Annotated in this window: 37 protein-coding genes (1 of these 37 cut by a window edge); 13 read left to right on the top strand and 24 right to left on the bottom strand. The window is 63.1% G+C overall.

The features are described from left to right. Together C495_RS02915 and C495_RS02920 are read right to left on the bottom strand one after the other, a co-directional pair. On the bottom strand, positions 1–718 hold the beginning of the coding sequence (locus tag C495_RS02915; RefSeq protein WP_008159840.1) for a HEAT repeat domain-containing protein. 1,082 nt of this gene lie to the left of the window's left edge; only the first 718 of its 1,800 coding nucleotides appear in the window; its start codon is at positions 716–718; the stop codon falls past the left edge of the window. Between the two features lie 13 nt (positions 719–731). Continuing rightward, a complete protein-coding gene (locus tag C495_RS02920; RefSeq protein ID WP_006064580.1) occupies positions 732–1,088 on the bottom strand; it encodes a hypothetical protein in 357 nt (118 codons plus the stop codon). Positions 1,089–1,341: 253 nt separating this feature from the next. Between C495_RS02920 and C495_RS02925 the strand changes: the two genes are divergently transcribed. Further along, on the top strand, positions 1,342–2,037 hold the full coding sequence (locus C495_RS02925) for a class I SAM-dependent methyltransferase (RefSeq protein WP_008159841.1): 696 nt from the start codon (positions 1,342–1,344) through the stop codon (positions 2,035–2,037). A gap of 4 nt (positions 2,038–2,041) precedes the next feature. Here C495_RS02925 and C495_RS02930 read toward each other — a convergent pair whose 3' ends face one another. Beyond that, positions 2,042–2,689, bottom strand: coding sequence for a helix-turn-helix domain-containing protein (locus C495_RS02930; protein ID WP_008159842.1), 648 nt, complete (start codon positions 2,687–2,689; stop codon positions 2,042–2,044). Between the two features lie 83 nt (positions 2,690–2,772). On the opposite strand from C495_RS02930, the gene C495_RS02935 reads away from it, so the two are divergent. Then, positions 2,773–3,744, top strand: coding sequence for a DUF6176 family protein (locus C495_RS02935; RefSeq protein ID WP_049890109.1), 972 nt, complete (start codon positions 2,773–2,775; stop codon positions 3,742–3,744). A gap of 24 nt (positions 3,745–3,768) precedes the next feature. Here the strand turns inward: C495_RS02935 and C495_RS02940 are convergent, their stop codons facing one another. From C495_RS02940 to C495_RS02960, 5 genes are all read right to left on the bottom strand, one after another. Beyond that, positions 3,769–6,663, bottom strand: a complete 2,895-nt coding sequence (locus C495_RS02940) for a DUF1508 domain-containing protein (protein ID WP_049890110.1) — start codon at positions 6,661–6,663, stop codon at positions 3,769–3,771. 317 nt (positions 6,664–6,980) lie between these two features. Further along, positions 6,981–7,814, bottom strand: coding sequence for a pantoate kinase (locus C495_RS02945; RefSeq protein ID WP_008159847.1), 834 nt, complete (start codon positions 7,812–7,814; stop codon positions 6,981–6,983). 61 nt (positions 7,815–7,875) lie between these two features. After that, positions 7,876–8,661 (bottom strand): hypothetical protein, encoded by a 786-nt coding sequence (locus C495_RS02950; RefSeq protein ID WP_008159849.1) that lies wholly within the window; start codon positions 8,659–8,661, stop codon positions 7,876–7,878. A 398-nt stretch (positions 8,662–9,059) separates the two neighbouring features. After that, entirely contained in the window at positions 9,060–10,364 is a 1,305-nt protein-coding gene (gene aspS / locus C495_RS02955; RefSeq protein ID WP_008159851.1) for an aspartate--tRNA(Asn) ligase, read from the bottom strand. A gap of 147 nt (positions 10,365–10,511) precedes the next feature. Further along, a complete protein-coding gene (locus C495_RS02960) occupies positions 10,512–11,858 on the bottom strand; it encodes a cytochrome P450 (protein ID WP_008159854.1) in 1,347 nt (448 codons plus the stop codon). Between the two features lie 154 nt (positions 11,859–12,012). Between C495_RS02960 and C495_RS02965 the strand changes: the two genes are divergently transcribed. Continuing rightward, positions 12,013–12,693, top strand: a complete 681-nt coding sequence (locus tag C495_RS02965) for a helix-turn-helix domain-containing protein (protein ID WP_008159856.1) — start codon at positions 12,013–12,015, stop codon at positions 12,691–12,693. A gap of 109 nt (positions 12,694–12,802) precedes the next feature. Continuing rightward, entirely contained in the window at positions 12,803–13,567 is a 765-nt protein-coding gene (locus C495_RS02970; RefSeq protein WP_008159858.1) for an SIR2 family NAD-dependent protein deacylase, read from the top strand. 54 nt (positions 13,568–13,621) lie between these two features. Here C495_RS02970 and C495_RS02975 read toward each other — a convergent pair whose 3' ends face one another. The 5 genes from C495_RS02975 to C495_RS02995 form a co-directional block, all read right to left on the bottom strand. After that, on the bottom strand, positions 13,622–14,329 hold the full coding sequence (locus tag C495_RS02975; protein ID WP_008159860.1) for a phosphoglycerol geranylgeranyltransferase: 708 nt from the start codon (positions 14,327–14,329) through the stop codon (positions 13,622–13,624). Between the two features lie 120 nt (positions 14,330–14,449). Next, positions 14,450–15,379, bottom strand: a complete 930-nt coding sequence (locus tag C495_RS02980) for a branched-chain amino acid transaminase (RefSeq protein WP_006064592.1) — start codon at positions 15,377–15,379, stop codon at positions 14,450–14,452. Positions 15,380–15,503: 124 nt separating this feature from the next. Further along, positions 15,504–17,522, bottom strand: a complete 2,019-nt coding sequence (locus C495_RS02985; protein ID WP_008159863.1) for a copper resistance CopC/CopD family protein — start codon at positions 17,520–17,522, stop codon at positions 15,504–15,506. Between the two features lie 3 nt (positions 17,523–17,525). Then, positions 17,526–18,728, bottom strand: a complete 1,203-nt coding sequence (locus C495_RS02990) for a beta-propeller fold lactonase family protein (RefSeq protein WP_008159865.1) — start codon at positions 18,726–18,728, stop codon at positions 17,526–17,528. Positions 18,729–18,853: 125 nt separating this feature from the next. Further along, positions 18,854–19,381 (bottom strand): winged helix-turn-helix transcriptional regulator, encoded by a 528-nt coding sequence (locus C495_RS02995; RefSeq protein WP_008159866.1) that lies wholly within the window; start codon positions 19,379–19,381, stop codon positions 18,854–18,856. A gap of 244 nt (positions 19,382–19,625) precedes the next feature. Between C495_RS02995 and C495_RS03000 the strand changes: the two genes are divergently transcribed. After that, positions 19,626–20,003, top strand: a complete 378-nt coding sequence (locus C495_RS03000; RefSeq protein ID WP_008159868.1) for a DUF7471 family protein — start codon at positions 19,626–19,628, stop codon at positions 20,001–20,003. 99 nt (positions 20,004–20,102) lie between these two features. Here C495_RS03000 and ribB read toward each other — a convergent pair whose 3' ends face one another. The 3 genes from ribB to C495_RS03015 form a co-directional block, all read right to left on the bottom strand. After that, positions 20,103–20,807 (bottom strand): 3,4-dihydroxy-2-butanone-4-phosphate synthase, encoded by a 705-nt coding sequence (ribB, locus tag C495_RS03005; RefSeq protein WP_008159870.1) that lies wholly within the window; start codon positions 20,805–20,807, stop codon positions 20,103–20,105. Beyond that, positions 20,804–21,511, bottom strand: coding sequence for a DUF120 domain-containing protein (locus C495_RS03010; protein ID WP_008159872.1), 708 nt, complete (start codon positions 21,509–21,511; stop codon positions 20,804–20,806). The genes ribB and C495_RS03010 overlap by 4 nt, the downstream gene beginning before the upstream one ends. Before the next feature lie 218 nt (positions 21,512–21,729). Beyond that, entirely contained in the window at positions 21,730–22,515 is a 786-nt protein-coding gene (locus C495_RS03015) for a DICT sensory domain-containing protein (RefSeq protein ID WP_008159873.1), read from the bottom strand. Between the two features lie 425 nt (positions 22,516–22,940). On the opposite strand from C495_RS03015, the gene C495_RS17170 reads away from it, so the two are divergent. Further along, positions 22,941–23,114 (top strand): DUF1059 domain-containing protein, encoded by a 174-nt coding sequence (locus C495_RS17170; RefSeq protein WP_008159875.1) that lies wholly within the window; start codon positions 22,941–22,943, stop codon positions 23,112–23,114. Positions 23,115–23,155: 41 nt separating this feature from the next. Here C495_RS17170 and twy1 read toward each other — a convergent pair whose 3' ends face one another. From twy1 to C495_RS03030, 3 genes are read right to left on the bottom strand one after another with little or no spacing between them, the layout of a single operon-like run. After that, on the bottom strand, positions 23,156–24,190 hold the full coding sequence (gene twy1, locus C495_RS03020; protein WP_008159877.1) for a 4-demethylwyosine synthase TYW1: 1,035 nt from the start codon (positions 24,188–24,190) through the stop codon (positions 23,156–23,158). Positions 24,191–24,242: 52 nt separating this feature from the next. After that, positions 24,243–24,545: a hypothetical protein gene (locus tag C495_RS03025; protein ID WP_008159879.1), complete on the bottom strand. Its 303-nt coding sequence runs from the start codon at positions 24,543–24,545 to the stop codon at positions 24,243–24,245. A gap of 40 nt (positions 24,546–24,585) precedes the next feature. Beyond that, the gene (locus C495_RS03030; protein WP_008159881.1) at positions 24,586–25,269 is read right to left on the bottom strand and encodes an HAD-IIB family hydrolase; all 684 of its coding nucleotides are present in this window, start codon (positions 25,267–25,269) and stop codon (positions 24,586–24,588) included. Positions 25,270–25,408: 139 nt separating this feature from the next. On the opposite strand from C495_RS03030, the gene C495_RS17815 reads away from it, so the two are divergent. After that, positions 25,409–25,552 carry a hypothetical protein gene (locus tag C495_RS17815; protein WP_161569798.1) on the top strand — a complete coding sequence of 48 codons (144 nt, stop codon included), beginning with the start codon at positions 25,409–25,411 and terminating at the stop codon, positions 25,550–25,552. Between the two features lie 124 nt (positions 25,553–25,676). Here C495_RS17815 and C495_RS03035 read toward each other — a convergent pair whose 3' ends face one another. Together C495_RS03035 and glpK are read right to left on the bottom strand one after the other, a co-directional pair. Continuing rightward, positions 25,677–26,750: a hypothetical protein gene (locus C495_RS03035; protein WP_008159882.1), complete on the bottom strand. Its 1,074-nt coding sequence runs from the start codon at positions 26,748–26,750 to the stop codon at positions 25,677–25,679. Between the two features lie 3 nt (positions 26,751–26,753). Further along, on the bottom strand, positions 26,754–28,289 hold the full coding sequence (gene glpK / locus C495_RS03040; protein ID WP_008159884.1) for a glycerol kinase GlpK: 1,536 nt from the start codon (positions 28,287–28,289) through the stop codon (positions 26,754–26,756). Between the two features lie 310 nt (positions 28,290–28,599). Between glpK and glpA the strand changes: the two genes are divergently transcribed. From glpA to C495_RS03060, 4 genes are all read left to right on the top strand, one after another. Beyond that, entirely contained in the window at positions 28,600–30,303 is a 1,704-nt protein-coding gene (gene glpA / locus C495_RS03045) for an anaerobic glycerol-3-phosphate dehydrogenase subunit GlpA (RefSeq protein ID WP_008159886.1), read from the top strand. A gap of 1 nt (position 30,304) precedes the next feature. Then, positions 30,305–31,594 (top strand): glycerol-3-phosphate dehydrogenase subunit GlpB, encoded by a 1,290-nt coding sequence (glpB, locus tag C495_RS03050; protein WP_008159888.1) that lies wholly within the window; start codon positions 30,305–30,307, stop codon positions 31,592–31,594. A 76-nt stretch (positions 31,595–31,670) separates the two neighbouring features. Beyond that, positions 31,671–33,059, top strand: a complete 1,389-nt coding sequence (locus C495_RS03055) for an anaerobic glycerol-3-phosphate dehydrogenase subunit C (protein WP_049890122.1) — start codon at positions 31,671–31,673, stop codon at positions 33,057–33,059. Beyond that, entirely contained in the window at positions 33,059–34,222 is a 1,164-nt protein-coding gene (locus C495_RS03060) for a Cdc6/Cdc18 family protein (RefSeq protein WP_008159893.1), read from the top strand. The genes C495_RS03055 and C495_RS03060 overlap by 1 nt, the downstream gene beginning before the upstream one ends. A 78-nt stretch (positions 34,223–34,300) precedes the next feature. Here the strand turns inward: C495_RS03060 and C495_RS03065 are convergent, their stop codons facing one another. Together C495_RS03065 and C495_RS03070 are read right to left on the bottom strand one after the other, a co-directional pair. Next, positions 34,301–35,227: a DUF368 domain-containing protein gene (locus C495_RS03065; RefSeq protein WP_008159895.1), complete on the bottom strand. Its 927-nt coding sequence runs from the start codon at positions 35,225–35,227 to the stop codon at positions 34,301–34,303. A 108-nt stretch (positions 35,228–35,335) separates the two neighbouring features. After that, positions 35,336–38,341 carry an oligosaccharyl transferase, archaeosortase A system-associated gene (locus C495_RS03070; protein ID WP_008159897.1) on the bottom strand — a complete coding sequence of 1,002 codons (3,006 nt, stop codon included), beginning with the start codon at positions 38,339–38,341 and terminating at the stop codon, positions 35,336–35,338. 172 nt (positions 38,342–38,513) lie between these two features. On the opposite strand from C495_RS03070, the gene aglG reads away from it, so the two are divergent. Beyond that, positions 38,514–39,473: a glucosyl-dolichyl phosphate glucuronosyltransferase gene (gene aglG, locus C495_RS03075; RefSeq protein ID WP_008159900.1), complete on the top strand. Its 960-nt coding sequence runs from the start codon at positions 38,514–38,516 to the stop codon at positions 39,471–39,473. Positions 39,474–39,521: 48 nt separating this feature from the next. Here aglG and C495_RS03080 read toward each other — a convergent pair whose 3' ends face one another. Then, positions 39,522–40,424 carry a glycosyltransferase gene (locus C495_RS03080; RefSeq protein ID WP_008159902.1) on the bottom strand — a complete coding sequence of 301 codons (903 nt, stop codon included), beginning with the start codon at positions 40,422–40,424 and terminating at the stop codon, positions 39,522–39,524. Positions 40,425–40,859: 435 nt separating this feature from the next. On the opposite strand from C495_RS03080, the gene C495_RS03085 reads away from it, so the two are divergent. After that, positions 40,860–41,369, top strand: coding sequence for a hypothetical protein (locus C495_RS03085; protein WP_008159904.1), 510 nt, complete (start codon positions 40,860–40,862; stop codon positions 41,367–41,369). The last annotated feature ends 2 nt before the right edge of the window (positions 41,370–41,371 follow it).

The following is a 41,371-nucleotide window of genomic DNA, read 5'->3' on the forward strand; positions in this document are numbered from 1 at the left end:
CAGTGAGTGCGTTCGCCCGCGTCCGCGGGTTCTCATCGTCGGTCAGGGCGAACAGCGGCCCCACTGCGTCGTTCCCACCGACGTAGTGCTCCCAGGTGACGGCGAAGAAGCGACTCCCATACTCGCGTGCCGCTGGATCGTCGGCTTCGAGAGCGGCCGTGACCGCGGGCTCGACCGGCTCGACGGCGTTGTCGTGCGTCTTTGCGATCCACGAGAGAAACCGAAGGGGAGCGACGTCCAGTGACGACTGCTCGTCGGTGCTGTCTCGTTGTTTTGTAATCCGCGAGAGAAACGGAATGGCAGCGACGCCCGACGGTGACCGTTCGATGTCCGAGCGAACCGCTTCGATCGCGAGTACCACCGAATCCCGATGGTCGATTACAGTCGTCAGGACGCCGGCGATGTACGGGCGGGTCGTCGGATCGTCAAGCGACGTGACCAACGTCGGACCTCGAAGACACAACGGCGTCGGCACGAACTGCGAGACCTCATAGAGGATTTCGGCGGCGTCTCGACGCTGCGTTTCGTCCTCACACTTCAACTCCGCGACCACGTCGTCGAGCGCATCGGTGAACTCCCGAGCGAACTCGTCATCCACGTAATCGGGACTGGCGTCCTCAACGTCTGGGACACTGATCTCTTCGAGGATTGCCGCTGCCTGCGTTCGATCGTCTGCGTCGGCGAATCGACCGACGAACGAGACCAGCGGATCCGTCATCGTCTTGCCCACGTCATTGGTGCTCCGCTAGCAAGCCATATTCGCGCTGGAAATAGGAGGTAACGTCTCGACCGACGAACCCCTCCGCACCGGACATGGCGTCCACCGGAACGAATCTCCCATCGATCCGCTCGTACAGCCGACCGTCGCCTGCCATCGCAGTATCGTTCGCCCACACGACGAGCGCCCGCCGGGCTTCGACGCCGAGGTCGGTTAGCCGTTCGGCGTCGATTTCCGCTTGGGCCTTCCAGACCAGAGCGTCAGGCCATCGGACTGTGTCTGGATCCTCGAGTGCTTCACGGAGCTGCTCCTCTACCGTTGTCACGGATCGGTCGCCCGGGTCGAACGTGACGCGAATCCACGAACTCATTGGATAGATGAACAGAATGAATACTGTTAATTTTTCGGTTGTGGACCTCATGACTACCGACACTTGTTTCGGTTGAATTTCGATGAATATAACGTGCCGTAAGCAACTATAGTTATCGAACTGCCCGAGTCAGTTTCAGGCGTAGATGTGGATGAAAAAATCGCGATACTACCTACTGCTATCCTCGAGGAGTATATAAATTCACGATACAGTTCGTGATGAGGTACTCGCCGCTCTCGAGCCAACTGCAACTATGGCCACCGACAATCGCGACCGTGAACACGCGCCAGCGAGCGACGCACTCGAGGGCGACAGCCAGTATGCTGCCCACCTCGAGCGCAGCCGAACCGTCTGGGACCGCTGGAGCGATTACTACACGATGAGCGAGACCGACCTCGAGCCGATGCGCGAGGCAGCGATCGACAGACTCGAGTTGCAACCGGGTGATCGTGTCCTCGAGATCGGCTGTGGCCCGGGCGTCAACTTCGAGCGGGTTCGCGGCGAGATCGGCGAGCATGGCGAACTCGTTGCGGTCGACTACAGCCCGGACATGGTTGCAAAGGCACGAGAGCGAATCGATAATCACGGCTGGGAGAACGTCGAGGTTCGCCGTGCCGACGCGACGACGGCCGAGTTCGACGAGCCGTTCGACGCAGCGATCGCGACGCTTTCGCTGTCCGTCATGCCCGACATTCGCCGTGCAGCCGAAACCGTCTCCCAGTCGCTGGTTCCCGACGCGACGTTCGTCGTCGTCGATGTTCGACCGATTCCCGACGGCCCCGCTCGTGTCCTGAACCCGCTGCTGTGGCGGTTCCTTCGCTGGTATGCGAACTGGAACCCCGACGACGACGTCGTGGCTGCGCTCGAAACCGTCTTCGACACCCACGAACTCGTCGACACTTCGCTGGCCGGGACTCTCTACACTGTCGTCTGCGAGAAGGGGAGGTAGTAGCCTACGGGTCACGCTCGAGCACGCGTTCGACCGCGTTCGCTTCGCCGCGCCGGATGAGTGCCGACGCCGTCGAGACGGCACACTCGAGTTCGTCGGCGACGGCCTCGATGCCACCCTCGCGCGGCACCTCGTAGAAGCCGACGTCCCAGGCGGCCTGCAGTGCGGTCAGCTGCCGATCGGAAACCGCCGTTCCGGTGGTCGTAATCTCTTGGCTGACCCAACGCACGTCGACTTGCAGCCCATCGGGAATCTCCGCCATGACGGCGGTGAGCGACGACGGATGCCCGACGAGTGTCAGTCGAACCGTTCGGTCGGATCTGATCTCGATCGGCGGGACGACCACGACGGTGTCCTGTGCGAGCGCGCCCAACAGCGACAGCCCGTCCGACCCGAGAGCCCGACGAAGGTAGAGAAAGAACCCGTTGTCCGATGGCGTTATCTCGTACTCGAGAACCGCCTCGAGGTCGTCCAATAGCGACTCGTAGACGTCGGGATCGCCGTAGACAAAGGACGTGATCGTTTCGACGCCATCGACGGCTTGCCCGCCGACAATCACCTCCCGTTCGAGCGCCGACGAGTCACAGATCCCCTCGTGGAGCGGCGGGAGTGCAGCGGTCGTGTATCGAAGCTCGATCCGCATCGATTTCATGACTCGAGAATCCGAGGCAATGAACTTAAATTCCCGATAGCTATCGGGAGTATCCCGACGGCGCTCCCGAGACGAGTCTCCGCATGAACAGCCAACGACTTCGGCGGGTATGCTGGGGTGGCTTCCTTCTCGGTGTGGGCCTCGCTGGTGTGTACGCTCGATATCGGTCTCGAGCCGACCGATCGCCTGACGAGGGGATGATCATCACGGAACGTCACGCGACCGCCGTTCTCGTCAGCCGACGGATCGAGCCCGGTCACGTCGAGACGATCGAAAACGAGATTTCGCGGACGTGTCTCGGGTCCGATCCGAACCGCGTGCTTGGACTCGAGGGGGCGAGTACGGCGTCACTTTTCATCGACCGGAGCGACGCTGCCCCCGAACTCGTCTGGTACGTCGAACTTCCACGTGCGGTCGTCGACGAGTGGGACGATCCACAGTCGAGAGTCGCGGCTGCGTTTCCCATCGATCACGACGCGCTCGAGCCAGTCGATGCCCCGGGCGAACGGACGTTGCTCGTCCACGCCGTCCATCCACAACGACCGCGCACGATCGACCCCGGTCAGAGCGGGGTCGACCGCTCTCTCGAGGAGGCAGGTGTCTCCACCCAGCCAGCCGTCGATGTCGAACTGGTTCGGATGCGCCTCAAGCCCGGGCTTGCTGAACGGCTTGCAGACTGGTTCGAGCGCCTGACCCAGCAGGTAATCTCCGGTGAGCGAACGCTCGACCGACTCGACTCATGGAGCGCCGAGATGCTCGAGCAAGAGCGGATGTACACGGAGTCGATCGTTCTCGACCGGCACAACGGCTACACGCTGTACCAGTACATGGAAGCCGACGAGATGCAGCAGGTGTACGACGCCTACTACGATACCTGGAATCCGGTCGCCCGGGGGGCCGAACGCCTGATGGGTCGACTGCTCGAGAATCCAGAATGCATCCTCGAGTACCCGCTCAAAACTGATTTCGAACTGCTGGCACACGCAATCGACCCAGACCGTCCCCGTCGAGTCGCCGACTGTCTCGAGACGGCAACACGGACGAAAAATCGGTGAACGGCCCGGACTCGAGGTCGAGCCTTATTCCGTGAACGTGATCCAGCCGTCGGGAGCCTGGGATTTCACGTCGTTCATCGCCTCGCGGGCCTCGATGCGGCTCTCGTAGGTTTGGGTGCTCTCGGCCATCGTCGACCCGTACTCATCAACCAGTCGCCACACCCAGCCGTCCTCCGCGGTGTGGAGTTCGAAGGAGACGCTGTCGATCTCGAGGATGCTCGCGTCCTCGATGAGCGTGCGCACGTCCTCGAGGGCAGCGCGTGCGGCCTCGCTCGAGGTGTGGGTTTCAGTGCCAGTGGCGACCGTCTGCCCGTCTTCGTCGATGAGCCGCCAGCGCCAGCGGTCGTCGTCGTCCGCGATCAGTTCGAACGAGGCGACGTCGAAGTCGACCCGGCCGGCCATCGGTGCGAGCTGACGGACGTCTTCGATGGCTGATCGAACGGCGTCTTTCGTCGGGACGGCGTCGGTCGCGCTCGCGATCACCTCGCGGTCGCGGTCGACGAGTTCCCACGTCCAGCCGTCCGTGGCGTCCAGCCGGATCGCCGCGTCCTCGATCGCGAATATCGGCGCGTCTGCGGCGTGTGCTTGGAGCGTCTTGGCGGCGTTCATCGCAGCATCGCGGTCGCCATAAGAGACGGTCGAGTCGGCGATCTCCTCGCGGTCGCGATCGAGCAGTCGCCAGTGCCAGTCGCCGCTTTCGTACAGCTGCACAGTGACGTCGCCGATGGGATGGCTGGACGCATCGGCAGCCGAGTCGCGAACGTCACTGATGTTCTCGACGAGTTCGTCTCGAGTCGGATGTGCCGTCGCGTCGTCCGCGACGACGTCGCCCGACGGGAGCACGAACCGCCAGTGCCAGTCGTCGTCGGCGTACGTTTGGAACATCGCTCGATCCATCGTCCGCACGTCGGCATCGAGGTGCTCGAGCAGCCGGTTCATCGCCTGTCGTGCGGCCCCGCGAGTCGGATACGTCTCGGGACCTTCGGCGACGAGTTGGCCGCCCTCGTCGATGAGCCGCCAGCCCCAGCCGCCGTCTTCGTCGACGAACAGTTCGAACGCTGCGGTCTCAATCTCGAGCAACTCGGCCTCGGGGGCCTGCTTTTTGAGCGTCAGCATCGTCTCGGCGGCTTCCCCGCGGGAGGTGTGTTCGTCGCCGCTGTCGGCCAAGACGTTGCCGTCCTCGTCGATGAGTCGCCAGCGCCACTCGCCAGAGTCGGCCTCGTAGACCTGAAACGCCGCGTGCTCGAACTCGATCAGGTCGGCCTCGCTGGCCTGTTCACGGACCCGCTGGATCGCCTCCGTCGCCGTGTCGGCGTCGGGATGGGGCTCCGTGCTCGCGGCGACCACCTCGCGGTCGTCGGTGACGAGCCGCCAGTGCCAGTCGGGGGTGGGTTCGCCGTCGTACTCGAGTGTAGTGCCACCGTCCGGCGTCACCACGGAGTCGTCGGCTGCCACCGGGAGGTCGTCGTTCGGCTCGGTGGCGGCCGTCGTGGTGTGCTCGTCAGGGTAGACCTCGTACGCCGCATCCTCGATTTCGACCACGTCCGCCTCGAGGGCGTGCTCGCGGAACTGGCCGGCACTGCGCTCGATGTCCCCACGGTCCGTCGTCTCCCGTGGGCTTTGAGCGACGAGTTGCTCGGTTTCGTCGACGAGCCGCCAGCGCCACTGTTCGCCCGACTGGTACAACTCGTAAGCCGGCTCGCCGGCGACGGTCATCGACGCCGACTCGAACGCGGGGAGCAACGCCTCGGCAGCGGCCTCAGCATCGCGGCGGCTCTCAAACGTGTCCGAGCAGGCGGCGACGACATCGTCACGGTCGTCGACGAGTCGCCACGTCCAGCCTGCGGGTTGCTCGAGGAGTTCGACCCCGACGTGCTCGACGTCGATCAGACGGGCGCGTCCGAACCGATCGGCGAACGTCTGTGCGGCGTCCTCCGCCAACGACTGCGTTTCGTGGCCCGTCTCGCTTCCGGCCAGCGGCGTTCGGTCGTCGTCGACCAGTTGCCAGTGCCACAGGTCCCGTCGCTCAGCGTAGGTGAACGCGGCACCGTCGATCTCGATGACGTCCGCGCCGGGGCCACGGTCTTTCAGGAAGCTCACCGACGTTTCGGCCTCGTCGCGCTCGGTGAACTCGCCGGTGCTGGCACCGACGACACTGCCGTCATCACGGGCAAGTGTCCACTGCCACGTGCCGTCACGGTCCTCGTAGAGCCGGAACGCGGAGGTCGTCAACTCCATCAGCCCGGCGGAGCTGATCTGGGATTGGACGCGTTCGATGCTCTGGGTCGCGTCGGGTCGCGTGACAGCGCTCTCGTTGCTCGCCGCGAGCGCTTCCAGATGCAGGACGTGCCATTTCCAGTCGCCGTTTTCGTCGCGGAAGACGGCGAACTGGGCTCCTTCCATGGCGCCGCCAGTCAGAATTTCCGGATCGTCAGTTGCCCCCTCTTCGTCGACGAACATCCCTCTTCGACCCGTCAAAATGGGGACGAGAGCCGTAACACCGGCGATGAGTCCCACGCCGAGCGTATAGACGGTAATGACCTGCACGCTGTAGTCGACGCCGAGTTCCCGCCAATTGTACGGATACGCCCAGCCGAAAAAGACGACGCCGGAGAGCGCAATGACCAGCCCCAGCACGCTCGCATAAATCCCGATCCTGCGCACCGGGAGCATCAACACGATCCCGAACAGACAGAGCGCGAGTCCCGCCGCCGCTGTCACCCCTGAACCCCTGATGAGCGTATAGGAGTCCGCACTCCCCGCGTAGCCGACGACGAACACGGCCACTCCTGTCGCGCCAAGGATGTAGCCGACGATGAATACCCAGTAGCCGTAGACGTCCGTGCTCGAGTCGGGTTCGCCGACGTAGTGTTCGTACAGTCGGTACAACTTATGATGAATTTCGCTTAATGAGGACATTTGGTAACTTGACTCGATAACTGAAATACACCATAATAAAGCTCCGTCCATGGTACAAATTCTAGATATATTCGTTAAACTATGGGCGATTAGTAGCGAAGACTACTCGAGCGACGACAGCCAGTTATTCCCTAACGTGGTACGAGAAACGGCGCTCGAGACGGGGCAGCGCCGCTGTCCGGACGATCGACCGATCGCGCCGAGCGGTACGGACAGTCGAAAGTCGAGTCGGCGATGACGAGATGATGTCTCACGACGCAGTCCGGCGATTCGGAACCAAACCGATCGGATACTCGAGGAAAGTCGAGGAATGTAATTTACTTCAACATCGCACCCGCGGGATGGGTCGCACAGACGGTCGGCTCGTAGCCGGCATCGGACAGCCCCGTGCCGAGGGCGAAGACGGTCTCGCCAAGCATCGCCATCGAGGCCTGCCCGCCGGCCTCCGTGACGTCGTTGACCGTCTCTGCGACCTGTTCGGTCAACAGCCCCGCCTCGCGAGCGAACAACCGCGAGGCGTACATGAACGATAGCAGTGTCGGCTCAGAGACGACGCGTGACAGCGCCTGTTTCCCGGCCGCCGACAACTGGTCGGTCTCCCCCGAGAGGACGTCCGCCGTCGACAGTTCACCGAACGAAACGTACTCCACGCGCGCTCGCTCGGGGATCGCATCGAGTTTGTTCTCCTGTGGCCCACCGGGCTCGAGTCGGATCGGAACGCCGCCGTGTGCCTGTGCGACGACGTCGCCCAGTCCGGTTCCGGCCTGTACTTCGGCCCCGTGGGCGATCGTGACGAGTTCGTTTCGCGAGAGCTTTCGCTCGAACACGCGGTTGGCTGCGAGCGCGGTGCCAAGCGCCATCGCCCCCGAGACGCCGAAGCCGGACCCGAGCGGGATCTCGGATTTGGCCTCGACGCGGGCTGGCGTCTCGAGCGTCTCGAGGACGGTCCTGACGGGATCGATCTCGAGTTCCTCGCCGTCGAGGACGATCGTTGACTCGCCCTCGGGTGCGGGTGTGACCGTTACGTCGACGCCGTCGGTGAGCGTCAGCCCCGCACCGCGAGAGCCCGCTTCCGTCGGATCCTCGGCTGGGTGGGCGCTGAAAAAGCCCGTGATATGCCCCGGTACGAACGCGGTCGCCTCCTCACGCATTGGGGACCCTTACGACCGGGGCGATATAACAGTGAAGATTCGCCACAGTTTCGACCGACCGTCACCGATACGATCCCTGCTCCGTCTCGAGGCCGCCGGAGACAGCGATCCAGTCCGCCTGCGGGCCGGTGAGTTCGACGGCGAGTTCGTCCGTGTACCAGTTGCTGCTCCAGCCGCCGACCCACCACGAGTTCTCGCCGCGGTTGGTAACGCGGATCGAAACCTCGGTGGACGGATCGGCGTCGTACTCGGCGGAGAGGACGCTCGTATACTCGAGACAGCGATCCGTTCCGTCGAGACACGTCGTCTCGCTCGCGTCAGCGCGTGGCTCGAGCACCGGCTCGGTACCGACCGGGTCACGTGTCTCGATGGGGTCGTCGCTCTCGATCCGGAGCTGCAGTTCGTACTGGTCGCGGTCACGGACGAACATGTCGGGGTCGTCCGGGTCGTACTCCGCGGCCGTGATCCGTTCTGTTCGACCCAACTCGCCATCCTCGACGAATCGGTAGTACTCGGGCTTGACGACGAACTCAGCAGCCGTGATCTCGAGCATCGGGCCGCGGTCAGTGTCGACGAGCCGACTCGAGAACGCCTCGGGCCGGGCGTAGTAGTCGCCGTCCTCGAGCGCGCCCGCGACAGATACCTCGCCGTCGGCGACCGGCACCGGGACGAGCACCGTCGCGTTTGTCAACGTCCCGTTCGTCGACACTTCGACGTCGTAGCTGTACTCGCTCGTATAGCTGTCCTCGGCGAGCGAGTCGGAGAGGAGGGCGAGCCCACCGACCACGAGCGCAGCGACAACGACCAATCCCACGAGTCCGATGCCGATCGTGCGTTTGTCTCTCATCGTGTTCCTCGAGCGGACGATCCTCGCAAGCCGAGACACCGACCACTAACGGTCGATACGAGCGGGGGACTGGTAGCGGTATCGGACCGTTCCCCAATCGTGAAAATACGTCGTTGCTGACTGACTCGAGTCGTCACCCAGCAACCTCGCCTACCGTGAGAGTCGCTGTCAGTCCGGCGAGACTTCGCTTCGCTCGTCTCGCTGGCTCCCAGGTTTGCCGCCTACGGCGACAAACGCTGGCGATCTCGCGGGAACACCGTTGGACTCGCGTTGCTCGTCCAACGAGCTCCCGCTCGGCGAACAGCGACCTCGTCTACGGCGAGAGTCGCTGTCGATCTCGTGGGAACACGGTCGGAGCAAAGCACCTCTCTGTTCCCGATCGACGGTTGCGCCGTCGCCTACGGCGACAGGCGCTGTCGGTCTCTCGGGAACAACACAGCCTCTCGGATGTTGTCCAGTCCGAGGATCGTCATGATCAGGCGCTCGCCACCGAGGCCGAAGCCGGCGTGAGGCGGCATGCCGTATTTAAACATCTTCGTGTAGTATTCGAACTGCTCGGGGTCGAGCCCTTGCTGTTCGAAGCCTTCGATGAGCTTCTCGTGGCGGTGTTCGCGCTGGCCGCCGGAGACGAGTTCCATCCGCGGGTGCATCAGGTCGAAGCCCGTCGAGAGCTGGTCGTCGTCGTCGTGGTCTTTGATGTAGAACGGCTTGATCTCGCTTGGCCAGTCGGTGATGAAGTAGTGGCCGCCGACGTCGTCGCCGAGTGCCTTCTCGCCCTCGGTCGGCAGGTCGTCGCCCCAGACAAGCTGTTCGTCGAGTTCGCCCGTCGCGTTGATGCGCTCGATGGCGTCCTCGTAGCTGATGCGTGGGAACGCCTCGTCAGGAACCTCGAACTCGTCTTCGAGGCCGAGCGCCTCGAGTTCGTCGGCGCAGTTCTCGGAGACGGCTTCGTAGGCGGCTTTGACGACGCCTTCGACGACGTCCATCGCGTCGTTCTGGTCACAGAACGCGCCCTCGAAGTCGATCGAAGTCGCCTCGTTGAGGTGTCGCGGCGTGTTGTGCTCTTCAGCGCGGAAGATCGGGCCGATCTCGAAAACGCGCTCGACGTTCGAGCCGGCGATCAGCTGCTTGAACAGCTGTGGCGACTGGTTCATAAAGGCCTCTTCGCCGAAGTAGGTGATCGGGAAGAGTTCGGTGCCGCCTTCGGTCCCCGTGGCGACGATCTTCGGCGTCGTGATCTCCGTACACTCGAACTCGCGGAATCGCTCGCGGACAGCGCGCAGGATCTCCGAGCGAATCTCGAAGACTGCCTGCACGTCGTCTTTTCGGAGGTCGAGCGTGCGGTTGTCGAGTCGCGTCGAGAGGTCGGCGTCGACCTTCCCCGAGGGGTCAAGCGGCAGTTCAGGGTCGGCCGGCGCGACGACCTCGACGCTTTCGGGCGTGATCTCGACGCCCGTTGGTGCGCGTGGCTCCTCTTCGACGGCACCCGAAACCGAGACGACGCTCTCTCGAGAGACGCCGAGGCCGGTGTCGACGAGTTCGTCGTCCATCTCGTCTTTCTCGAACTTGATCTGGATCTTGCCCGTGCTGTCTCGGAGGATCAAGAAGGCAATGCCGCCGAGGTCGCGGATTTCGTGCACCCAGCCAGCGACGGTTACGTCGTCGCCCGGCTCAGCGTCGGCAGTATGGATTCTGTCCTGCATACCACCCGATTCCCGTCGCCGGAACTTAAGCGCAATCGTTCTGTGCCGGCCGAGTGCGCTCGAGACGGATTACTGACGCGATACGAGAGGGACTCGAGGGAGCGGCCGGCCGATGAACGGGCTGTGGACCGTGACCAACAAGCGATTTCAGCGCTTGTGGGCGGTCATCGGAATCTCGTGTTTCGGGCGCGCGGTGATCGTCGCCATCAGATCGAGGTCCGTTCCGGGGACGAGTTCGAGGTGATACTGCTGATAGATCGTCGCGAGCATGAGCCGTGCCTCGAGCATCGCAAACCGGTCGCCGATACATCGGCGCGGCCCCGCCGCGAACGGGAAGTAGGCGAGTTTCGGGAGATCGGACTCCATCTCGTCGGTCCAGCGCGCGGGCCGGAACGCGAGCGGGTCGTCGTACCAGCGCGGGTCGCGGTGGACCACCCACTGGTGCATCCGAACCGTCGATCCCGGCTGAATCTCGTAGCCGTCGATGATGTCCGGCTTGACCGGTTCGCGGACGATTCCCGGCACCGGCGGATAGAGGCGCATCGACTCTTTGACGACCTGTTCCGTATATGTGAGTTCAGAGAGATCCGCCATCGTCGGCGTCTCACCGTCGAGTACCTCGTCGAGTTCCTCGACGAGTCGCTGCTCGGCGGCGGGGTTCGTCGCGAGGAGATACGCCGTAAACGTCAGCGAGAGCGCCGTCGTCTCGTGGCCGGCGAGCAACAGCGTCACGACCTCGTCTCTGATCTGTTCGTCCGAGAGCGTGGCCCCTTCCTCGTCGCTCATCTCGAGGAGTTTCGAGATGACGCCCTGCTCTGTGGGGTTCGCCCGCCGCTCTTCGATCAATCGGTAGACGACGGCGTCGAGCTCCTCGCGTGCGCGCTGGATTCGGCGTCGGGACGGCGTCGGAACCGTCGGCGGGAGGACCAGATGCGAGAGGCTCTCACTCGCCAGCATGAACTCCTCGAGCGCGTCGCCGACGGTGTCGACGTAGTCGTCGATGTCGACGCCGAACAGCGCCCGGGCAACGATTTTCAGTGTAATCTCCATCATGTCCTCGTGGAACAGCCGGGTCTGACCGTCGTCCCACTCCTCGAGCCCCGCCTCGGTGAACTCGGTCATCATCGAGGCGTACTCCTGGATTCGGTTGGGGTGGAACGCGGGCTGGATGAGGTGGCGATTGCGCCGCCAGACTGCGCCTTCGCTGTTCAGGATGCCGTTGCCCGTGACCGGTCCGAGAATGGTCTGGAACCGCTCGCCTTTGACGTAGTTCTGGTTGTTCTGGACGAGTACCTGCTCGATGTAGTCAGGGTGGTTGAGCTGGTAGACAGGACCACCCGGCTCCTCCCAGTGGGCGATATCGCCGTACTCCTGGGCTGTCGTCGTCATGAAATCGTACGGATCGCGGAGGAAGGCGAGTTGGTTGCCGACGATCGGCAGTCCACTGGGACCGGGCGGCTGCTCGTCGCGGATTTCGGGGGTGTCGCTGCTCATTGACACTCGTTTGGAGGGGCGCGAGCCACCTATCTCTACGGCCGAGCATCCTCGGCACGCTTAATTATAACCCGCCCCGGTCTCCCGACATGCACGCATACTCGAGCGAACGGGTACGAACCCCACCGATGCACGCGCGACTCGAGGGATCGAGATGAGAGCCGCGACGGTGACGCTCTCGTGGAACCACAGCCACGAGAACCCGATCCCCGACGTCTTCGGTGTCGATGACGCGGTTTCCCTCGAGTCGATCCGCTACGTCAATCCCATTCACGACGGCCGGTACGTCGAACTCCTCGACCTGCGTGGCGACCTCGAGCGGGCGCGGACGCTGCTCGAGGACGCGCCCGAGGCGATCGAATACGACCTCGTCGGCGATGATGACCGGGGCGTCGCCTACGTCCAGTGGCGCACCGTCGGCCTCGTCGGCGACCTCCTCTCGATCCTCGACGAGCGCGAAATCGTCATCGACTGGCCGATCACGGCCGTCGAAACCGAGACCGACCGCGGGCTCGAGTTGACAGTGGTCGGGACGAACTGGGCGATCGAACAGGCGGCCACGGATCTGCCCGACGGCGTCAGCCTCGAACTCCATCGACTCGGCAGCTACCGTCCGCAGGCAGATCGGCAGTTTGCGACGCTCACCGAGCGCCAGCGAGCAGTCTTCGAACTGGCGCTTGCGGAGGGCTACTACGAGGTGCCACGGGAGACGACACAGCGCGACCTCGCCGACCAACTCGACTGCGCGACGGGAACCGTCGCCGAACACCTCCAGCGCATCGAATCGGCGTTCGCGAGCGCCTACGCCGCGTCGATCCAGTCTCAGGATCGCTGACCCGAACGAGACGGCTCGACTCGAGCCAATCACTGACGCCGATCAGCTGTCCACCCCTGTGCTGGCTGGCACCAGACTCGTTTTTATCCGCCACCGATAAGCGACTGGTATGGACGACCTTGAGCGACTCGCCGCCGACATCCGGCGTGCAGACACTGTGGTTGCGTTCACCGGCGCAGGCATCTCTGCACCCTCCGGCGTCCCAACCTTCCGCGGCGACGACGGCGTCTGGGAGCACTTCGATGAGGGCCAGTTCACCTACGGGCGCTTTCAGCGCGATCCAGCGGGGTTCTGGACGGATCGCCTCGAGTTGCAGCGAGTGATGTTCGACGGTGAGTTCGAACCCAACCCAGCCCACGAGGCGCTGGCTGCGATGGGGGCGGACGGACACCTCAAGGCGATTTTGACGCAGAACACGGACGGCTTGCACGTCGACGCCGCCGACGCAAGCGGGACGAATGAGACGACACTGCTCGAACTCCACGGCAACGCGCGACGCGTGCGCTGTCCCGACTGCGGGCGGTGTACCGACGGCGATCCGGTTTTCGAACGCGCTGCCGACGGCGACATCCCACCGACCTGTGAGTGTGGTGGCGTCTACAAACCGGACGTCGTCCTCTTTGGCGAACAGCTTCCGGGCGCGGTCATCCAGCGTGCTCGAGCCCTCGCCCGCGAGAGCGACGTCTTCCTCGCGATCGGCTCCTCGCTGGTAGTTGAACCCGCTGCGTCGCTGCCTCGGCTCGCCGCATCCCCGGAGACGACCGTTGGGATCATCAACCTTGAGTCGACGCCGGTCGACTCGACGGCTGATATCGTCTACCGTGAGGACGTGACGACTGTGTTGCCACGGCTTCGTGACGTCCTCGAGGCGTGAAACAGGTCTGCTTCGAAAAGAGAGATAAACAGCTGGCGATCGCGTGTGCCCGTCTCAGGCGTCGCGTGCCGCCTCGACCGTCTCGCGGACGGCCTCGACACCTTCGTCGTGGGCGAGGTCGCCGACGACGATGACGTCCGCGTGTGTGGCCATCTTCGCGGCTGAGTCGTAGTCGTGGATGCCGCCGCCGTAGAACAGCGTCGACTCCTCGGTCGCCTTGCTTGCGGCCTGGACGATGGCTTCGTCGCCCAGCATGCCGGAGTACTCGAGGTAGACGATCTCTTGGCCGAACATCCGTTCGGCGACCTCTGCGTAGGCAGCGACGTCCTCGGCGTCGAGGTCACAGTCAGCTTCGGTGTACGTCGCGACGTCCGCCTCAGGATTCATCACGATGTACGCCTCCGTCCACGTTCGATCCCAGTCCATGTCGCCATCGAGTCGGACCCACTCTTTGTGTGCGCCCGTGATCCAGAACGGCGACCCGGCGTTGAAGACGGTCGGAATGAGATAGCCCTCGAGCGCCCGGTTATCGATGACGACCTCGGGATTCGACGGCTCCTGATAGAGCGGCACGTCGTGTTCGGCACAGGCCTCGACGACGGCTTCCATGTTTTCCTCGGTGATGCCCATGGTGCCGCCGACCTCGATCGCGTCGGTGCCGGTCGCACAGAGGTCGCCGTAGGTGACGCCCTCGGGAAGCTCCTTGTCGGGATCGATTTTGAGAATGTGGTTCCAGTCGTCCCAGGGGCAAGCGGTAGTCATACCGCTCCGTTTCCCGACAACCGGCAAAAACGCTACGAATCGGCCCCCTCTCGAGAAACGGGCTCGAGGGCCGCGCTCTCGGCCGTCGAGCGGTTCCGTCGACTGCGCTCGACCGTCAGCTTAGACGTACTCGAACCACTCGTCGTACGCGTCCGTTTTGCGCTCGACGATATCGAAGAACCGCGACTGGATGTCCTCGGTGACGGGACCACGGGAGCCGTTGCCGATGGTGACGTTGTCGACTTTCCGGATGGGGGTCACTTCGGCCGCAGAGCCGGTGAAGAACAGTTCGTCGGCCGTGTTGAGTTCGCCACGGGAGATCGAGACATCGTCGTGGACGGTGTAGCCGAGATCCTCGGCGATCTTGATCACGCTGTCGCGGGTGATGCCGTCGAGAATCGACTCCGAGAGGCCGGGCGTGTAAATCTCGTCGTCACGAACCAGGAAGATGTTCTCGCCGGGACCTTCGGCGACGTTGCCCTCCTTGTTCAACACGATCGCTTCGGCGTAGCCGTTCCGTCGGGCTTCCTCGCCAGCGAGCATGCTGTTGACGTACAGGCCCGTCGTCTTCGCGTTCGTCGGAATCTGGCTCGAGGCATGTTTGCGCCACGAGGAAATCATCACGTCGATTCCGTCCTCGAGTGCTTCTTCGCCGAGGTAGGCTCCCCACGGCCACACAGCGACGGCGGTGCGGGTCGGGCAGTCTTTCGGGCTGACGCCGAGCGAGTTGTAGCCGTAGAAGGCGATCGGTCGAATGTAACAGGAGGGGAGCTCCTGACGCTGAATGAGTGTTTTCGTCGCCTCGGTGAGTTCCTCCTTGGTGTGATCGATCTCCATCTCATAGGGCTTTGCAGACTGGAACAGCCGCTCTAAGTGTTCTTCCCAGCGGAAGATCGCCGGCCCTTCTTCGGTGTCATAACAGCGTGCACCCTCGAAGACGCCGGTGCCGTAATGAAGGCCGTGTGTGAGCACGTGGACCTGCGCCTCGTCCCAGTCGACGAACTCGCCGTCCATCCAGATCGTGTCGACATCCATCTCGTCAAATCCCATGCTCGACTGTGAGGAAACCCACTGTAGTAAGTATTCGTGATTTGCGGGACGAGACCGGTGTTTGGCACGGGCGATCGCCGTCACGGACACATCCCCGTAGACCGCCCTCGATCAAATCGATGCGCTACTCGCTACGGTCGCGATCCCGTGTCGCCTCGAGTGCGACGGCGACGGTACCGACGACGCCGACAACGACGGCGCCAAACTGGAGAAGCGTGACGAACGGCGATGGCGATTCGTCCGGCCCGCCGTCGTGATCGTGTTCGTCGTGATCGTGTTCGTCGTGATCGTGTTCGTGTGCATCCGACGCCGGACTCGCGTGGGCGTCGAACCACTCGCTGACGAACTCGCCATCGGGCGAGCCAGTGACGCGAAGCTCCCAGTCGCCGTCGGCTGGAAGCGTCTGGACGGTCGCGTAGGTCCCGTCGTCGGTTTCCTCGAGGTCGACATCGAACGTGTCGTCCGGGCCAGCTGCCGAGAGCCTGACAGTGCGGTCGGAGGCGACCGACTCTCCGTGATCGTCGATGAACGCGACCTCGAAGACGACCGGCTCACCCGACTCAACGAGGAACTGGTCGCCTCCGTCGTCGCCTTCGGCGGGGGTCACCATCAGCGCGAGATCGACCTCCCCCTCCCGCTCGATCGTCGCCGAGCCCAGCGTGTCGTCCCCGGCGACGGCTGCCGTCGGTGCCGAGGTCAACAGGCCCGAGAGCAAGAGCACGACGACGAGAACGCCAACCTCGAGGATGATTGCGCGCCTGAACGTGGTGATCGTCTCCCGTCCCGGCTGGCCGCCGTCCTCGCGGACCCCAGACTCGGAACTGCTCCCGAACAGTCGGCCACCGAATCCGGTTCGACCGGCATCCGTGGGGGACTCGAGGCGGCGAAGGAGGATGAACCGGGTGAACCCACCCAGTCCGAGCGCCAGCAGGACCAACAGCGTTTTCGCGGAGAGGGCAGTGCCGTAGACGGTCTCGCCGAGGTCCTCGAGCGTCGGGACGTGCCACGCCGCAAGGATGAGTCCGGTCGCACCGGCGAGTGTCACGCCGGCGAGGGCGAGCACCGAATAGCGACGGATCGTGTCGACGGCGAGGGCCGTGCGATCAGCGGGAGATGTGTCTCGAAGCAACGGGGGCACGACGAGTGCGAGAACGACGAGGCCGCCGACCCACAGGCCCGCCCCGGCAATGTGTGCCAGATCGACGGCGAACCCCTGCAGGCGGCCGATCGCTGTCGCCGAGTGGCTCGTCCAGCTTACAGTCCCGGCAACGCCGACTGCGCCGACGACCGTCCCGGCGAGCCAGCCACGACGCGAGAACGAGCCAGCGACGGCTGCCCCGAGGACGGCCACGACCGCGGCGGCGAACGCGAGCTGTCCCAGCCATGCTTGGCCAAGGGGCAACCCAGCAAACTCGAGGAGCGTTCCGGGAACGAGCGGCCCGACTGATCGCGCCTGAACGAGACCGAGCGCGACCACCGACCCGAGCAGCAGGACACTCGTCCCGGCGAGCAGCCGCGTGAGACGCCGATCGACCGACTGTGCCGACGCACCGACGCGACCGGCAGCCGGGTAGACCGCAATCGCAGCCGTCAACGGCCCGCCGATGAGGGCGACGAGAGCGACCAGCAACAGCCCCTTCGCGGCGGTTTCGACCGGCGGAACCGACTCGTCCGCATCGTCTTCGTCGTCGTAGGCCTCGAGGACGGCGTCACGGTCGAGCGGGTCGTCGCCGACGCTGAAGAAGAACGTGCCGGATGTCGTATGGCCGTCGTCGGCGAACACCTCCCACTCGACGGTGTACATTCCGTCGGTGTCGTCGCTCTCGGTGGGGGCCTCGAGGGGCGTCCGAACGATCTGCGTGTCGTCCGGATTGATCGTCGCGTCGCCGCTGACGGCTTCGCCGTCGGGTCCAGTGACGGTGACGTCGGCGACCTGCACGCCATCGCCCGAGAAAAAGAGTGTGACGTTTTCGGGGAGCGTTTCGACCTGCTCGCCGTTTGCCGGATCGGCGTCGCTCAGATAGGCGTGGGCAACAACGGGCGTTGCAACGCTTGCAGCCAGCACGATGGCGATGAGGGCCACGGCGGCCACGGTGGCGATCCGGGGTTGACGACGACGATCGGACGATTCGGTCGACTGCATCGGTTATCGGATGGTGCCGGTGTAGCCGGTTCCCGAGTCGCCGACGTACTGAATCGTATCGACACCCTCCTCGATGTCGACGTGGGCGACCACTTCCTGCGTGGACATATCGACGACGGCGACGAACCCGTCAGCGTCGGCAGGGGTGAAGAAGTACTCGTCGCCGGCGACACCGGTTCGATGGAGGTGATGGGCGTCCTCAGGTCGTTCGATATCGCCGACCGAAAGCGTGTCGACGACGTCGAACGCGTCGAGGTCGATGACTGCCGCCTCGTCGTTCATCGTGTTGGCGGTGAAGCCATACATCGTGTCGCCGTCGTCGTAGTACCGCAGCGCGTCGGGGCCGCCCTCGACTGTCACCGAATCGAGTTCCGCACTGTCGTCGCTCGTCGCATCGAGGAAACGAATCTCGTCCCCGTCGAGCACCCCGAGCAGTTCCTCGTCGGGCGTGAGATACATGCCGCCCGCAAACGCGAGTTCGTCGACGATCTCGTTGGTATCGGTGTCGACGACGACGGTCTCGTCGCCGTACTCGAAGTAGGCGAGCCCGGTCTGTGGGCTGTAGGCTTTGTAGTGCGTGCCGCCGTCGTCGCCGAACTCGAGGAACTCCGAGCGCTCGTAGCCGTCCAGATCGATGACTGGCACGCCCGGATCGTTGACGTTCGTCGCGTAGCCCACCGAGCCGAAGTTGTCGTGGTAGAGCAGTTTGCCGTGGCCCTCTCCCTCGAGGCCCGAATCGACGATTTCGACGACTTCGTGTGAGCTCGTCTCGATGACGTAAAACGCCCCCTCCTCGTCGGAGTGTGCCCACATCTCGTCGTCGTTTGGATGGTACAGGTGGGTTCCATCGGGGCCAATATCGACTTCCGCGACGACCTCGCGGGACTCGGTGTCGATCGCGAGCACCTGATCGAGCGAGCCTTCGATCACGTAGATCTCGCTGTAATCTGCCGTGATCTGCGGATCGCCCCAGTCGTTGTCGTCGATCCCATCGGTGATCTCGTCGACGACCGCCCCCTCAGCCGGATCGATAATCGAGATCGTGTTCGGCGCGAACGCGTAGGCGAGTCCGTCGCTGCCATCGCCGTTGTCACCGTTCCCGTCGGTACCGTTGTCATCGTCGTCGCCGAGACAGCCCGCTAGACCGATCGCGATTCCACCAGTTATTGCCTGTACGACACGCCGTCGTTTGACGGGGTGGTCCATATTGGCACTATCCATCCCTTTTGGCATCCAGATTCTGGTTCGGCTAACGAATAGAAGTGAAACTCGCAGAATATGTTCTCGTACCGAACACTCGCTCTTCGATCGTCACGAGCCACTGAGTACCGTTATCGCGCGTCGTGGCCGCCCTCGAGCAGGCCGTCGACGAGTCGGGTGAACCGATCGACCAGCCGATCCGGCACCGTCGGCGTCACTTCGGAGAGCAGCGGGGCGGTCCGGTCGGGATCGGTCAGCGAGAGCGTCACCCGGTTGCGCTCGTCGTAGCGTTTGTCGACGATCTCACGCTCGACCAGATGATCGAGGTGGTACTCGAGTGTACTCCGGGCGATCCCCAACTCGTCTGCGACCGCGGCGGGGCGGCTCGGCTCGTGCTCGATGAGGTAGACGACGATCTCTCGAGCCGTCTCGCGTCGGAACAGTGCCAGCGCTCCGCGCTCCCACTCGTCGTACTGTGGTGTGTAGTAGTGGGTCTGGCCGTAGAGTTCCTCGCGAACGAGGTCGTCGGCGTCGATCAATCGGCGGACGTGGTACTGTATCTGTCCCGGCGCGAACTCCGACGTTCGGACGAGTTCGTTGAAGTGAATGCCGGCGTTCGACTGCACGTGTGCCCTGATCTGTTGTCGAGTGTCGCTCATGGAAATCGATATCTACCCTGTGTTTGGTCCCTGCCGGTGGAACGCGTCGTTATTGGCACCTAGCAATTCGGCCCTGATAACGGCTTCTGCTCGTTCCCGGCGACTGAGAACGGGTCATATGACCCGTTTCTTTATCTTCGTCTCGCCACGACCACAGTCGCGTTCACTCGGAACAGGCGTGCCGGTCACACGCCAACTGACCGAAGCACATAGGTCACTCTCGAACCGAGGTACGGTCGCGTAGATGGATCACACGAGCCCCTACGAAATCGCGTGGTTGGACCCACAGTTGGCTCCGGTACTGCTCGGCGTGATCGTGCTCGCCGTCATTGGCACGACGATCCTCTTTTGTTGTGGCGTCGTCGCCTATCTGCGACGGGGGTCGACCCGGTATCTGCTGATCACGATCGTCCTTGGCCTGCTCGTCGCTCGGTCGATCGTCGGCCTCGGAACCGTGTTCGGGGTGGTGCCGATGACGGTCCACCACCTCGTCGAGCACGGCACGGACTTTACTATCGCCGTACTCATCCTGTTTGCCGTCTATCGGAGCGGCCCCTTCTCGGACCGAGCCGAAGACGGCGGCGAATCCAGCCCCGTCCCATCGGGCCCGGACAGGGACTGATACGGATTGCTGTCCCGATATCCCGCTGATCGCCAGCACGGGTCGGCGATCGGCGGTCAGTGACGACAGGAAATCGTATGAGAGCAGCTGTTCCAGCGGCTATCCCAGTCGCTCGAGGATGTCTCGGCCCTCGAGATAGGAGAGTCCGTGTCGAGTTGCGTAGGCGCGGGCGTCGACGGGAGAGAGCGCCTCGCCGGTTTCGTCGTCTAACATCTCACAGACGACGACGGCGGGCGAGAGCCCGGCGGCGTCAGCGAGCGCGACGCCGAGTTCGGTGTGGCCCGCTCGCTGTGCGAGGAGGTCAGGGGCTGCTCGCAGCAGGTGGACGTGACCGGGCACGCGGAACGCTTCGGAAAACACGGTCTCTGACGGGTTCGTCGCGGCGTCGCCGAGTGCCTGAATCGTCGTCGACCGATCGACGTCCGTGATCCCGGTGTAGGTGTCGCGGTGATTGACCGTCAACGAAAACGACGAGCGCTCGTCGTAGCCGAGTTCGTGATCGCCCGTCGCGGGATGGTCGACAGCTTCGCTGTAGAAGGGCAACTCGAAGGCGTCGGCAACGTCGTGACCGAGTGCAACACAGACCAGTCCGCCGGCGTCGTTTCGCAGTCTGGCAACCGCGTCGGGCGTGACCGCATCGGCGTGATAGATCAGGTCCGTCTCGCCCTCTCGGTCGGCCGCATCGTGGACCAGAATCGGCTCGCCAGCGCGCAGTGCCTCGAGTGCGGCGTCGATGGCGTCGGCCGCCGCCGGCGCAGTTTCTCCGTCCGCGTTCGACTGGGGGCCAGCGTGATGGCCCGTCATTGGCGATCACCCACGTAGACGACGACGTGGTCGTCGTCCTCGAGGGCGAGTGCCTCGCGGAGTTTCTCGGGTGCGATGATCTCGAGTTGATCCTCGTCGTGGTGGGTCCGTTCGGGCGCGATGATGTGGGCGTCTTCGTAGCGCTCACCGTCGGCCGTCTCGATCGTCGCCGGATAACAGACTGCCGGCCCGTACGTTCGGTCGTCGTCCTCCCAGCCATCGATCGGAACCGGCTCGAGTGCGCCGATAGCGCTGCGCCGACGGACGCTGTCGTCGCGCAGGTCGACGTTCAGCGTGCCAGGGAACGGCTCGTAACCGAGTCGATCCTCGAACTGGCGTTTGTACCCCGACAGCGAGATGTAGTGGCGACCTTCACCCATCCCGCTAGTGACGGTGCCGTCGAGTTCGATCTCCGAGTTCGCCTCGAAAATACGACGGTAGTCCTCGTACTCGGCGTGGAGCGTCCGTTCACCCTCGTCGGTGATCGCCACCCACTGGCCGTCGCTGACCGTATCGCGCTCGAGCAGCCCACCACTCTCGAGTCGCTGAAGTCGTCTCGAAGCGGTCTGGTTCGACGCGTCGAGTCGATCGGCAAGGTGAGAACATGAGATCTTGACGTCGCCCTCGAGGCCACCCTCGAGTGCGAGCAGTTTGAGCACGGCGAGTTCGTCGTGCCCGACGGCGGCCGCAGCTGACACTGACATACCAGTTGCTTTGGGGGGATCAACTAAAAGCATACCGAATGTGGTATGCATAACGAAACTGTGATAGAGTTCCCGAGTGTGTCGCTGCGGTGTCCGTTCGTTGGGGAGACAGCGCAAAAAGCCATCGGTCACGGGAGTCATACGGATTGCTGTACCTATTTACCGCCGATCGCCGACCCGTTCTGGCGATCGGCGGTCAGTGACGACAGGAAACCGTATTAGAGATCGCGAGCGATGGCCTCGTCGATTTCGACGACGCGTTCCGGGTCGTCGGTCCAGAACCCATCCCAGACGCGTGGCTCGGTCTCGAGACAGACGAGTGCAGAGCCGGAGCCGTCAGCAGGATCGTCGGGACGGTAGACGACGAACCAGCCGTTTCGATACGTCGGCGTCGTCCCACTGTGGACGGTGACATCGAGATCGATCGTCGCCTCGTCGTCGACGCCGTAGACGTGTACGTCGACATCGCTCGCCGCGAGCTCCGTATACACCTCGTGGGTGCCGATCTCGTCGTTGATCCGCGAGAGTTGCTGGAACGCACTGCGCAGCGTGCCACCGGCTCCGTTCCAGGCCAGTTGTTCGATGCGACGGGAGACGATAATCAACAGCAGTTTTTCCTTGTGGGCAAGCGGATAGCCACGCAGTCGGAGCTGTGTCTCATCGAGATTCGCGAGCACGTCCGGGAACTCGATCTCGCCGAGCCCGCGCGCCCCGGTCACGAACAGATCGGAGTTGATCGCGAGGAGCGACTCGTACAGGTCGGCCATCGGCGACGTCGCCACGGGGACGCCATCCTCGAGGAGCACGGCGACGTCGCCGCCGGCCTCGAGATCGAGGTCATCGGTGAACGCAACGGCGTCGCTGGTGGCCGCCTCGACGGTGATCGACTGCGTCTCGAACGTCTCATCCAGCATCGCCTCGAGCGGGCCGGGCTGGTCGTCACCGACGACGGCGATCGTCGCCGTCGGCGGACCAGTGTTGTCGATGAACGATCGCAGGGTCATCTAGCGGGTTGTCGTGACTGTGGATCATAAAAGAATCCGTTCACTCGAGGGTCCTGCCGGCGGCCGTGACGACTGACGGTAGTATAGTAGCCACTGACCGTCACTGCACATCAGATCGCATGACGACTATGCGATCTGTATGTCAATCGTTTCAGGTGTTACTATAACTCGTTACAGCAATCCGTAGCAGTGCCCCGGAGACCGCAGGACGATCACGGGTACACCGGAACTGACCGCTGCCGGAACGTGTTCACGTCGAGTGCAGAGCAACTGGATTGATCGGCGGACGGTTCGGCCAACGCACACATACTTTCACAAAAACAGCTAAGTAATATACTGGCGTAGCGTTAACTGGTGCTTGATAACAAGGACCAAAGGATAGGGAACGAATCACCACTGGCACGCGGAACTCGGCGTGATTGCACATGGCGAAAGCACACAAACTCGATTGCGAGGCGGCAGAAGCTGACTGCCGATTCATCATCCAATCGGAAAACGAAACAGAGGCGATCGAACTGGCCAGAGACCACATGAAAGCGGTCCACGGAAAGGAGTTCTCCGACGAGGAACTTCAGGAGAAACACCTGCAAGTCGTGTAACCCGCTTTTCGGGCGGCGTTCACCGGCGGCGAGCCAGCGAGTTACTCGCCTGTGACTGGGTCGCGCGCCCAGAACTCGCTGTCCTTTTTCAGTTTTGGGACCCACGTGTCTTTCGTCTTCGAGAGAAGCGCCACGCGGGACGCTGGCACCCCTTTGCACTCCGTAAACTCGGGCATATACTCCTGGACCTGCTCGGTGAATTCCACGACCTCCTCGTGGTCGGGCATCGCCGAGCGGTCGAGTCGGCCCTGTGAGTGACCCACGTGCATGTAGGCTTTCATCTCGATGAAGTCCGGATCGGCCTGCTGGAAGAAGCCAGCGTACCAGTCGGGGTGGTGCATGTTCTCGCCTTTGACGAGCGTCGTCCGCAACACGGTGCGGGTCTCGTCTTTGTCGGCGAGGACGGCCATCGTCTCAAGTAACTTCTCCCAGGCGTCGTCTTCCATCGCGCCGACGACTTGATCGAAGGTGTGGCGTTCGGGGGCGTCGACGCTGACGTAGAGTTGGGTGGGGTCACACTCTCGAAGCACCTCGGGTCGGGTCCCGTTCGAGACGAGGAACGTGGTGATATCGCGGTCGTGGAAGGCTTCGATGAGTTCGGGCAGATAGGGATACAGCGACGGTTCGCCGTCGAGCGAGATGGCGACGTGGCGAGGCTCCATCGCCTGATCGAACACTTCGCGTGGGACCTCCTCGTTGCCACCGAAGCCGGAGAGGAGTCGTTTCTGGAGGTTGAGCGAGGCGTCGACGACGGCCTCGGGGTCGTCCCACTGAACGTCGTCCATCTCATACGAGTGACCCTGATGGTCGCGCCAGCAGAAGACACAGCGCTCGTTACACCGCACGACGGGGGTCATCTGGATACAGCGATGGGACTCGATCCCGTAGTAGATGTTCTTGTAGCATTTGCCCTCGCCGCGCATGGCGTTGGCCGTCCAACCACAGGTCTGGGCGGCCGTGTGGTTCTCGCTGTGATAATCTGGACTCGAGACCTGCATCGCACCGCCGTCGCCGTCGCCCTCGTTCCGTTCGGCGTCGGGTCCGGTATCGACGCCTGTCTCGGCGGAATTGCTCATGTTGCCCCCGATTGGGTGGGCGCGGACAAAAACCGTGTGGTGTGGGGTTGGGTTACTCGCCGTTCGATTTGTGTGGGAGTTCGCCCGGTTCGGCGGGTTCGTCGTCCTCGGTCGACACCTCGCGCTCGAAGCCGTACAGAACCAGCCCCGTATTGGCGGTCAGGAGAACGCCGGTCATCGGGGCTGTCGGGACGAACAGATACAGTCCGACTCCGACCGCGAACGTCCCCGCCGTAAGCACAGCCCACAGCAGCGGCCGCGAAACGTCGACACGGGTGGCGTCCCAGTAGATCACACCGAAGAGCGCACCCGTCGCCACGAGTCCGAAAACGGTGACGAGCAAGTCAGCGACCATACACAGTGGTTAGTGAGCCACCGCAAAAGCGTTCTGCGTTTCAGACCGAGCCCCGGACACGCTCGAGCACCGCCAGCGTCCCATCCGCGTGGGTCGCCTCGAGGACCTCATCGGCGGCTGCTGTGGCCATCTCGTCGGCGTTTCCGACGGCGAAACTCCGACCGACGGTGTCGAACGACGAGACGTCGTTGATCGAGTCGCCGACAGCGACGGCCGCCTCGAGGTCGATCGAGACGTGCTCGGCGATCGTCTCGAGGCCGTCGCCTTTCGTCGGGGTCGTATCCTTGACGTGGTAGGCGTAGCCGGTGTCGATCACCTCGAGGCCGTGTTTGGCGGCGATCTCGCGCAGGGGCCCGATTGGCTGCTCTAAGTTGACCGCGATCTCGGTTTCTCGCCAGCGATTAACGGTGTCTTCTGCGCCCCAGCCGAGCGTGTAGCCGGCGGCGCGATACTCCTCGGTGACAGCCTGGGCGGCCTCGCGGTCGGCTGTGAAGAAGACGTCGTTGCCGGTGTAGACGACGCCCCCGTTTTCGGCGACGACGAGTTCCGGAATCCCGGTGAAATGACAGAGGGCAACAGGGTACGGAAACGCCTTCCCGGTCGCGATGACGACGGGAGCCTCCCACTCGCGGATCGGGTCGAAAATACGCGGGTCGATACCCCAGCCGTCGGGCCGGGTCAGCGTGCCGTCGATATCGAGCACGAGCGGTGGATCGGCAGTCATAGCCGTCACTCGAGGGCTTGGTGACCTAAAAGAGTCGGTTCGAGAGTGCAAGAGCGCTGGACAGCAACCGCGACTGTCGCTCACTCCATCGAATGCCAGCGAGCAGAACACACTTGTTTTTGCGAATACCATTCCAGATATGATTGAAATTATTGTCGTCCCCATGATTTATGTCGCCCTCACAGCGTACGCGGTCTATTTCGGAGTGTTGAAAGCATTAGAGGCGTTTTTCGGGCAGCAAGAAGACGCCGACTCGTATACGGTTTCACCACCGGACCGGTGACTGTCGGTCGATTGTGGTCGACACTCGATGCGTCTCATCACATGCGGTTCGTTCGGGAGTGCTACAAAACGGATCGCCGGAGACCGTGGCGAGTACGTCCTCGAGAGAAAACCCCCCAGACCGCTTAGAGCGCGAGATAGCCCGCGTTGGGCAGCAGTCCGAGCAGATAGAGGATACCGAGTGCGAACATGAAGATCGCGATCGCCATCGCCGGCGGGTCGACGTGGGTCCCGGAGTGGGAGTAGAACATCCGCTGAGTCACTTCTGCGAGCAGACCACTGATCGCGCCGAACGCGCCGGCAGCGAGCAACGCGACGGGTTCGCTCCCGATGGCCGGCATGGCGAGGATCGCCCCCACTGCGCCGAGCAGCGTGATGTGGTGGGTGACAGGGATCTTCTCAACGCCGAGGTTGAGAAACAGCAGGCTGATCGCGGAGATCGCATAGCCCATGAAGATGCTTCCCGTCTCGAGCCAGATGTAGCCGCCGAGAACGCCACCGACGAGGCCGATCGCGATGACGCCGGACCACTTGTACTGGTGGGGCAGCCACGGTTCGGTCGCCAGTCGGCTGGTCTCGGTGCCGCCGTCGGTTGCGATACGTTTCTCACCGTTCTCGAACGGCGACATGTCGAGAATGTTCGACCCCGACACTTTGCCAACGACTGGGTAGTCGAACACGAGCCGCGCGAGGAAGGCCGTTGCCACGACCGACAGCGCGATGTTGTCCGTCGGGAACCCGACGCCGTTCATCACCTGGGTGATGAGCATCCCGACCGCGCCGAAGACCGCACCCACGGCGAGGATGTCGGGTTTGGTCCCGAACGCGTAGAGGATGTTCTTCCCGAAGTGGTAGTCCCAGCCCGCAGGCTCCATCTCGGGGTACTTCCGGCCGGCGTAGGCCGTCGCCGCGACACCGCCGGCGAACGCGACGTGCGGGCCAGTCACCATGCCGAAGCCGATCACGCCGGTGATGTCGGTGGCGAGGCCGCCAGTCTCGACGGCCTCGAGTGTGCCGAGCTCTCGCTGGAGGAGCGCGACGCCTTCACCGAGGAAGACGACGAAGCCCGTAAAGATGAACGCGGGCAACGCACCGATCGCCGCGCCGAACGCGCCGCCGGCGAGGGCGGCGATCAACAAGAGAGCGAACTGCTCGACCTCCAGCCCAATGATGGGTATCTGGAGGAGTGCCTGAAACATCGATTACTCCTCCGTCGCCCAGTTCAGCGAGCGCTCGACGGCGTCGCTCCAGCGGTCGTATCGCTTATCGGCCGTCTCTCTGCCCATCTGAGGCTCGAACTCGCGGTCGATCTGCCAGTTGTCGCGCAGACTGTCGACGTCGTCCCAGTAGCCGACGGCGAGCCCGGCCGCGTAGGCCGACCCCAGTGCCGTCGTCTCGTCGACGACCGGCCGGACGATCTCCGAGTCGATGATATCCGACTGGAGCTGACAGAGGAAGTTGTTCTTGACCGCGCCCCCGTCGACTTTCAGGCTCGTCATCTCGATGCCCGAGTCGGCCTCCATCGCCTCCGCGACGTCGCGGGTCTGGAACGCAATCGACTCGAGAGTGGCTCGGATCACGTGTTCTTTCCGCGTCCCGCGGGTCATCCCGACGATGGTCCCGCGTGCGCGCTGATCCCAGTGGGGTGCGCCGAGGCCGGTGAAGGCGGGAACGACGTAGACGCCGTCGGTTGTATCGACGCTGCGGGCGAGTTCGGCCGTCTGAGAGGGGTTGTCGATCAACGACATGTCCTCGAGCCACTCGATCGCCGCGCCGGTGATGAAGATCGATCCCTCGAGTGCGTACTGGACGTCCTCGCCCGAGCGCTGGAAGCCGATCGTCGTCAACAGCCCGTGGTCGCTCTCGACGGCCTCGTTGCCGGTGTTCATCAGGAAGAACGAGCCCGTTCCGTAGGTGTTCTTGGCGTCGCCGGCGTCGAAACAGGTCTGGCCGAACAACGCCGCCTGCTGGTCGCCGAGTGCGCCAGCAACGGGCACCTCGGCCTCGAGGAAGCCCTCCGGATCGGTCATGCCATAGGTGTCCTCGTCGCTCGAGGGGCGGACCTCGGGGAGCATCTCTCTCGGGACGGAGAACTCCTCCAAGAGGTCGTCGTCCCACTCGAGGTCGTGGATGTTGTACAGCATCGTCCGCGAGGCGTTCGTCACCTCGGTGATGTGGTTGCCCGTGAGGTTGTAGATCAGCCACGTGTCGATCGTTCCGAACAGCACGTCGCCTCGCTCCGCGCGGTCGCGGATGTCGTCCGGCCGCGACCGCTCGAGTTTGATCGGATCGGCGTTGTCGAGCAGCCACTCCGCTTTCGTCGCCGAGAAGTAGGCATCGGCCTCGAGGCCGGTTTTCTCGCGGATCGTGCCGACCAGTTCGTCCTCCTCGAGTTGTTCGACGCGGTCGGTCGTGCGCCGGTCCTGCCAGACGATCGCGTTGTGAACCGGCCGACCCGAGTCGGCATCCCACAGAAGCGTCGTTTCGCGCTGGTTGGTCACGCCGATGGCCTCGAGTTGGTCGGGTGCGACCCCGGCCTGCCCGAGCGCCTGCGTGATGACGCGTTTGGTGTTCTCCCAAATCTCCATTGGGTCGTGTTCGACCCAGCCAGGCTCCGGATAGATCTGTTCGTGTTTCTCGTATGCGTTCGCGACGACCTGTCCGCCGTGGTCGAATACGATGAATCGCGTCCCGGTCGTCCCCTGATCTACTGCACCAACGTAGGTATGTTCTGTCACTAGTAGTCACCCGTATCGTACTGCTCACGCAACGTCTTTACCAGTGGTCGCGTGCTATTGGTAAACAAATTCGACGATCATTATAAATGTTCCTGAAAGTGTAATAGTGGCATTATATTTTACCAACAATATTACGACTATCTCTCCAAAAACAGTCGAGTTCTTCACCCGAAAATCATCGTTTCGCCGGGAATGAGGGCCGAACCGCGACCATAGTGTGCATGATATTTCCATACATCATTGGTTGTTATGGGCGTTGGGAGAGCGTCGATAAAATAAAGAGCAGGGAGAACGAGGTACGAACCAAGGGATGACAACCCACACTGACGTCCTCGTTCTCGGCGGCGGGTCGACCGGCTGTGGCATCGCCAGGGATCTGGCGATGCGCGGCCTCGAGGTGACTCTCGTCGAACGGGGCAATCTGACTGAGGGGACGACGGGCCGGATGCACGGGCTCTTACACAGCGGGGGCCGATACGCCGTCTCCGATCAGGCGAGCGCGATCGAGTGTATCGAGGAAAACGAAATCCTCCGGGAGATCGCGGGCCACTGCGTTGAAGCGACCGGCGGCCTGTTCGTCCAGCGACCCGAGGATTCGGACGCGTACTTCCAGGAGAAACTCGAGGGCTGTCGTGAGTGCAACATTCCCGCGCGTGTGCTCTCGGGACGGGAAGCACGCGAGATCGAACCCTACCTCGCAGACGACGTCAAACGCGCGATCGAAGTGCCCGACGCGGCAGTTGATCCGTTCCGACTCTGCGTGGCGAACGCGGTCGACGCCGAAACCCACGGCGCACGCATCGAGACCCACGCCGAGGTAGTCGACCTCCTGCGCGACGGCGACGACATCTACGGCGTGAAAGTGCGCCACGAGTCGGGACCGGGCAAACGAAACCACACCGTCGCCGGCACGATAGAAGAGATCACGGCCGACTACGTCGTCAACGCGACGGGCGCGTGGGCCGGCCAGATTGGAGACATGGCCGACCTCGAGATCGCGGTCCGTCCCTCGAAGGGCGTCATGACGATCATGAACGTCCGGCAAGTCGACACCGTCATCAACCGCTGTCGGCCGAAAGGCGACGCCGACATCATCGTCCCCCACGAGACGACGGCGATCCTCGGCACCACCGACGAGGAGGTCTCGGACCCGGACGACTACCCCGAGGCGCAGTGGGAAGTCGACCAGATGATCGACACCCTCTCGGAACTCGTCCCGATCCTCTCGGAGGCACGAACGATTCGGTCCTTCTGGGGCGTCCGCCCGCTGTACGAGCCGCCGGGAACCGGCACCACCGACCCGACGGACATCACGCGTGATTTCTTCCTGCTCGACCACGCCGAACGCGACGGCGTCTCGGGGATGTCCAGCATCGTCGGCGGGAAGCTGACGACCTACCGGGCGATGGCCGAAGAGATCGCCGACCACGTCTGTGACAAACTCGGCGTCCGTGCCTCCTGTGCCACCGCCGACGAACCGCTCCCCGGCAGCGAAACCATCGAGACCCTCGAGGCCGGCATGGACGACTTCGGCCTCCGCTCGCCGGTCGCTCGCCGGAGCAAACAACGCCTCGGCAGTCGCGCAAGCGAGGTGCTCGAGACCGACGCGGCCAACCCCGTCATCTGCCAGTGCGAGGGCGTTACGCGCGCGGAGATTCAAGACGCAATCTCCCAGTCGGGAACGGACCTGAACGCGGTTCGCATTCGCACCCGCGCCTCGATGGGCAACTGTCAGGGCGGCTTTTGCTGTCAGAATATGGCGAACGAACTCCACCCCGAGTACGACGAGGAGACCGTCCGGGCGGCGCTCGACGAACTGTTTCAGGAACGCTGGAAGGGCGAACGCCACGCGCTGTGGGGCGAACAGCTCTCCCAAGCGATGCTCAACTACGCGCTGCACGCGACGACGATGAACCGTGACCGCGACCCCGCAAGCGAGTCGAGCGACCTCGAGTACGACGCGTTCGATAGCGGTCAGCAGACGCCCCAGCGGCGCGCCGATGGGGGGAACTGAGATGGCGATCGAAGACGACGTCCTCGTGATCGGCGGCGGACTCGCCGGCGCGACGGCCGCACTCGCCGCAGCGGAGCAAGACGTGCAGGTACGGCTAATAACCCACAAACAGAGCACGCTGCGCCACGCCAGCGGGCTGATCGACGTGCTCGGCTACACCCCCGAAGGGGACGGTCCGCTCGTCGACCCCTTCGACGCCCTCGCCGACCTCCCCGACGGCCACCCCTACGAGCGCGTCGGAGCCGAGGCCGTCCGCGAGGCGCTCTCGTTCTTTGACGACGTCGCCGGCGAAGCGTATGCTGGCGCACACACGGACGCAAATGCCTTGGTCCCGACCCACGGCGGCACGGTCAAACCGACCGCCCGCTACCCGGCCTCGACGGCCGCCGGCCTGGCGAGCGACGACCGGGACGCGCTGCTGGTCGGATTCGAGACGCTTCCGGATTTCGAGGCCCCGCTGGCTGGGGCCCACCTCGAGGCCGCTGGCGTCCCGTTTTCGGCTCGCGGCGTCACGCTGTCGTTCCCCGGCATCGTCCGCGACGACGCGAAGGTGACGCGCTATGCCCACCTGCTCGACCAGAACGAATCCGTCTCGACGGGTGCGGGCGAAACCGGCGCGCGCGAGGCGCTCGCCGCGGCCGTCGAGGCCCACCTCGAGGACGAGTCTCGAGTCGGCTTTCCCGCGATTCTGGGCGACGACCACGCCGCTGAGGTGCGAGCCGATCTCGCGGACGCCCTCGGCGTCGACGTCTTCGAAGTCCCGATGGGACCGCCCAGCCTGCCGGGACTGCGACTTGAGGATCTGCTCTACGAGGCACTCGAGGATGCGGGCGTGCGGGTAACCTCGGGCGTGCCGGTGGTCGAGTACGAGACGGGTGCGGACGGCGACCGAATCGACCACGTCGTCGTCGACCGCACCGGCTCGAAACTCCCCCACCGCGCCGACCAGTACGTCCTCGCGACGGGCGGGCTCGTCGGCAAAGGCGTCCGTTCGGAACGCGAGCGGGTGTACGAACCGCTCTTCGACTGTCACGTTCCCCACGCCGCCGACCGCTACGACTGGTTCGTCGACGACGTGTTCGGCGACCAGCCCTACGCACGCTTCGGCCTGCGCGTCGACCGCGAGTTGCGGCCGTTGACTGCCGACGACGAGCCAGAGTTTTCGAACCTGCGCGCGGCTGGCGCGGTTCTGAGCGGGTATGACTTCGCGGCGGAGAAATCCGGCGGCGGCGTCTCGCTCGCGACGGGCTACGTCGCCGGGACACGGGCCGGCGAGGAGGGCGGCGAATGACTGATTTGAGACACAGTGTGCGAGCGATCGACTCGAGCGACGACCGCGAGTGCGAGCAGCCGATGCAGGTGAGTTCATGAGCGACGCAGAACACCCAACCGACGACGGCGTATCGAGCGACGACGAGTTCGAACCGATTCAGGTCTTCCCCGAGGCCGAGGAGATGGACCTCCGACCGGGAGCCGACAACTGTTATAAGTGTTCGACCTGCGATACGAACTGTCCCGTCGCCGAGGTCGACGACGAGTTCCCCGGGCCGAAGTTCCAAGGGCCAGAGCAGTGGCGGCTCAAACGTCAGGACGACCACGACATCGACGACTCCGTGATGAAGTGTTCGAACTGTATGCGCTGTGATAGCGCTTGTCCCTCCGAAGTACCGCTCTCGCAGATGCACAACACGGCTCGAGGCGAGTACGTCGACGAACACATGAACACACTCTCTCGAGAGTACATCCGCAACCGAATCCTCGCGAACTACCGGCGACTCGCGCCGCTGGCCGCAGCCTTCCCCCGGACGGCGAATTTCGTAATGGGGCTGTCGGTCACCCAGTGGCTCGGCGAGAAGACGCTGGGCATCACGGGCGAGCGGGAGTTCCCCGAGTTCGCGACCGAGACGTTCCGGGAGTGGTGGACGAAGCGAGGTGGCAACGCCACCTCGAAACAGCGAGCACAGGAAGCGCGAGCAGAGCGAGGCGGTGCGACGGACGAGGCGAAACGCATCGCCTACTTCCACGGCTGTTACTCGAACTACAACACCCCCGAGGTCGCAAAGGCGCTCGTCCGCGTCTACGAACACTTCGGTTACGAGGTCATGGTCCCCGAGCAATCCTGTTCGGGAACGCCGATGTTCGCCAACGGGATGCTCGAGGACGCTCGCCGGGCCGCCGAGACGAACGTTCGCGAACTCGCGGCTGCACTCGAGGAGGGTGCCGATATCATCGCTTCCTGTAGCTCCTGCTCGATGTCGATCCGCCAGGAGTACCCCGAACTGTTCGACTTCGAGGGGACCGACGACGTCGCCGCGAACACCTGGGACGCCGTCGAGTACCTCCGCGTCCACGAGGACCTCGAGGGTGAACTCGAGGGGACTTCCCTTGAGGACGAGTCGTTCGCCTATCACGCACCGTGTCATTCACGTAACCAGGGCCTCGATGGACAAACGATCGAAGTGCTAGGGGCAATCGATGGGATCGACGCACACGACGTCGGCGACTCCTGTTCTGGAATCTCCGGGACGTACGGCTGGAAAGAAGAGAACTACGAGACGTCGATGAAAATCGGCGAGGAGATGTTCGAGCATATGGACGACGCGCCCGCAGAGACCGGCCTGACGGAGTGTCCGACCTGCTCGATGCAGATGGAACACGGCACCGGCTACGAGATCAAACACACCCTCGAGATCATCGCGGCGGCGCTCGTGGGAACGGATCTCGAAACCGACCACGACCACCAGCAGGCGAGGTAATGAAGCTGGAAGAGCGTATCACTCGACGGCGATCAGCACGAACGGAACAGGGACTCATCGTCGACCGAGACCATCTCAGCCCGGTCGTCCATCGTCCGGAACCGATCGGTCGTGGACCCGTCTTAGAGCAGTTGCTCGACGCGCTCGAGTCGGTGTTCGACGGGGAGTTACCACCGCCGGTGTCGGTGGTCGGACCCGCTGGCTCGGGAACGTCGGCGATCGTCACGGCGCTGTTCGACGCGTTGAACGACCAACTCAGCGAGACCTCGCGGACGATTGGCACGACGACACGCGCTGGCAGTACCGGTCCAGTGACGTGGTTCGTCTACGTCGACGGGCGACGTGTCGAGAGCGCCTTTGCGTTCTATCAGACGGTCCTCTCCGTGCTCTCTCCCGATCCCGTCCCACAAAGCGGCGTCGGGACTGACGAACTGTGCGAGCGGCTTTGTGATCGACTCGATCGGCCCCACCACCGCGCAGTGATCGGGATCGACCACCACGACGAGCCCGAATCACTTGCCGTCGACCAGATTCACGAACTACTCGAGCCGGTCACGGACAGCGTCTCGACGATGGCGGTCGGCCAAACCGTCCCCGACGGCTGGGACGAGACACACCCGAGCGTGTCGGTCCCGGCCTATCGGCACCACGAACTCGTCGATGTCATGACCGATCGTGTCTCGACCGGCCTCGCGGCAGGTGTCTTGGATCATGCGTCGGTTCGCAGCGTCGCGACGTGGGCGGACGGCAACGCCCACGATGCGCTCGCCGCGCTGTTCGGTGCCGGTGTCCTTGCGACCGCCGATGGCAGCGATCGGATCGAATCACACCACCTCGAGACGGCCCGGAATAGCGTTCCGACAAACGGCGTCCACCTCGATCGAGTGCTGTCGCTTTCGGAAACGCGCCAACAGGTGTTGGCCGATCTCGTTGCCGTCGAGTCGGCCAACAGACCCATCCGTGAGGTCGCCGCGGAGATTGCCAGTCGCTCGTCGCTGACTGCAGGGACGGTCAAACGGTTTCTCTACGAACTGGCGGATCGAGGCATCATCGAGCGCGTCCCGCTCCCTGCAAACGGGAGCGGACGCCGACCCAGCGCCGTCGTCCCGCGGTTTCCGACGATCGTCTTCCAAGCACTGGGACCGACCGCGAACGACGACTAAAGCGGATTGCTGTACCGATGTCCCGCTGATCGCCGACCCGTGCTGTCGATCGGCGGACAGTGGCGACAGGAAACCGTCTCAGTACTCGAGGTCATCGGTGTACCAGTCGACGAGCAACACGGCACCCGCGCCGACGACACCCGCAATAAGAGCCACAGCAGGCGTGCCGATGGACGAGTTACCGAGATTCGTCCAGACCTCGACGGCGGGGAGACGCAAGGCACCGACCATCAGACTCACTAAAAATGCCAGTGTCGCGGCCCGGTATCGATCGAGCGCGTAGCCAACCGCGTGGGCCATCGTGAACAGACCGAGGACTGCACCGGCGCCGAAAACGGTGACGACCGAGCCGGCGTCGATCACCGGGGCGAGTGCGCCGCCATTGAGCAGTCCGATCACCCCATCGATGAACGTGCTTAGCGTCCCGGTCATGTACTCGTACTGACCAAGAATCAGAAGGAAAAACGCTCCTGAAACACCCGGCAAGACCATCGCACAGATCGCAACTGCACCAGCAATAAAGACCATTATCGGACCGTGTGAAGCACCACTCGCAGTCACACCCGTCACAACGAACGCCAGTCCGATCGCGACCAGCGAAACAGCAACCCGCCCTCCCGTCCACGTCTCGACCTCCCCGTAGAGGACGATCGCCGACGCCGCGATCAGCCCGAAGAAAAAGCCGTAGGTCGGCACGGGGTACGTCGTCGCCGCCACATACATGACTCGTGAGAGGATCACGATCGCCGTCGAGATCCCGAGTCCGAGCGTGAGCAAGAACGGGAGATCGATCCGCTCGAGTTCGTCCCGGAGGGCTGCTCGCGCCTCGGGTTCGTGGGGGCGAAGCGCGGGCCGAAACGAGCGTGGATCGATCGCCGTGATCGCCCGAATCAGTCGATCGTAGATGCCGACGATCAACGCGATCGTCGCGCCCGATACACCGGGGACAACGTCTGCGGCCCCCATCGAGAACCCTTTCAGGTATACCGCGAGAAACTCCCGCATTGCCCGGGGGTATTCCGGACGGCGGGAAAAGCCTTCTTACTCTTAGATACTGCCGAACCGCAGCCAGTCGCTCACTGTCGATCGAACGGTGTCACGAACCGCGGCGCGTTAGCCAGCCATCTGCATCGCTGCCGGCGTGACAGCGCCAGCGACGTCCGCGTCGTCGTCACCGGGTTCCTCACCGGCATCGGTGTCGGCGGTTCCTTCGTCGAGTTCGTCGCCGTCTACGTCTTCAATGCCGTCCTCGTCGTCAGCGTCGTCCGACTCCTCGAGTTCAGTCTGCTCGAACTCGATGTCGTCGATCAGTTCTCCCTGAATCACCGCTGTCTCAGGGACCGCGGTCTGTGCTTCATAGCCCTGTTCGCCCGACTCGCCGACGGTCAGCGTGTAGCCGTCGACTGCCTCGACGCTGCTGTTCGTGTAGCCGTCCTCGACGCCGAGTTCGTCGTCCGTTGCGTACGGAACGACCAGTTCGAAGGAACCGTCGTCCGCAAGCTCGACCTCTTGCGTGTAGGTGAACGTCCGCTCGGCGTTCGTCTCGAGGTCGACCGTGGCGGTGATCGTCGCATCCTCCTCGAGGAGATCGTCCTCGTCGTCGACGGTCCCGCTGAGCGTCGCACCCTCGACGCGTTCGAACGTTTTGACTGCGGCGGCGTCATTGACACCGAAGAGTTCCGTGGTCGGCTGCTGATCGAGTTGTAACAGCCTCTCCTGGCCGACTCGCTCATTCACCTGCACTGCGAGCTGTCCCTCACCAGGTGGCGCAATGTCGCCGTCCTGAACGTAGAGTACGTCACCGTCTTCGTACCCCCAGGCGTCCAGCTGTTGGACCGTCTGCTCTGGGAACGCCTCTTCGGCGAACACTTGTGCGTAACTGGCGAAGATGGCCGTTCCAGCGCCTTCGTTCTCGTGAACGACACGGTAGTGTTCCATACCGTCCGCGTCGTCGAAGTACAGCTGGGACAGCATCGTGTCGTGATACGGCATCTCGCCGAACGTCTCCGCGAGCTCATCCGAGTGAAGTGGCTGTCCCGGCTGGTAGTCTTCCGGCGTCATATAGTGGGTGTACTCCGGCCCCGTCCACTGGGTGATCGCAGGGAACTTTCCGCCAGCCATCGCGTAATCGATCATTACGTACCGCATCTCCTCGTGGGTAGGGTCTGCAGCCATTGCCTCGAGGTCCTCGTTCGTATGCACATCGGTGCCACGCGGGTCCTCGCCCGCAGCGATCGCATCGAGGATCAGTTCGCCGCGCTGTTCGGATTCAGCGGTCAGGAACGCCGACGACGAGCGGGCGTTCTGCTGGAACGGGTTCGAGTGTGGGATGCGCTCGGCCTGTGTCGTTATCAGGTGGCCGTAGTCCCACCACGACATCACGCCATACGCACCGACGGGGTACTCATGGTCACCGCCATCGGGGTAGTCGTAGGTGCCGTAGTACTCGAGGTCGCTGGCGTTATCCGCACCACCCCAGTCGCCCGGCTCGGGCGTGTTGTCGGCAAGCCAGTGGTTCGATTCCTCCCAGACCATGGCTTCCTGATGTGGACCAACGCGTTCGCCACGGTCCCACGCCGTGTCCGTACTGGACGCAATCGGTGGCAGTAGTGGTGCAAACAGAAGCATGACGACCAGCACCAACACGATGATCTGATAGGTCTCGACCTGCCGAAGCGAGTCGACACCACCCCGAATATCGAGGTCGAAGATGCGGACGATATCTGCGACGAAGACGGCGTTGACGACAGCGACTGCCAACACAAGGTAGTACGCAAACCGAAGCTGTGTCGCGGCCATGCTGATCAGGAACGCAGACCAGACGATGATTAGCGTGTACTCAGCGCGGTATTCACGGCCGAGGAACGGACGAGCGATGAGCAGGGCAAGGCCCGCAAGCATCGTGTAAAATGCCGCGCCGAACTCGTTGAAGACGTGGCTGGTGAAGTCCGCCGGTGGCTGCGCTTCGGAGATGGTGAGGTCAGTCCCTGTCGTCCCGAATGGAACGACTCGTCTCGTCGCGTTGTTGACGATCGTCGAGAACAGGTCAGGAAGCACGAGCCACATCGCGAGGAACGCAACGCCAATGAGCCCAGCAACCGCGCCAGGATAGTATCGACGATCGATGTCGTAGTTGTTCCACTGTCGAGCAAGCCAGGCCATGAATAGACAGCCGCCAGCGACGAGTGCAGCACTGATCGGCTGGATGTAGCCAAAGCTCGTAACACTCGTCCCCGGCTCCTCGATCAAGACGACGGTAACGAGTGTGGTCACCCCGAGACTGAGTGCGCCGACAAAGGCGGTGTGATCAGGTGAGATACCACGGAGATACTCAAGACACAGCTGGATGGTAAAGAAAATCGCCAAGATACCGACGAGAACGACACCAGGTGGCCAGACCCAAATGTACAGTGAGAGTGCGATGCCGGCAAGGACACTGTAGATCGCTGGTTCCCGAAGCGTTTCCCAGTCTTTGTCGACGACGAGTTCGTAGATCGGCTGTTCGCGTTCGGCGACTCGCAAGGCGACCATCATCGAGAGGACGGCAATCGCCATGAACAGCACCTCAGCGACGTGATGCTGGAGTTGGCCGACAGTCGTTCGGGCGAGGAACGACCCCGGGACGAGTGCGAGGATGACGACCGAGACGAGCCCGCCGACAGTGCCGCCGAGGCGTCGGCCGATAGAGAACACCGGGATCGCGACGAGTGCTGCCATCGCCGGGACAGTGAGCAACGCGACGGTGTAGAGCGTGCTCGTGGATGGATCGCCAAGCCCCACGATCATCGCAATGGTGACGATGATCTGGTCAAACAGCGTCCCGAACTGGCCGACGTAGTTGCCAGTCGGGAATCCGGTCCATATCTCATACGGCATCGTGTTCGGATAGTTCTCGGCGGTCCACTCGACCGTCCGCCAGTGATACCACGAGTCGACACCACCCAGTGCAGGCGTGCCATCCTCGGTAACGAATCTGCCATACGCCTGGGTCCGTACCCAGAACATAAACAGCATCACGGCCCCGATGACGGGGATGTGATACCAGTCAGCCCACGTCTCGAGCAACGACGGCGCTGTTTCAGCCCCGTCGTCTTCGACGTGTTCAGTGTCCGTACTCATTAGGTCCCCCCAGACACAAGCCAAGAATAAGCCTTGTCATCTCTCTGTCGCTCTCTGACATCTCTATCCCGTCGGTCGTGACTCGAACAGGGATCGCCGGTGGACACTCCACTGCGACTGTAACCCACCTGAAGGAAAACACTTATTCGCCGCTCACAGCAACCGATTCCCGATGAAGGTCTCTGTCGTCATCTGTACCTACGCGATGGACCGCTACGACGTCTTCTCGGAGTGTGTCGACAGCGTCCTCGACCAGACGTACGACCCACTCGAGGTCGTCATCGTCGTCGACGGGAACGACGCCGTCTTCGATCGCGTCTGTGACGACTACGGCGGCCTCGAGGGCGTCGTACTCCACTGTAACGACGAGAATCAAGGGATTTCGTACAGTCGAACTCGAGGGGCCGAAATCGCGACCGGAGACGTCGTGGCGTTCATCGACGACGACGCCGTCGCCGAACCCGACTGGATCGAGGAACTGGCACGCGTCTACGACGAGACCGACGCGATTGCTGTCGGCGGTCACGCAAAGCCCGACTGGGTGACCGAGAAGCCGGATTTCTTTCCCGAAGAGTTCTACTGGCTGGTCGGCTGTGACGAACGCGGGATGGGCGAGCACATGGAAGAATTGCGAAACACGTACGGCTCGAACATCTCCTTTCGACGGGACGTGTTCCTCAACGTCGGCGGCTACGACGAGAATACGGGTCGAAAGGGTGATCGACACATCCAGGCCCACGAAGCGCCGGTCTGTATTCGGATGGCTAACAAGTACGGCAAGGGTGTGATCTACAACACCGACGCCGTGGTTCACCACAAACTGTTCGACTACCGTGGGAACTTCCGCTGGCTGGTGTTCCGGTCGTTCTGGCAGGGCTACTCGAAACGAATCATGGACATCCTGTTGCCTGAGGCTTCTGGAGATAAAAACGACTATTTGAAGCAGCTCATGCTCGAGTTCGTTCCATCGCGGGTGAAAGACCTCGTGTCTGAGCCCTCGAGTGCGAAGGCGAAACAGCTCGTGACGATCTTTATCTTTACCGCGGCGGTCGGCTTTGGCTATCTCTACGGATTGATCGATGTCGATCGCTCGGAGTTGGTTACCGACCGTGAGGCCATAGCAGGTAACTGACGCTCGGGTTTTCTTTCCGGTCGTTGTACTGTGTCCTCGAGCAATCGCTTACGCCTCGAGTCGCGGAACGGCCTCGAGGGTCGCGTTCTCGTCGCCAGTGAGATATTCTTCGTAGTAGCCCAGCCCGCGGACGGCGGTGAGCAGTTTCGAGAGCGCGCCGAAGGCGAGTCGGTCACTCGTCGGGAGGTCCCGATCGGGGCGTTTAATCCCGCTGGGTCTTGGTGGAACGCCGGGCGTGCCGTATCGGTCGGGGTGAAAGCGCTGGAGTTGACAGAGCCCGCGGCCGACGCGGCGATCCTTCTTGACGTGTGCGCGGAGGCTATTTCTGGTTGGGTGGTACATCGTCACGTCCCCGGCGAACTGGAGGTCATACCCCGCGTCGTGGACCCGGTTGCCGAACTCCTTGTCGCCGCCGGATTCGAGGCGGTGATCGAACAGGCCCACGTCCTCGAAGACGGCTCGTCGGGTGAAGAGACAGCAGGTCGGGGCGAACTGCTGGTGCTCGAGGTATCCTTCGACGGGAAAGCCCGTGTGGTGATCGTAGCGGGCCAGGAGGGGTGGGTTTTCGGGGAGGGTGAGCTCGACGTTACAGCCCATGTAGTCGGCGTCTGTGGTTTGGAAGGTGTGGAGGGCGGACTCGAGCCAGTCCTCGGGGACGGTCATATCGGCGTCGACGAACGCGAGGAGTTCACTGTCGGTGTTGCGGATGCCGGTGTTGCGGGCGGCGTAGGAGGACTGGATCTCGGTCTCGTGGACGAGGGTGAGGTGGTCGTGGTCGTTTTCGTAGGAGTGGACGATCTCCGGGGTTCGGTCTGTGGAGTCGTTGTCGACGACGACTATTTCGTGGTTGGGTGTTTGGGGGAGGAGGGACTCGAGGGTGGTCTGGATGCCATCGGGGTCGTTGTAGACGGGAATGACGACGGATGTTCTCGCGTGTTCTGAATAGGACATAGCGACAGTGATGTCTCTACGTCAGTCGATATGCCAGTTGCAAAAAGGCGTTGGTCGGGCCAGACAGCACGCGAGGATAGTCAGAAGGAACTTAACAACCTGAAGGGACGTCAGTCATTTCGAACGGATCGGCAGACTTGGGTCTCGGACCATTGAGCCCTAAACTCACGGAGTGGTCAGAAACTGATCAGCTTTAGCCACACCCACCGAGGCCCAAACGAAATGACTACCGACGAAAGCCGCCGAACCTCATCGACGCACTTCCTCCGCGATTGCTTCACCATGAGATGATCAAAGAACTCGGCGAATCAGATCGCACGGTTGGGACGATGCCGATCAAGAGTCAGTTCAACGATGTCGTAACCGAGTTCCTCGAGTAGCACGCTCCTGCCGGCGACCGAAAAGCTGTTTCAGCTTCCCTGCATCCTCTCGTCCGTGCCAACGTTCGCTCGCACCGGCTCCGGAAAGTGGCACGTCGTCGGTCCCGACGGCTGTCGGTACGGCCGGGAGTTCGACGACGACACTTCGCCCGACGAAACCGTCACGGCTACCGATATCGTCGCCTACGAGCCACCGCCGACACTCGAGGATGTCCGTTCGGATGCATCGATCGACGAACTCGCCGCCGCTCGAGGTCACACCCACGACCAGCGTCTCGTTCTCCCGAGGACGATCGAGGAGAGCGATTCGGACCTCTGTGCCTCCTGTCGCACGAGACTGGAATCCCACCAGAAACGCCGGTCAGCGGTCATTGCCGACTGCAAGCGGGTGACGACGGTTCGCGACGCTGGCTGGGAACGGACAGAACGCGAGACGCGCCGGGGCTGTGACTGGTGTCGCGCACACGAACGGACGACGTGGCACAGCGACGACCTCGGGGCGACGGTGTGTCCGGCCTGTGGACGACTGTTCGAAACACGACCTGTCTCTTATACACATCTCTGATG

The sequence above is a fragment of the Natronorubrum sulfidifaciens JCM 14089 genome (assembly GCF_000337735.1).
Classification (GTDB): Archaea; Halobacteriota; Halobacteria; order Halobacteriales; family Natrialbaceae; genus Natronorubrum; species Natronorubrum sulfidifaciens.

What these genes read in the sequence shown, in the direction of transcription:
- C495_RS02920 (WP_006064580.1), bottom strand. Translation starts at nt 1,088, where the DNA reads ATGAGTTCGTGGATTCGCGTCACGTTCGACCCGGGCGACCGATCCGTG.
- C495_RS02925 (WP_008159841.1), top strand. Translation starts at nt 1,342, where the DNA reads ATGGCCACCGACAATCGCGACCGTGAACACGCGCCAGCGAGCGACGCA.
- C495_RS02930 (WP_008159842.1), bottom strand. Translation starts at nt 2,689, where the DNA reads ATGAAATCGATGCGGATCGAGCTTCGATACACGACCGCTGCACTCCCG.
- C495_RS02935 (WP_049890109.1), top strand. Translation starts at nt 2,773, where the DNA reads ATGAACAGCCAACGACTTCGGCGGGTATGCTGGGGTGGCTTCCTTCTC.
- C495_RS02940 (WP_049890110.1), bottom strand. Translation starts at nt 6,663, where the DNA reads ATGTCCTCATTAAGCGAAATTCATCATAAGTTGTACCGACTGTACGAA.
- C495_RS02945 (WP_008159847.1), bottom strand. Translation starts at nt 7,814, where the DNA reads ATGCGTGAGGAGGCGACCGCGTTCGTACCGGGGCATATCACGGGCTTT.
- C495_RS02950 (WP_008159849.1), bottom strand. Translation starts at nt 8,661, where the DNA reads ATGAGAGACAAACGCACGATCGGCATCGGACTCGTGGGATTGGTCGTT.
- aspS (WP_008159851.1), bottom strand. Translation starts at nt 10,364, where the DNA reads ATGCAGGACAGAATCCATACTGCCGACGCTGAGCCGGGCGACGACGTA.
- C495_RS02960 (WP_008159854.1), bottom strand. Translation starts at nt 11,858, where the DNA reads ATGAGCAGCGACACCCCCGAAATCCGCGACGAGCAGCCGCCCGGTCCC.
- C495_RS02965 (WP_008159856.1), top strand. Translation starts at nt 12,013, where the DNA reads ATGAGAGCCGCGACGGTGACGCTCTCGTGGAACCACAGCCACGAGAAC.
- C495_RS02970 (WP_008159858.1), top strand. Translation starts at nt 12,803, where the DNA reads ATGGACGACCTTGAGCGACTCGCCGCCGACATCCGGCGTGCAGACACT.
- C495_RS02975 (WP_008159860.1), bottom strand. Translation starts at nt 14,329, where the DNA reads ATGACTACCGCTTGCCCCTGGGACGACTGGAACCACATTCTCAAAATC.
- C495_RS02980 (WP_006064592.1), bottom strand. Translation starts at nt 15,379, where the DNA reads ATGGGATTTGACGAGATGGATGTCGACACGATCTGGATGGACGGCGAG.
- C495_RS02985 (WP_008159863.1), bottom strand. Translation starts at nt 17,522, where the DNA reads ATGCAGTCGACCGAATCGTCCGATCGTCGTCGTCAACCCCGGATCGCC.
- C495_RS02990 (WP_008159865.1), bottom strand. Translation starts at nt 18,728, where the DNA reads ATGGACCACCCCGTCAAACGACGGCGTGTCGTACAGGCAATAACTGGT.
- C495_RS02995 (WP_008159866.1), bottom strand. Translation starts at nt 19,381, where the DNA reads ATGAGCGACACTCGACAACAGATCAGGGCACACGTGCAGTCGAACGCC.
- C495_RS03000 (WP_008159868.1), top strand. Translation starts at nt 19,626, where the DNA reads ATGGATCACACGAGCCCCTACGAAATCGCGTGGTTGGACCCACAGTTG.
- ribB (WP_008159870.1), bottom strand. Translation starts at nt 20,807, where the DNA reads ATGACGGGCCATCACGCTGGCCCCCAGTCGAACGCGGACGGAGAAACT.
- C495_RS03010 (WP_008159872.1), bottom strand. Translation starts at nt 21,511, where the DNA reads ATGTCAGTGTCAGCTGCGGCCGCCGTCGGGCACGACGAACTCGCCGTG.
- C495_RS03015 (WP_008159873.1), bottom strand. Translation starts at nt 22,515, where the DNA reads ATGACCCTGCGATCGTTCATCGACAACACTGGTCCGCCGACGGCGACG.
- C495_RS17170 (WP_008159875.1), top strand. Translation starts at nt 22,941, where the DNA reads ATGGCGAAAGCACACAAACTCGATTGCGAGGCGGCAGAAGCTGACTGC.
- twy1 (WP_008159877.1), bottom strand. Translation starts at nt 24,190, where the DNA reads ATGAGCAATTCCGCCGAGACAGGCGTCGATACCGGACCCGACGCCGAA.
- C495_RS03025 (WP_008159879.1), bottom strand. Translation starts at nt 24,545, where the DNA reads ATGGTCGCTGACTTGCTCGTCACCGTTTTCGGACTCGTGGCGACGGGT.
- C495_RS03030 (WP_008159881.1), bottom strand. Translation starts at nt 25,269, where the DNA reads ATGACTGCCGATCCACCGCTCGTGCTCGATATCGACGGCACGCTGACC.
- C495_RS17815 (WP_161569798.1), top strand. Translation starts at nt 25,409, where the DNA reads ATGATTGAAATTATTGTCGTCCCCATGATTTATGTCGCCCTCACAGCG.
- C495_RS03035 (WP_008159882.1), bottom strand. Translation starts at nt 26,750, where the DNA reads ATGTTTCAGGCACTCCTCCAGATACCCATCATTGGGCTGGAGGTCGAG.
- glpA (WP_008159886.1), top strand. Translation starts at nt 28,600, where the DNA reads ATGACAACCCACACTGACGTCCTCGTTCTCGGCGGCGGGTCGACCGGC.
- glpB (WP_008159888.1), top strand. Translation starts at nt 30,305, where the DNA reads ATGGCGATCGAAGACGACGTCCTCGTGATCGGCGGCGGACTCGCCGGC.
- C495_RS03055 (WP_049890122.1), top strand. Translation starts at nt 31,671, where the DNA reads ATGAGCGACGCAGAACACCCAACCGACGACGGCGTATCGAGCGACGAC.
- C495_RS03060 (WP_008159893.1), top strand. Translation starts at nt 33,059, where the DNA reads ATGAAGCTGGAAGAGCGTATCACTCGACGGCGATCAGCACGAACGGAA.
- C495_RS03065 (WP_008159895.1), bottom strand. Translation starts at nt 35,227, where the DNA reads ATGCGGGAGTTTCTCGCGGTATACCTGAAAGGGTTCTCGATGGGGGCC.
- C495_RS03070 (WP_008159897.1), bottom strand. Translation starts at nt 38,341, where the DNA reads ATGAGTACGGACACTGAACACGTCGAAGACGACGGGGCTGAAACAGCG.
- aglG (WP_008159900.1), top strand. Translation starts at nt 38,514, where the DNA reads ATGAAGGTCTCTGTCGTCATCTGTACCTACGCGATGGACCGCTACGAC.
- C495_RS03080 (WP_008159902.1), bottom strand. Translation starts at nt 40,424, where the DNA reads ATGTCCTATTCAGAACACGCGAGAACATCCGTCGTCATTCCCGTCTAC.